Annotated in this window: 54 protein-coding genes, 1 tRNA gene and 1 pseudogene (1 of these 56 running past the window's edge); 29 read left to right on the plus strand and 27 right to left on the minus strand. The window is 57.6% G+C overall.

The window, feature by feature from the left end:
* The 8 genes from QUG01_RS14315 to rplU all read right to left on the minus strand — a co-directional run.
* Window positions 1-332 (minus strand): transposase (locus tag QUG01_RS14315; RefSeq protein ID WP_500830728.1); only part of this gene is annotated, 332 nt, incomplete at its 3' end.
* A gap of 121 nt (window positions 333-453) precedes the next feature.
* Window positions 454-1,221, minus strand: coding sequence for an ABC transporter ATP-binding protein (locus QUG01_RS14320; protein ID WP_500830729.1), 768 nt, complete (start codon window positions 1,219-1,221; stop codon window positions 454-456).
* A gap of 20 nt (window positions 1,222-1,241) precedes the next feature.
* Window positions 1,242-1,955 (minus strand): ABC transporter permease, encoded by a 714-nt coding sequence (locus QUG01_RS14325; RefSeq protein ID WP_500830730.1) that lies wholly within the window; start codon window positions 1,953-1,955, stop codon window positions 1,242-1,244.
* Window positions 1,952-2,641, minus strand: a complete 690-nt coding sequence (locus QUG01_RS14330; protein WP_500830731.1) for an ABC transporter permease — start codon at window positions 2,639-2,641, stop codon at window positions 1,952-1,954. The genes QUG01_RS14325 and QUG01_RS14330 overlap by 4 nt, the downstream gene beginning before the upstream one ends.
* Before the next feature lie 140 nt (window positions 2,642-2,781).
* Complete coding sequence (locus QUG01_RS14335; RefSeq protein WP_500830732.1) at window positions 2,782-3,561, minus strand: ABC transporter substrate-binding protein; 780 nt, start codon at window positions 3,559-3,561, stop codon at window positions 2,782-2,784.
* A 488-nt stretch (window positions 3,562-4,049) separates the two neighbouring features.
* On the minus strand, window positions 4,050-5,210 hold the full coding sequence (gene obgE / locus QUG01_RS14340; RefSeq protein ID WP_500830733.1) for a GTPase ObgE: 1,161 nt from the start codon (window positions 5,208-5,210) through the stop codon (window positions 4,050-4,052).
* A 131-nt stretch (window positions 5,211-5,341) separates the two neighbouring features.
* Window positions 5,342-5,617, minus strand: coding sequence for a 50S ribosomal protein L27 (gene rpmA / locus QUG01_RS14345; RefSeq protein WP_043621127.1), 276 nt, complete (start codon window positions 5,615-5,617; stop codon window positions 5,342-5,344).
* A 12-nt stretch (window positions 5,618-5,629) separates the two neighbouring features.
* Window positions 5,630-5,941 carry a 50S ribosomal protein L21 gene (gene rplU, locus QUG01_RS14350; RefSeq protein WP_043621130.1) on the minus strand — a complete coding sequence of 104 codons (312 nt, stop codon included), beginning with the start codon at window positions 5,939-5,941 and terminating at the stop codon, window positions 5,630-5,632.
* Window positions 5,942-6,124: 183 nt separating this feature from the next.
* Between rplU and ispB the strand changes: the two genes are divergently transcribed.
* The 8 genes from ispB (at window position 6,125) to QUG01_RS14390 (ending at window position 14,944) form a co-directional block, all read left to right on the plus strand.
* A complete protein-coding gene (gene ispB / locus QUG01_RS14355) occupies window positions 6,125-7,105 on the plus strand; it encodes an octaprenyl diphosphate synthase (protein ID WP_043621180.1) in 981 nt (326 codons plus the stop codon).
* Window positions 7,106-7,127: 22 nt separating this feature from the next.
* A tRNA-Arg gene (locus QUG01_RS14360) sits at window positions 7,128-7,202 on the plus strand.
* Window positions 7,203-7,630: 428 nt separating this feature from the next.
* Entirely contained in the window at window positions 7,631-8,830 is a 1,200-nt protein-coding gene (locus QUG01_RS14365) for a tyrosine-type recombinase/integrase (protein ID WP_500830734.1), read from the plus strand.
* 469 nt (window positions 8,831-9,299) lie between these two features.
* Complete coding sequence (locus tag QUG01_RS14370) at window positions 9,300-10,304, plus strand: DNA-methyltransferase (protein ID WP_500830735.1); 1,005 nt, start codon at window positions 9,300-9,302, stop codon at window positions 10,302-10,304.
* A gap of 129 nt (window positions 10,305-10,433) precedes the next feature.
* Window positions 10,434-10,892: a BglII/BstYI family type II restriction endonuclease gene (locus QUG01_RS14375; protein ID WP_500830736.1), complete on the plus strand. Its 459-nt coding sequence runs from the start codon at window positions 10,434-10,436 to the stop codon at window positions 10,890-10,892.
* Between the two features lie 8 nt (window positions 10,893-10,900).
* Window positions 10,901-12,235, plus strand: coding sequence for a hypothetical protein (locus QUG01_RS14380; RefSeq protein WP_500830737.1), 1,335 nt, complete (start codon window positions 10,901-10,903; stop codon window positions 12,233-12,235).
* A gap of 4 nt (window positions 12,236-12,239) precedes the next feature.
* Window positions 12,240-14,051 (plus strand): DEAD/DEAH box helicase, encoded by a 1,812-nt coding sequence (locus QUG01_RS14385; RefSeq protein ID WP_500830738.1) that lies wholly within the window; start codon window positions 12,240-12,242, stop codon window positions 14,049-14,051.
* Between the two features lie 314 nt (window positions 14,052-14,365).
* On the plus strand, window positions 14,366-14,944 hold the full coding sequence (locus QUG01_RS14390; RefSeq protein WP_500830739.1) for a protein NO VEIN domain-containing protein: 579 nt from the start codon (window positions 14,366-14,368) through the stop codon (window positions 14,942-14,944).
* 158 nt (window positions 14,945-15,102) lie between these two features.
* Here the strand turns inward: QUG01_RS14390 and QUG01_RS14395 are convergent, their stop codons facing one another.
* On the minus strand, window positions 15,103-15,324 hold the full coding sequence (locus QUG01_RS14395) for a helix-turn-helix transcriptional regulator (protein ID WP_500830740.1): 222 nt from the start codon (window positions 15,322-15,324) through the stop codon (window positions 15,103-15,105).
* A gap of 1,340 nt (window positions 15,325-16,664) precedes the next feature.
* Between QUG01_RS14395 and QUG01_RS14400 the strand changes: the two genes are divergently transcribed.
* From QUG01_RS14400 to QUG01_RS14425, 6 genes are all read left to right on the plus strand, one after another.
* Window positions 16,665-17,096: a DUF1376 domain-containing protein gene (locus QUG01_RS14400; protein ID WP_500830741.1), complete on the plus strand. Its 432-nt coding sequence runs from the start codon at window positions 16,665-16,667 to the stop codon at window positions 17,094-17,096.
* Window positions 17,097-17,457: 361 nt separating this feature from the next.
* Window positions 17,458-18,150 (plus strand): hypothetical protein, encoded by a 693-nt coding sequence (locus QUG01_RS14405; RefSeq protein ID WP_500830742.1) that lies wholly within the window; start codon window positions 17,458-17,460, stop codon window positions 18,148-18,150.
* 121 nt (window positions 18,151-18,271) lie between these two features.
* Entirely contained in the window at window positions 18,272-18,673 is a 402-nt protein-coding gene (locus tag QUG01_RS14410) for a hypothetical protein (protein WP_500830743.1), read from the plus strand.
* Between the two features lie 452 nt (window positions 18,674-19,125).
* Window positions 19,126-20,097: a bacteriophage abortive infection AbiH family protein gene (locus QUG01_RS14415; RefSeq protein WP_500830744.1), complete on the plus strand. Its 972-nt coding sequence runs from the start codon at window positions 19,126-19,128 to the stop codon at window positions 20,095-20,097.
* A complete protein-coding gene (locus tag QUG01_RS14420; RefSeq protein WP_500830745.1) occupies window positions 20,094-21,479 on the plus strand; it encodes a hypothetical protein in 1,386 nt (461 codons plus the stop codon). The genes QUG01_RS14415 and QUG01_RS14420 overlap by 4 nt, the downstream gene beginning before the upstream one ends.
* Before the next feature lie 519 nt (window positions 21,480-21,998).
* Window positions 21,999-22,430, plus strand: a complete 432-nt coding sequence (locus QUG01_RS14425; protein ID WP_500830746.1) for a hypothetical protein — start codon at window positions 21,999-22,001, stop codon at window positions 22,428-22,430.
* Between the two features lie 129 nt (window positions 22,431-22,559).
* Here the strand turns inward: QUG01_RS14425 and QUG01_RS14430 are convergent, their stop codons facing one another.
* The 4 genes from QUG01_RS14430 to QUG01_RS14445 all read right to left on the minus strand — a co-directional run bounded on the left by QUG01_RS14430 (window position 22,560) and on the right by QUG01_RS14445 (window position 25,405).
* Complete coding sequence (locus QUG01_RS14430; RefSeq protein ID WP_500830747.1) at window positions 22,560-23,240, minus strand: hypothetical protein; 681 nt, start codon at window positions 23,238-23,240, stop codon at window positions 22,560-22,562.
* A complete protein-coding gene (locus tag QUG01_RS14435; RefSeq protein ID WP_500830748.1) occupies window positions 23,227-24,330 on the minus strand; it encodes a hypothetical protein in 1,104 nt (367 codons plus the stop codon). The genes QUG01_RS14430 and QUG01_RS14435 overlap by 14 nt, the downstream gene beginning before the upstream one ends.
* 503 nt (window positions 24,331-24,833) lie before the next feature.
* Window positions 24,834-25,109, minus strand: coding sequence for a hypothetical protein (locus QUG01_RS14440; protein ID WP_500830749.1), 276 nt, complete (start codon window positions 25,107-25,109; stop codon window positions 24,834-24,836).
* A 20-nt stretch (window positions 25,110-25,129) separates the two neighbouring features.
* A complete protein-coding gene (locus tag QUG01_RS14445; RefSeq protein ID WP_059284448.1) occupies window positions 25,130-25,405 on the minus strand; it encodes a hypothetical protein in 276 nt (91 codons plus the stop codon).
* 698 nt (window positions 25,406-26,103) lie between these two features.
* Here QUG01_RS14445 and QUG01_RS14450 point away from each other — a divergent pair.
* From QUG01_RS14450 to QUG01_RS14465, 4 genes and pseudogenes are all read left to right on the plus strand, one after another.
* Window positions 26,104-26,358, plus strand: a pseudogene (locus tag QUG01_RS14450) (Arm DNA-binding domain-containing protein); the annotation flags it as partial.
* An 18-nt stretch (window positions 26,359-26,376) separates the two neighbouring features.
* Entirely contained in the window at window positions 26,377-27,366 is a 990-nt protein-coding gene (locus QUG01_RS14455; RefSeq protein WP_500830777.1) for a tyrosine-type recombinase/integrase, read from the plus strand.
* A 275-nt stretch (window positions 27,367-27,641) separates the two neighbouring features.
* Window positions 27,642-28,691 (plus strand): hypothetical protein, encoded by a 1,050-nt coding sequence (locus tag QUG01_RS14460; RefSeq protein WP_500830750.1) that lies wholly within the window; start codon window positions 27,642-27,644, stop codon window positions 28,689-28,691.
* A gap of 547 nt (window positions 28,692-29,238) precedes the next feature.
* On the plus strand, window positions 29,239-29,550 hold the full coding sequence (locus QUG01_RS14465; protein ID WP_500830778.1) for a helix-turn-helix transcriptional regulator: 312 nt from the start codon (window positions 29,239-29,241) through the stop codon (window positions 29,548-29,550).
* On the opposite strand, the gene lpxO is transcribed toward QUG01_RS14465, so the two are convergent.
* The 3 genes from lpxO to QUG01_RS14480 all read right to left on the minus strand — a co-directional run bounded on the left by lpxO (window position 29,456) and on the right by QUG01_RS14480 (window position 33,528).
* Window positions 29,456-30,376: a lipid A hydroxylase LpxO gene (gene lpxO / locus QUG01_RS14470; protein WP_307911691.1), complete on the minus strand. Its 921-nt coding sequence runs from the start codon at window positions 30,374-30,376 to the stop codon at window positions 29,456-29,458. The genes QUG01_RS14465 and lpxO overlap by 95 nt on opposite strands.
* Window positions 30,377-30,480: 104 nt before the next feature.
* Window positions 30,481-31,212, minus strand: coding sequence for a metallophosphoesterase (locus tag QUG01_RS14475; RefSeq protein ID WP_500830751.1), 732 nt, complete (start codon window positions 31,210-31,212; stop codon window positions 30,481-30,483).
* A gap of 111 nt (window positions 31,213-31,323) precedes the next feature.
* Window positions 31,324-33,528 carry a penicillin-binding protein 1A gene (locus QUG01_RS14480; protein WP_500830752.1) on the minus strand — a complete coding sequence of 735 codons (2,205 nt, stop codon included), beginning with the start codon at window positions 33,526-33,528 and terminating at the stop codon, window positions 31,324-31,326.
* 268 nt (window positions 33,529-33,796) lie between these two features.
* Between QUG01_RS14480 and QUG01_RS14485 the strand changes: the two genes are divergently transcribed.
* The 8 genes from QUG01_RS14485 (at window position 33,797) to QUG01_RS14520 (ending at window position 40,934) form a co-directional block, all read left to right on the plus strand.
* Entirely contained in the window at window positions 33,797-34,909 is a 1,113-nt protein-coding gene (locus QUG01_RS14485; protein ID WP_103321163.1) for a pilus assembly protein PilM, read from the plus strand.
* Window positions 34,910-35,500 carry a PilN domain-containing protein gene (locus QUG01_RS14490; RefSeq protein ID WP_500830753.1) on the plus strand — a complete coding sequence of 197 codons (591 nt, stop codon included), beginning with the start codon at window positions 34,910-34,912 and terminating at the stop codon, window positions 35,498-35,500.
* Entirely contained in the window at window positions 35,497-36,111 is a 615-nt protein-coding gene (locus QUG01_RS14495) for a type IV pilus inner membrane component PilO (protein ID WP_500830754.1), read from the plus strand. The genes QUG01_RS14490 and QUG01_RS14495 overlap by 4 nt, the downstream gene beginning before the upstream one ends.
* Window positions 36,112-36,123: 12 nt before the next feature.
* Window positions 36,124-36,645, plus strand: coding sequence for a pilus assembly protein PilP (locus tag QUG01_RS14500; protein WP_043629537.1), 522 nt, complete (start codon window positions 36,124-36,126; stop codon window positions 36,643-36,645).
* The gene (locus tag QUG01_RS14505; protein ID WP_500830755.1) at window positions 36,642-38,753 is read left to right on the plus strand and encodes a type IV pilus secretin PilQ; all 2,112 of its coding nucleotides are present in this window, start codon (window positions 36,642-36,644) and stop codon (window positions 38,751-38,753) included. Before QUG01_RS14500 ends, QUG01_RS14505 begins: the two co-directional genes overlap by 4 nt.
* 55 nt (window positions 38,754-38,808) lie before the next feature.
* Entirely contained in the window at window positions 38,809-39,366 is a 558-nt protein-coding gene (gene aroK, locus QUG01_RS14510; protein ID WP_103321167.1) for a shikimate kinase AroK, read from the plus strand.
* Window positions 39,363-40,442 (plus strand): 3-dehydroquinate synthase, encoded by a 1,080-nt coding sequence (gene aroB / locus QUG01_RS14515; RefSeq protein WP_500830756.1) that lies wholly within the window; start codon window positions 39,363-39,365, stop codon window positions 40,440-40,442. Before aroK ends, aroB begins: the two co-directional genes overlap by 4 nt.
* Window positions 40,443-40,553: 111 nt before the next feature.
* Entirely contained in the window at window positions 40,554-40,934 is a 381-nt protein-coding gene (locus QUG01_RS14520; protein ID WP_261174287.1) for a type IV pilus assembly protein FimV, read from the plus strand.
* 66 nt (window positions 40,935-41,000) lie between these two features.
* Here the strand turns inward: QUG01_RS14520 and msbA are convergent, their stop codons facing one another.
* The 3 genes from msbA to QUG01_RS14535 are packed head-to-tail and all read right to left on the minus strand — an operon-like array spanning window position 41,001 to window position 44,766.
* Window positions 41,001-42,758 (minus strand): lipid A export permease/ATP-binding protein MsbA, encoded by a 1,758-nt coding sequence (gene msbA, locus QUG01_RS14525; RefSeq protein ID WP_500830757.1) that lies wholly within the window; start codon window positions 42,756-42,758, stop codon window positions 41,001-41,003.
* Window positions 42,755-43,864 (minus strand): glycosyltransferase family 4 protein, encoded by a 1,110-nt coding sequence (locus QUG01_RS14530; protein WP_500830758.1) that lies wholly within the window; start codon window positions 43,862-43,864, stop codon window positions 42,755-42,757. Before QUG01_RS14530 ends, msbA begins: the two co-directional genes overlap by 4 nt.
* An 11-nt stretch (window positions 43,865-43,875) precedes the next feature.
* On the minus strand, window positions 43,876-44,766 hold the full coding sequence (locus QUG01_RS14535; protein ID WP_500830759.1) for a hypothetical protein: 891 nt from the start codon (window positions 44,764-44,766) through the stop codon (window positions 43,876-43,878).
* 222 nt (window positions 44,767-44,988) lie between these two features.
* On the opposite strand from QUG01_RS14535, the gene rfaQ reads away from it, so the two are divergent.
* Together rfaQ and QUG01_RS14545 are read left to right on the plus strand one after the other, a co-directional pair.
* A complete protein-coding gene (gene rfaQ, locus QUG01_RS14540) occupies window positions 44,989-46,062 on the plus strand; it encodes a putative lipopolysaccharide heptosyltransferase III (protein WP_500830760.1) in 1,074 nt (357 codons plus the stop codon).
* Between the two features lie 3 nt (window positions 46,063-46,065).
* Complete coding sequence (locus QUG01_RS14545; RefSeq protein ID WP_500830761.1) at window positions 46,066-47,157, plus strand: glycosyltransferase; 1,092 nt, start codon at window positions 46,066-46,068, stop codon at window positions 47,155-47,157.
* Here the strand turns inward: QUG01_RS14545 and QUG01_RS14550 are convergent.
* The 8 genes from QUG01_RS14550 to cysG form a co-directional block, all read right to left on the minus strand.
* Entirely contained in the window at window positions 47,133-48,347 is a 1,215-nt protein-coding gene (locus tag QUG01_RS14550) for an O-antigen ligase family protein (protein WP_500830762.1), read from the minus strand. The two genes, QUG01_RS14545 and QUG01_RS14550, sit on opposite strands and share 25 nt — an antisense overlap.
* An 85-nt stretch (window positions 48,348-48,432) precedes the next feature.
* Window positions 48,433-49,404: an NAD-dependent epimerase gene (locus QUG01_RS14555; RefSeq protein ID WP_500830763.1), complete on the minus strand. Its 972-nt coding sequence runs from the start codon at window positions 49,402-49,404 to the stop codon at window positions 48,433-48,435.
* A gap of 48 nt (window positions 49,405-49,452) precedes the next feature.
* Complete coding sequence (locus QUG01_RS14560; RefSeq protein WP_500830764.1) at window positions 49,453-50,391, minus strand: glycosyltransferase family 2 protein; 939 nt, start codon at window positions 50,389-50,391, stop codon at window positions 49,453-49,455.
* Between the two features lie 12 nt (window positions 50,392-50,403).
* The gene (locus QUG01_RS14565; protein ID WP_500830765.1) at window positions 50,404-51,552 is read right to left on the minus strand and encodes a glycosyltransferase family 4 protein; all 1,149 of its coding nucleotides are present in this window, start codon (window positions 51,550-51,552) and stop codon (window positions 50,404-50,406) included.
* Window positions 51,553-51,589: 37 nt separating this feature from the next.
* Window positions 51,590-53,329 carry a phosphoenolpyruvate--protein phosphotransferase gene (ptsP, locus tag QUG01_RS14570; RefSeq protein ID WP_500830766.1) on the minus strand — a complete coding sequence of 580 codons (1,740 nt, stop codon included), beginning with the start codon at window positions 53,327-53,329 and terminating at the stop codon, window positions 51,590-51,592.
* Between the two features lie 114 nt (window positions 53,330-53,443).
* The gene (locus QUG01_RS14575) at window positions 53,444-53,713 is read right to left on the minus strand and encodes an HPr family phosphocarrier protein (RefSeq protein ID WP_043629502.1); all 270 of its coding nucleotides are present in this window, start codon (window positions 53,711-53,713) and stop codon (window positions 53,444-53,446) included.
* On the minus strand, window positions 53,700-54,107 hold the full coding sequence (locus tag QUG01_RS14580; protein ID WP_043629499.1) for a PTS sugar transporter subunit IIA: 408 nt from the start codon (window positions 54,105-54,107) through the stop codon (window positions 53,700-53,702). The genes QUG01_RS14575 and QUG01_RS14580 overlap by 14 nt, the downstream gene beginning before the upstream one ends.
* Before the next feature lie 93 nt (window positions 54,108-54,200).
* A complete protein-coding gene (gene cysG, locus QUG01_RS14585; protein ID WP_500830767.1) occupies window positions 54,201-55,613 on the minus strand; it encodes a siroheme synthase CysG in 1,413 nt (470 codons plus the stop codon).
* A gap of 196 nt (window positions 55,614-55,809) precedes the next feature.
* On the opposite strand from cysG, the gene QUG01_RS14590 reads away from it, so the two are divergent.
* Window positions 55,810-57,671 carry the 5' portion of a sensor domain-containing diguanylate cyclase gene (locus tag QUG01_RS14590; RefSeq protein WP_500830768.1) on the plus strand. The gene runs 79 nt beyond the window's last position, so 1,862 of the gene's 1,941 nt are visible here — the first part of the coding sequence; its start codon is at window positions 55,810-55,812; the stop codon falls past the right edge of the window.

Raw genomic sequence — 57,671 nt, forward strand, 5'->3', positions numbered from 1 at the left:
GCACGGACTGTCAGCCCCTGAATCAGGGCTGCGCCATAGTCGAGCCAGCGCTCGGCCTGGCGCAAACGGGCCAGGGGCGTGCCAGACAGGGCGTTGCAGGTACGCAGGCAGGCTTTGCAGCGGTAGCGGCGCAAGCCTCGCTGCCAGCCCCAACCGATGAGTTGCTCGGCGGGGGCTGCGCAATGCGGGCAGGCGATTAGGTCAGGAAGGGAGTCGGCGAGTACGTCATACCGGGAATGAGCTTCTAGTGCGTGCTGGAGGGTGGCTCTCTGTTTGCGGCTAAGGGTATCTAGCTGGGCAAGCAGGCGTTGAAACGACTGGGTATCCATCATCACGCTCCTGGTGAGAGGCTTACTTCAGTGTAGTTACCAACTTGTAATTGGGACATAGCCAAAAACAAACCCGCCGGCTGACGACTCCGGCGGGTTTCCTTCCCCCTTGGCAGGGATAGTTTTACTTTAGACTACCCGACAGGAAAGCTTTCAACCGTTCGCTCTTGGTATTGCCGAACACCTCGTCCGGATGGCCTTCCTCTTCCACCAGCCCCTTGTGCAGGAACATCACGTGATTGGACACGTTGCGGGCGAAACCCATTTCGTGCGTCACCACGATCATGGTGCGGCCTTCCTCGGCCAGCGCCTGCATCACCTTCAGCACTTCGCCCACCAGTTCCGGGTCCAGTGCCGAGGTCGGCTCGTCGAACAGCATCACTTCCGGCTCCATCGCCAGCGCGCGGGCAATGGCCACGCGCTGCTGCTGGCCGCCGGACAGGTGGGCCGGGTACTTGGCCTGGGCGCGCTCGTCCAGTCCCACCTTGGCCAGGTATTTCTTGGCGCGGGTGAGAGCTTCGTCGCGCGACAGGCCCAACACATGCACCGGCGCCTCGATGACGTTTTCCAGCACCGTCATATGGCCCCACAGATTGAAGTGCTGGAACACCATGGCCAGTTTGGTGCGCATGGTTTGCAGTTGCTTCTGGTCGGCCGGGATCAGCTCGCCGCGCTTGTCCTTGGCCAGGCGGATTTCCTCGCCGTTCAGCGCGATGCTGCCCTGATTCGGTTTTTCCAGGAAATTGATGCAGCGCAGGAAGGTGCTCTTGCCCGAACCGGACGAGCCGATGATGCTGATCACGTCGCCGGCCTTGGCCTTCAGCGAGATGCCTTTCAGAACTTCGTGATCGCCGTAGCTCTTGTGAATGTTGCTGATAGTCAGCTTGTCCATCTAAATGATTCCCCAGTGTTTCAGCTCTTGGTCGGGCGCAGGTAAGCAAGCCAGCGCGCTTCGGCCTTGCGGAACAAGCCGACCAGGATAAAGGTGATGCTCAGGTACAGCAGCGCGGCCAGGCCGAACGCGTTGAAGGAGTCGTATGTGGCGGCGTTGACGTCGCGCGCAACCTTCAGGATGTCCGGCACGGTGGCGGTAAAGGCCACGGTGGTGGCGTGCAGCATCAGGATCACCTCGTTGCTGTACGCCGGCAGCGCGCGGCGCAAGGCAGACGGGATGATGACCCGGCGGTACAGCGTGAAGTTGCTCATGCCATAGGCGCGGCCGGCTTCGATCTCGCCATACGGCGTGGCCTTGATGGCGCCGGCGAAGATCTCCGTGGTGTAGGCGCAGGTATTCAGCGCAAACGCCAGAATGGTGCAGTTGTAGCCTTCGCGGAAGAAGTGGTTCAGGAAGCCCACCTCGCGCACCACGTCCAGGCTGTACATGCCGCTGTAGAAGAACAGCAGCTGCACATACAGCGGCGTGCCGCGGAACACGTAGGTGTACAGCCACACCGGGCGCGACAGCCACTTGATCTTGGACACCCGCGCCACCGACAGCGGCACCGACGCGATAAAGCCGAAACCTACCGACAGCACCAAAAGCCACATGGTAACAGCCAGGCCGGACAGGTGGTAGCCATCGCTCCACAGAAAGGTCTTCCAGAATTGCTGGATGATGTCGATCATAGGTCCGCCTCCCGCACACCCATAGAATAGCGGCGCTCCAGCCACATCAGCACGAAGTTGGACAGCGTGGTCAGCAGCAGGTAGATCGCCCCGGCCACCAGCGTGAAGAAGAACACCTTGTAGGTGCTCTTGCCGGCATCCACCGAGGCCTTCACCACATCGGCCAGGCCGATGATGGACACCAGGGCGGTGGCCTTCAGCATCACCTGCCAGTTATTGGAAATGCCCGGCAGCGCAAAGCGCATCATCTGCGGGAATTGCACGCGATGGAACACTTGCCAGCCGGTCATGCCATAGGCGATGCCGGCCTCAATCTGCCCCTTGGGCACGGACAGGAAGGCACCGCGCAGCGTCTCGGTAAAATAGGCGCCGTAGATGAAGCCCAAGGTGACGATGCCGGACACGAACGGGTCCAGATTAATCTGGTCGATATGCATCCCCTCGGTGATCTTGTTCATGCCGATCTGCAGGCTGTAGAAAATCAACAGCATCAGCACCAGATCGGGCACGCCGCGCACCAAAGTGGTGTACACGGTGGAAATCCCGCCCAGCACGGGATTGTGCGACAGCTTGGCGCCCGCGCCAAAGAGGCCGATGACGAAGGCGAGCAGCAGCGACAGCACCGACAACTCCAGCGTCACCAGGGTCCCCTGCCAGATAATGGGACCGAATCCATCCAGAAACATTGTGTTCCCCTTGTCGAGCGGCCGTATCCTTCAGCTTATATTGCCGAATGGAAAGCGGCCCTCCAGATCAATACGCCCCGGCAAAGCGGGGCGCATCACTACATAGGGCGAGCGGCCGCGCCGCCCGCCCGCTGGCGGCATCAGCCGCCGTACACGTCGAAGGTGAAGTATTTCTTCTCGATCTTCTTGTAGGTGCCGTCCTTCAGCATGCCGGCGATGGCCTTGTCGATGGCGGCCTTCAGATCGGTATCTTCCTTGCGCAGGCCGATGCCGGCGCCTTCGCCCAGGGTTTGCGGATCGACCAGGTTGGCGCCGGCAAAGGCGAAGCCCTTGCCTTCAGGCTTCTTCAGGAAGCCCATGTCGGCCTGCACCGCGTCCTGCAGCGAGGCGTCCAGGCGGCCTGCGCTCAGGTCGGCCAGCACCAGGGTCTGGTTTTGGTACGGAACCACTTCCACGCCGGCCGGGGCCCAGTGCTTCTTGGCGTAGGCTTCCTGGATGGTGCCCTGCTCCACGCCCACGCGCTTGCCCTTCAGCGAAGCCGGGGTCGGCATCAGGCCGGAACCAGCCTTGGCCACCATGCGGGTCGGGGTATTGAACAGCTTGGCGGAGAAGGCGATTTCCTTCATGCGCGCCTCGGTCATCGACATCGACGACAGCACGCCGTCAAACTTCTTGGCCTTCAGCGCCGGAATCATGCCGTCGAAATCGTTTTCCACCCACACGCATTTGGCCTTCAGGCGTTTGCAGATCTCGTTGCCCAGGTCGATGTCGAAGCCGACGATTTGGCCATTGGCGGCCTTGGATTCAAACGGCGCGTAACTGGCGTCCACGCCAAAGCGGATTTCCTTCCAGTCCTTGGCGTAAGCGCCCACGGAGGCGGCCATCAGGCCGATAGCCAGCGCAGCAAGTGCCTTCTTCATGCGATTCTCCTCATCAAAGCAATGCGAACTCTTGTTTCGTCGACCGGCGAGAACGCCGGCATTTTGTCACCCAGGCACCCCAGCGCCCGGAACGGAACTGCAAACTGCTCGTGATTCGGCCAGGCCAAGAGTCTGTTCCAGGTCTAAGGCTTGGCTGCACCATGTTATATAGTTAGAGCAATTTGTCTAGCAAGACGGATTTTCTTGCTATGCCGCAATCATTTACCGGGCATATGCAGCCAAGCTAAGCAGATTCCGTGCCACGGAGTCCTTCAAACCGGCGGCTGGTTTGGCGTTTTCCCCTGAGGACAAAATACAACATCCAATTGACTTGTGAAGTAACGGCGCGTGAAAAGATCGGTGTACAACAAAGCGACGAAAATGAGCGAAAATCGGTCAAAACCCCACATTTTGCCCAAATTGAATAAAAAAACGGGCTGGATATGCCTCCAGCCCGTCTTCCATACCATGAAAACCTTGCGTTTTCGTTACGCCTGGTCACCCTCGCTTACCGTCGGCGCTTCCGGCGTGATCAGCTTCTGCTTGGCGGCAGCGGCCTGCTGCTGCAGCGCCTCTGCTTCCTTGCGCGCCTCCGCGCGCACCACGTCCAGATAGGACATGATGGCGAAGGTCAGCTCGCGGGTGCCTTCGTGGTTCAGCGCGGAGATGGTGAACACGCGCGGCGCCTTGATGTCGAAACCGAAGGAATCGTCCGGCTGCGTCTGCGGCCAGCCGTAGGCGTTGAGGAAGGCGGACACGGTCAGCTCGCGTTCGTCCTCCGGCAACATATCCACCTTGTTCAACACCAGCCAGCGCGGCTTGCTGTACAGTTCCTCGTCGTACTTCTTCAGTTCGTCGACGATGGCGCGCGCCTCGCGCACCGGGTCCACGTTCGGGTCAAACGGGGCGATGTCCACCACGTGCAGCAGCAGGCCGGTGCGCTGCAGGTGCTTCAGGAAACGATGGCCCAGGCCGGCGCCTTCGGCCGCGCCTTCGATCAGGCCCGGAATGTCGGCGATCACGAAGCTGCGGGTATCGTCCATCCGCACCACGCCCAGATTAGGATGCAGCGTGGTGAACGGATAGTCCGCCACCTTGGGACGCGCGGCGGACACCGCGCGGATGAAGGTGGACTTGCCGGCGTTGGGCATGCCCAGCAGGCCCACATCGGCCAATACCTTCAGCTCCAGCTTCAGGGTGCGCTGCTCGCCATCCTCGCCCGGCGTGCACTGGCGCGGCGCGCGGTTGGTGGACGACTTGAAGTGGATGTTGCCCAGGCCGCCCTTGCCGCCCTTGGCGATCATCACGCGCTGGCCGTGGTGCGTCAGATCCGCCACCAGTTCGCCGGTGTCGTGGTCGGTGATCACGGTGCCTACCGGCATCTTCAGCTCGATATCGTCGCCGCCCTTGCCGTAGCAATCGGCGCCGCGGCCGCGCTCGCCGTGCTGCGCCAGGTATTTCTTGACGAAGCGGAACTCCACCAGGGTGTTGACGTTCTCGTCGGCCACCGCGTACACGCTGCCGCCCTTGCCGCCGTCGCCGCCATCCGGGCCGCCAAACGGCACGAATTTTTCGCGGCGGAAGCTGGCGACGCCATTGCCGCCGCGTCCGGCCATCACTTCAATCCGGGCTTCATCGATGAATTTCATTGCTCAAAACCTCTGTCTAGCGAGGAGTCAGGCGTCAGGATTGGAGCCATCCAACCCTCACGCCTTGCCCCTCGGGTATGAAAAAAGCCCTATCGAAGGATAGGGCTTTCTCGGGTGCCAGAAAGCGAAAATTATTCGCCGTCTACGCCGGTGTACGGAACCACGTTAACGGTCTTGCGCTGATGCGCGCCCTTAACGGTGAATTCAACGTAGCCATCAACCTTCGCGTACAGGGTGTGGTCCTTGCCCTGGCCGACGTTTTCGCCAGCGTGGAACTTGGTGCCGCGCTGACGCACGATGATGGAACCTGCCGGAATCAGTTCGCTGCCGTAAACCTTAACGCCCAAGCGTTTGGCTTCGGAGTCACGACCGTTGCGGGAGCTACCGCCTGCTTTTTTGTGTGCCATGACTGTTTATCCTTACTTCGAAATCGCGTCGATGCGGATTTCGGTGAAGTTCTGACGATGACCCTGATGCTTCTGGTAGTGCTTACGACGACGCATCTTGAAGATGCGGATCTTGTCGCCACGACCATGGGCAACCACGGTAGCCTTGACGGTGGCGCCGGCTACCAGCGGGGCGCCTACAACAACCTGTTCACCGTCAGCAATCATCAGCACTTCTTCAAGTACGATCTGGCTGTCGATGTCTGCAGGTATCTGTTCTACTTTAAGTTTTTCACCGATGGCAACCTTGTACTGCTTGCCGCCGGTTTTTATGACCGCATACATTCGCATGAGCTCCTGAATATTGAATCCCCGCACCTGATGCGCAAGGGAACGCGAGACTATACGTGCCCGCACTCAACTTGTCAATAATTTCATCGACTTATGCGGCAAACACGGCAGCATGGCGGCTGCGGGGGCTTTTCTGGTAAGATTCCGCACTTTGGCGTACCCATCGCAACGATTAAACTGGTTGAAAACGTGTCCACCCCGCTTTTCCGAACCCTGATAGCCGCTGACATGCAGACGGTAGATCGCGTCATCCGCGACCGCCTGCACTCTGATGTCGTACTGATCCGCCAAGTGGCGGAGTACATCATATCCGCCGGCGGCAAGCGCCTGCGCCCGGCGCTCACCCTGCTGTCGGGCCGCGCGCTGGGCTACCAGGGCGCGCACCTGTTTGAACTCGCCGCGATGATAGAGTTCATCCACACCGCCACGCTGCTGCACGACGATGTGGTGGACGAATCCGACCTGCGCCGCGGCCGCAAAACCGCCAATGCGCTGTTCGGCAACGCCGCCAGCGTGCTGGTGGGCGACTTTCTCTATACCCGCGCCTTCCAGATGATGGTGACCACGCGCAGCATGGACATCCTGGAAGTGATGGCCGAAGCCACCAACATCATCGCCGAAGGCGAAGTGCTGCAACTCTTGAACATCGGCAACACCGACGTCAGCGAGGACGATTACCTGAAGGTGATCCAGTACAAGACGGCCAAGCTGTTTGAAGCCGCCGCCCGCGTCGGCGCGCTGATCTCCGGCGCCGCCCCGGAACAGGTGCAGGCCATGGCCGACTACGGCATGTACCTGGGCACCGCCTTCCAGATCATCGACGACGTGCTGGACTACAGCGGCGACGCCGAAACCATAGGCAAGAGCCTGGGCGACGACCTAGCCGAAGGCAAGCCGACGCTGCCCCTGATCTACACCATGCGCAACGGCAGCCCGGAGGCGGCCACGCTGGTGCGCGAAGCGCTGGAACACGCCAACCGCGACCGTTTCCACGACGTTTTGAATGCGGTACAATCCTGCGGCGCACTGGAATATGCCAAGAATGAAGCTGTGAAGATGGCCGAACAGGCCATTGCCTCCTTGCACAGCATTCCCGAATCGGAAACCCGCCAGGCCCTGATCGAGCTGGCCCGCCTGTCGGTGGACCGCAGCGCCTAGGCGCCGCCCAGTTTTCCAAAGCGTCTCCGTAGTTAAATGGATATAACGGCCCCCTCCTAAGGGGCAGTTACAGGTTCGATTCCTGTCGGGGGCGCCACCCACACTTCCAAAGCAGTCCAAGAAAGTCCAGAAAACCCTTACCAGATAAGGCTTTGCGGGTTTTTCTTTGTCCAATAGCGTCCAGCGACATACAGTGTCATCCACCATATCTGTGTACCTTTTGGCGTACCCTCTAGCAAACCTCCCCAAAAAAGGTACACAATACCTCTAGTACCTTTTGCAACCCTACTCATGCTTGGGAAGTACATACACACCGCGCCACGCAGCGATCGTCCGCGACAGGGAAGCTAGTCACAACCAGCGCTTAATCACCAGGGACAGGCCAAGACTCTCAGCCAAGCCAGCCCACGCGCTCCCCTGTCTGAAATCACGGCCATGTCCAAATGAGCGTCACGCAGGCCAGCCCTCCCAGATAGGGGGCGAAAGGTACACAGAAAAAGGTACTCAACGAAAAGGTACACGCCAATGGCACTGACCGATGTCGCCGTAAAGCAAGCCAAGCCGCAAGATAAGCCTTACCAGCTTCCAGATGGTGAATCACTGTATCTGGAAGTCACCCCCGCAGGGGGCAAACGCTGGCTCTTTCGCTACCGTTTCAACGGCAGAGCCGGAAAGCTCGCCCTTGGCAAATACCCGACCGTGAGAATCGCCGAAGCCAGAGACAAAGCTGCCGCAGCCCGAAAATTGTTGGCCGATGGCATCAACCCAGGCGCGCAGCGCAAAGCGGACAAACTGGCGGCCAAGCTCTCCTCAGAAAACACGTTTGCAGCCATCGCCGGAGAGTGGCATGACAAAGAAAAACATGAGTGGAGCGAACAGCACGCCGAACGGGTGATGACCTCGCTGGAGCTTCACATCTTCCCCTACATCGGCGCAACGCCCATCAACGACATCAAGCCTCTTGAGCTGCTAGAAGTTCTGCGCCGCGTGGAAAAGGCGGGAAACCTCGACACCTGCAAACGCTTACGTCAGCGTTGCTCGTCTATCTTCAGGCTCGCCATTCTGACAGGTCGCTGCGACAGTGACCCTGCAGCCCCACTGGTGGACGCACTGAAGACGCCGCAAGTGGAGCATCGCAAAGCCCTCAACCGCGATGAGCTGCCCGAGTTTCTGCATGCACTAAAAGAAATGGATTCCAACCGGCAAACCAAGCTGATGATGGAACTGATGCTTCACACCTTCACCCGCGTAGGGGAAATGAGCATGGCCAGATGGGAGGAGATCGACTTTGACGCCAAGCTGTGGACTATCCCGCCCGAACACCGCAAGCTGACCGAGAAATCCAAGAAATCCGCAGCGCCGCACCTTGTCCCGCTTTCTGACCACGCGCTTGCCATCTTGCGCGAGCTACAAGCCATCAGCGGCGGACGAGAACACATCTTTCCCAATCGCAACAGCCCGAACCGTCCGATGTCGCCGGAAACGCTGCGTAGGGCATTGCATCGCATGGGATTCAAGGGCAAGGCCGATGTCCATGGCTTCCGCTCCACCGCATCCACCATCCTGAATGAAGAAGGCTTCAACCCTGATGCCATTGAGCGCCAGCTAGCCCATGTCGAAAGAAACCGGGTCCGCGCCGCCTACAACCGCGCCGAATACATGGAAGAGCGCCGCCGTATGATGCAATGGTGGTCGAGCTATGTCTGCCAGCAGCAAGTTGGATAGATCCTAGAGGCAGTAGAAAAGCCAGCCACTCACCATGCACACGGCTCCACCAGACCTTGCCGATCCTCGTGGTTAAAGTGAGTGCCATGCATGAATAATTGACCGTATTGGCCGACCTACTGTCACAGCGGTAGTGGTAAGGCTGCAAGTCGGCCTAAACAGACGACCGGGCGAGCGATAAAGAATGGCCGTGTATCTATTGGAAGCGGCCAGAAATGTATCCAGTAAACAAAGGACATTTCAGTAGCAGGTTGTGCCAACCATGACTTACCTGCGAAAATAATGCAAGTGCTCCCCGCCCTCCGAGAAAACTTGGCAGGGCACTATATTTTTCGACAGAGACAGCCCAGCGTAGCGGACTACGCTTCCATCCTCTCAGGCTGCCATCAAAAGGGCCATGACAGCCCCCTGGACAGACGCAGCAGGACTGGAGCAGGACTTCGCCGACGCAAAGGGCTCATGGTAACAAATGCTTCAGATCATAACTCAGACAGACGCAGTCGACGCGAGGGCCTGCATGGCAGAAAAACAAGGACCGACCAAGGCTGAGGAGAAGATGGCCGTTCTGCTGGATACCAAGAGGGCTACCCCCGAGGACATCCTCGACGCAAGAGCAGCTCTATGGCGGGGAGACTCAGAGTTTTTTCTGTCGAGACTGCCCGAAGAACCACTATTCGACCTCGTGGTTACCTCCCCGCCCTACAACATCGGTAAATCCTACGAAACTAAGGAAGACCTCTCTCGCTACCTCGAGTGGCAGGAACGAATTATCGATCTAATCGTCCCACGTCTTAAAAAAACGGGATCGATCTGCTGGCAGGTCGGAAACTTCGTGGACGACGGACAGATATCTCCACTCGACATAGAATTTGCGCCGATTTTCAAGAAGCACAGGCTGCAACTACGTAATCGCATCATTTGGCACTTCGGACACGGACTGCACAGTCGTCGTCGGTTCTCGGGACGATACGAGACGGTCATGTGGTATACGAAGAGCGACGACTACTTCTTTGATCTGGACCCTGTCCGCGTTCCCTCTAAATACCCGGGGAAGAAGCATTTCAAGGGGCCGAAGAAGGGAATGATCTCGGGGAACCCTCTCGGCAAGAACCCCGAGGACGTTTGGAACATCCCGAACGTGAAGAGCAACCACGTAGAGAAGACCGAACACCCCTGCCAGTTTCCCGTCGGACTGATCGAACGGCTGGTTCTCTCGATGAGCCGCGAAGGGGATTTGGTGTTCGACCCATTCGCGGGAGTAGCATCTTCGGGTGTCGCATCTCTTTTGCACGGGCGGCGTTTCTGGGGATGTGAACTCGATGAGGGATTCGCAGCAACCGGTCTGGAACGACTCCGATTGACTGACGAAGGCTCCGTTCGTTTTCGCCCTCACGATCAGCCACTCTATGACCACACGCGCAGCCGTCTGTCAAAAATACCCATTCCGGACGAAAGCTCGCCGAAAGGGGTATAGCAGTCGAACGCGAGATGAAGCAACGTTCGTAACATTATTACACCCACACGCCATACCTGGATGTCGTAAAATCCGGTCATTCAGAAGTCCGACAAGGCTTACGAACGAAGCCGAGAATAAGGAAAAGCCGTGAAGTTCACTCCTCTCTCACATCAAAGTGCCGACACCCTTCTGCCAGCGAAGGCGCGCCTAGAGATCGAGAGCGCCATTGCATCCTGTAACGTCATTGTGAAAAAGGGAGCTGCAGCCAAGATTCGGGAGGAGCTTGTCCGCCTGCTTGATAACTCCGGCTGGTCGGGAGAGATGCAAGTCGAGCCTCCGTCGAAGATTACTATCGCCTCGAAAAAAAACGACGTCGGGCTGTGCATCCAAACGGGAGGGAACATGTCGCGCATGTATGCAGACATACTAAAACTTCAAAAACTTTACATGGAGAACTCGATCAAGTCAGCGGCCTTTATCCTTCCGGCAGCTCCGGCCGCTAGAGTTCTCGGTCAGAACATCGCCAACGCGGATCGGCTGATAGCCGAGCTCCAAATATTCCGGAAGGTCATCCATATGCCTATAGCCGTCTTCGCATTCGAATAGGAATCCAAATGCCCCTTGCGTCTGTCATCCCTCCACCGCCGAAGCAATCCTTTTTCGGATGGCCGCTCATTGATCGTCGCGAAGAGTTCGAGAAGCTTCTGACCCAGCCTCACGCCGAAACGTTTCGCGTCGAGAACTTCAAGGGAGGAACCGTTTCTCTGCCCATCCTGCGCGTGCCAATCAATCTCCCCAAGTACCGTATCTCCAACGGAAGAACGGCATCAGCCCAGCAGGAGTTCGCCGCACTCCATGACTATCAGCCGGACTTCTTCGAAACCGGAGATCCCGAACTGGAAGACATTCAGCAGTCGCAGCACCAAATCCTTATGGGCATGGTCAAGGAGGAAGGCCTTCTGCGCAAATTTGAGATATCGGCGAACAGGCAGGTCGAACCACTCCTTCTAGACGAGAACGGGTTCGTTCTCAACGGTAACCGCCGCCTTTGCTGCTGGCGGCTGCTCTATCAGAAAGACGGAAAGGAATATGGGCATTTCGGACACGTCGATGTCGTGGTCCTGCCCCACTGCGACGAGCAAGAACTAGACAGACTCGAAGCGAAACTTCAAATCGAAAAGGATATCCGGAGCGACTACACGTGGGACGCTGAAGCTGCCATGATGCTCCAGAAGCAGAAACTTCACGGATTCAGCACCACGCAACTCTGCCAACTATACGGAAAGAAGAAGAGCGAAGTCGAAGATCTGCTCGCGATGCGCAGCCTAGCCGCCGAATATTTGGAGACGCGTGGCAAGGCCAACACATGGAGCGAGGTGAGCGGAGACAAGTATGCCTTCCAGGAACTTCTAAAAGCCCTGAGCGCGACCGATTCCGCCAGTGACCGAGAGATTATCAAACACTCCGCCTTCTCCCTGATCGACGACTCAGACGGCGCGGGAGAGCGTCTCTACGCTGTCATTCCCAAGGTAAAGGTTCATTTGGAAGCCGTCAAGACAGGTCTCGCCGAAGCCTTCCCCCTACCCGTGCTGGAAGTTGACGAGGCCGCAGAGATGGCCTTCGGTAGCGGGAAACCGGAAGACAGCGCGGCCGCTGAGACTCCTCCTGCAATCGCTCTGGTAGCGGAGATGCGCAAGGACGAGGAGTCGCTAAAAAAGGCGCGCGACGTCGTGATCGAGGTGATTCGCTCACAGGACGAACAAGGCAAGGAGCGCGAGACAGCCGACTTCCTCTCTAAAACATTGAAGAAGGCCAATACACTCATCCAGAACGCCGTCGGCCATGGACTCAGACCGGAGAGCTCCATCGCCGGAGTGAAGGCTCAACTGGAGCAAATTCGCTTGGGAGTGGAGGCAATCGAAGCCTGGCGGGCTGAAAAGGAAGGTTGAGAGCGTGCTGGTATTCGACTATCGAGAGTGCGATCGAAGGGCTGTAGTCTACTGGGACGAGGCTGACGTAAAATGTACCTGGGTCGGAATAGCCAAGGACATGCTCATCTCGTCCTCCAAGGAGTCCAGCGCGGAGGGCACGACCGCTGTGAGCGTTCCGTGGTGGAGTTTCTTAGCTCTGCGCCCAGAGATACTGGACCTCTTGAAGGGCTTCAGGCTCAAAAGCAACGAGCACTTCCAAATCACCGAGGCTGCGACCGCCCATCTAGGCGCTGCGCATCAGCGAGCTATCGGATACAACCAGGCGACCAAGGCTGTACGACTTTCCGACGAGGAGCTCGAAGGAAAACTGAAAGTAGCAGGGTTCGCCAGAAATTTAACGCCACAGCAGTCCAGAAACGTAAAACTCCTTGGCGCGTTGCCAGCCGGCGCGACGTTCTCCGTTCCAGGAGCGGGCAAGACGACCGAAGCCCTGGCGACGTTCGCCTATCGAGCTGAGCCAGAGGATCGGCTTCTGGTCATCGCGCCGAAGAACGCGTTCGCCGCCTGGGACGAACAGTTGGATTCGTGCTTACCAGGCACGAGGGCTTTCGTGCGCCTGAGAAAGGGCGATAAGATTCCCAGCCAGTTGCGCGCGGACCCGCGGTTCATGATAATCAGCTATCAACAACTCGCCCGAGTGAAGGAGACGATATCCGAACATCTCGCTGGCCGTCGCGTCCATGTATTCCTCGACGAGAGCCACCGGATAAAGGGCAGAAACAATATCTCTACTGACGCCGTTCTCGGCTTCTCCCATCTTCCCGTCAGCAAGTTGGTCATGTCCGGGACTCCGATGCCGCAGGCTCCGTCAGACCTTCTCCCGCAGTTCAACTTCCTCTTCCCCGAAATCAAGGCGACAGAGGAGAACGTCGTAGACTTGGTGAAGCCAGTCTATGTGCGAACAAACAAGAGCGAACTGGGGCTTCCGGACGTATCTAGACTTCGAAAGACGTTGACGATGGACCCCCTTCAGGCTCGTCTATATGAACTCATGAAGAGCGAGGTGGCCCGAGAGGCCGCTCATGCTCTGAGCCAGACGGGCAGGCAACGTTTCAGGCATCTGGGTCGCTCCGTCACCAGAATCCTTCAGTTCGTGTCCAACCCGGCACTGCTAGCCGAGGAGATCGCCTTTGCGCACTCGAAGGAACTTGCGCAAGCTATCGCCGAAGGTCGCGGCCCCAAGTTGCGCTACGTTGTAAAACGAGCTCGCTCCCTAGTCCGAGAAGGACACAAGGTGCTGATCTGGTCGTCGTTCGTGAAGAACGTCGAATTCCTGTCAGAAAGCCTTCAGGATTTGGGAGCCGTATTCATTCACGGCGGTGTTGATGCCGGGGATGAGGACGACGACGAGACGCGCGAAGGGAAAATTCGCCTATTCCACTACGATCCGGGAGTCATGGTGATGGTCGCCAACCCCGCCGCCGCAGGGGAAGGCATAAGTCTCCATACGGTCTGCCACCATGCTATTTATTTGGACCGGAACTTTAACGCCGCACAATATCTTCAATCAGAGGATCGCATCCATCGACTCGGCCTCCCGACCAACCAGCAGACTACCATCGAAATCGTCGAATGCGCGGGAACCGTGGACGAAACGGTCCGCCAGCGGCTCGAGTTCAAGGTCGCTCAGATGGCGGACGCGCTAAACGACTCAGGCCTGAAGATAGCCCCGGTACCGATGGACCCCGACGAGGAAGACGAGGACGTGGGCGAGAGCGGACTCGATGAGGGGGATGTTAGAGCTCTACTGGCTTCTCTCGGAGGAGGAATATGAGACCCATGTCTCCGAGTGTGGCTTTCGGCTGCATAGAACTGCTCTCGGTGGCTGAGCGCTACCCTCTAACTCCGAGCGCGGTCCACTCTCTGTCCTTGGGAGCCGTTTCGCCGCAAGACATACTAGACGCGGCACTAGACATTCGCTGGCTGTCGGTGAGTACGGATGGTTTCCTCAAGCCTACCCCGCGAGGAGAACGAGCCCTAGCTGTCCCTAGTAGTCGTACCAAACTGCGCGTTCTGGTACTGGACCACATCGACGCGCGAGATCCCCCATGGCTCCAACTAGCCTCCTCGGGGCGTCGCGAGGTGCTGATGCACGCTCCGAAGGAGCTAAGACAGATATTCGTCGAGGCCGGGCTTGCCTATGACGGGGACGCAGAGACCGTCGCCTTTTGGGACGACTTGGCGAGACGCGCGCGTGGTGCCAGGGACGAAGCCCTGACTCAAATAGGAAGAACTGGCGAGCGCATGACCCTGGAATATGAGAAGCTCAGAACGGGCGCTGATCCGAAATGGGTCGCCTTGGACAGCAACTCGGACGGATACGATGTCTTGTCTCGCCGAGACATCAGGGACTCGCGCAGGCTCGTCATCGAAGTAAAAACGACTACGCAGGGACTCGCAGGATTTTTTTATGTCTCGCGCAACGAATGGGAAGTAGCCGAGGATGCACTCTTCCATGTATTCCATCTTTGGGACGTATCAGAAGGAGAGCCTCGCCTCGCCGTTCTCAAGCCTGAGGAGGTGAAGCGACACGCTCCAGCTGACGCAGGGATGGGGATGTGGCAGTCGGTACGCATACCTTTCTCCGCTTTCAAGGGGGCATTTAAGCCGATAAGCTGCCTTGCCTGTAATCCACAGAAGCCCCTCTCCCTAGCCTGTTCGCAGTGATGCTGATATGAATTACCCCTCGTTTATTAGATATATTTAGAGCGGCTAACAAAAATCAGTTTCACGGCTCGGGCAAGACGCGCCGACGCAGGCAGTACTTGAGTATGGCAAGTCGGCGCAACGCTGCTGCCCGTGATCACGGGCAGGTTTGGTCCACTTTACCGTCCACCTCGTGAATCCATCCAGTCCAGCACCTCCTGTCCACGCCAAGCAGTGATTCGGGAAGATAACTTGATTGGCTTGGGAAATGATCCATGAGCGACACATGCCCAAATCCAGCTCTTCTTAGTGCCTATCAGTAGTTCAACCTCCCAAATTCGCAGTAATCTTACGGCAAGCATTGATCTCGCGGTCTCATAAACAATCGGATTAGACTTCATTTCTACCCTCGCATGTCCATCAAAAATCAATGATGGCCATCATCGTCCACAATCTTTGCCACGAGTAGGTGCGAAAAATAAGGATTCAGGATGTTATCGACAATATTATGATGGCGCTGTCCAACAGTGCCAAAATAAAAACGCCAGTCGCAAAAGCGACTGGCGAGTAGTTTGAAGTCATGCCAAAGGCACATTTCAATCTTACTTCTAGTTTTGGTCATGCCGATTGTTTATATGTTGTGCTGCTTGTCTCTCCGCAAAAAAGAGCCGAGGTGCCACCCTCGGCACGGGTTTCAATCAAACGCTTTTTGACATCAGTTGCTGCCATCACCTTTCGCCAAGAGAACATCCGTCAGGTCTGCCCAATTGGTCTGCCCTTGCCATACGGCTAGACACTACTCAGTGAATCTCCCCCGCCTCTGCCTCCACCGGTGCCATCCAGTTTCTATGACAGTAGGCGGCTCCCACGTTAGCCACGCGCTACTCCGAAAAACCACGCCACCGCACTCCGCTATGTTTCTAGGCTACGCCTACCCAGGTTTCAACCTAGTTTCACTCTCGTGAGATTCCAAAGTCGATGAGTTACTCGAAACACGCTTCAACATGCCCTGACTAACCTTGCGGTCAGTGGCTTGTTTTTTCTCCAGACAGCACCGTCGAACGGCGCCGTTACACGATTAAGCTGTCCATCGAGGCAAGATTTCTCCTGCTCCCAGTATTTCCAGATTTCTCCTCAATACCCTGTGCCATTACTGGCACCTCAGAAGCCTCCGTGTCTGGCACTGGTCATCCCCTTTCGGTAGATCCCCAGGGCGGGACTATATACCCGCTTTCACATCATGGCAGGTCACTGCGCCATTTCCTACGCAGCGCCGTTTCCGTGTCGCCCAATCCCTAACTAATTGGCGATTGGGTCGAAGGGAGGGTTTTCACCTCCCAGCGCCCTTCGCAGCCGCGCCAGCCCAATTACGGGCACGCGGCTTCAGCAGCTCCCAGCTCAATTGGCGTTGAGTTGGTCGAGTCACAAACGTGCAATTGGGGTTGGCAGCCCCTGCACATTCAGCGTGTAGAGGTCACAACCCTTTTGCGGATCGCATAATGATTTTACGCCATGTCTTTGAGAAATGCTTTTTCTCGCAAAACAACAATAAATCATAAAAATCAATTTAAAATCAAAAACTTACGCAATAACAACCTAAGCGCCTATTTTTCACACCTACCTCCCATCACTCCAATATTTCAATATGGACATCAATGGATGAAAACAAATCATCCAGATTTTATGAGCATGCGTTACAGCTTTAAAGATACTTTCACAACCACGATTGGAGTAAGAAACCATGTCCGATGACAAAGAAAAGCTGCAAGCTAAGGCCGAGGTAGACGTTTCAATTTGGATGCCTATTTACATTGACAATTTCATCGCATCCACCATTCGCCTCACCCCTCAACAAATTGGAGCTTATACCTTACTCATATGCGACTACTGGAGAAATAACTCACTACCAGATGACGATGCAGCGTTAAGCCAGATAACACGGATACCACTCAAGCAATGGAAAAAAGATAGGGAGATCCTTGCCAAATTTTTTTCCATAGAGGGCCGTTTTTGGAAAAGCCACAAACTCGATGCTGAGAAGAAAGCCGCGATAGAAAATCGACTCAAAGTCATGGAACGCTCAGTAAAAGGGAACAAAGCCAAAGCAGACAAGGCCCTTGCTCGAGCGGAGCCTATGGGAATGCATAAGGAAGACCATAAGGACTCCCCATAATCGTTATCGCCATCGTAACCATTTTCTAAATTTAGGCTTTGTTAAAATTTAAGCTGCTTTACCGTTCAAGAAGAAGGTAGGGAGTGGCAAGGGGATTGGGCCGCAAATCAGTGATGAGAGGGTTCAGATTTTCATGCCTCGCTAAGTAGAAATTTTCGCAAATGGAATCTCTATTTATGCTGTGCCTCCACTCCGGCCAACCCCACACCCCCTCCTCCTTGAACGGTGCATGCTGTTCCTTTATTTAAGCTCGGCATAAATTTTGTCTTAGCCCTTAGCGCAATGTGCAATCTGAACCATGCAATCCGCTCTGTGAACTGCGCAATGCGCATTGAGCAGTGCTTATCTGCCAAGGATAAATATGCTTTACGAAAGCAAGTTGACGTTTATGCAACGCCTGCAGCAAGCCGCGGGGAACGGCTATTATCACTACATCACTGGACATATCGAACGTGAAAAATTCGATACCATGGCGAGGAAATTCGCGCAGTTGTATGAATCGGAAATTTCTCGCCAATCAAAAGCACGTCGCAAGCGCGCAGGTGCAGCAACCAGCACTCTTTTTGCTATGCAGGTACGCGGGCATCCGCAGCAAGACCAATCCGAGCAGCTATGGTTTGTGCTGATGGCAACAGAAGGGGTCGGGCGGGTCCATGTGCGGGAACAGCTACAAGACCTGCGGCAAAAGCAAACTCGGCTGACAATGCTAGATGGCCACCATCAGCTGATCCATGATGGGGTCAGTTGGACCTGGCAGATGACTCCATCCCACCTACAGAAATACCGCGAGCGCATTCACCTGATCGCCGCCCTTCCGCCGCATCGGCGCCGGATCATCGAGCTCGATGACATCCCTCGTGACCTGTCGATAGAGCGGCTGCAAGATCAGTTGTACGGCGAACCAGGCTTCCGTCTCGTGCGGCGCCAAGTCGGCCTGCTGGTTAAGTACCTGCGGGCCGAGTGGAAACGGCTACGGCCGGCTGCCGGGCCACAACCCAGACAGATCAGCTATCTGCCCTACATTCGCTTCCGCCCAAACAAGCAGGCGAAGTAGAATAGCCAGATAGCACATTGCTGCAGAGGATTATCACTCCCTGTATCCCATCTCCATTTTGCCAGGCAAACCGCGAAGCCAGGATTGGCTGCGCCCAGCCCCTCTCGAAATGGAGACCAACATGCATCAACAAACTGAAGAGCTGATCGAAATCCTACAAGAGGTCATCGAAGGCCTGACTGACCGCGACATCGTCGACATGGACCTATGCCAAATCGGCTTAGCTTTTTTCCCTCGCATGCATCGAGCCATCGCCAGCCCATGTTTTGTCGATGGCAGCTGGCACCAAGATGGGGAAGTACGAGAAGGTTGGCATGACCTGTTTGGGGCAGGTTTTCCAGTAAGCGGCTTGCCCGTTCTCACCCTGCTGGATAACGGTGAAATTGAACATGCCATTCACTCACCGGAACTGACTGTGGATAACCCAGCCTGGACCAAACTACAAGCCGAATCGATTCGCTCCCAGATTACCGAAGCCATCCCTTACGCCGCCAAGCATCTAGCCGCGGCAATCCAAGGTTAATCTCGCTCAGTACTACACTGCCCGTCCTGTAGCGTCGCTTTGCATTAAGGGAAACGCAACGACAGGCCGGCGCAGATGATGTCTATCTGCACAGCATCGCCATAATGCCAATCCTCACACATGAGCTCGCCGGCAAGGGACCGGCAGCTAATCTAGCCGCCCCACTGTAAACGCCACGCATCGTTCCGCCTCGTAATAGTTGCCTGGTATGACGCCTTTGACAACAAAACAGTAGCGGATTCGCTGATGGATAGGGTCATCCATGACTCGTATAATATCCAGTTGGCCGGCGGGTCGATGCGACAAGCGTGAAGTTTGTCGGCCTTAGCGGATTTCAATGTCATTGTGCTAGCATGACTGCTATCGGCCATCAGCCTACCGTATTCGACCGCTTCGCGGCACGCTGATGTGATGAAGGGCGGCTTGGCAAATGAACACTACGAGGAGATGAGATGGCTCGGCAGGAACTCGACCAGGGATGGGGCGGCTATGTTTCACCGGTGACACCTGGCGAACAGATCCTGTACATCATCGGCAATGGATTCGACCTGCACCATAACGTCCAGTCCTCATATCCAGCGTTCGGCCGGTACTTGCAGGAAGTCGATGCCGACACCTACGATCAATTGGAACGCTACTTTTCTGTCGATGACGACTTCTGGTGGCAATTCGAGGCACAGCTTGCACACCTCGATACCGACTCGCTCCTCGACGATGCCGCGGCATACCTGCCCTCCTACAGCGCCGATGACTGGAGCGAGGCAGGACACCACGACTACGAGTACGAGCTGGACCGAGTGGTTACAGCGATCTCATCTACACTGCACCTTCGGTTTAGCGAATGGGTGCGTCAGCTCGTCACTCCTCAGCCAACACTGATGATCAGCAAACTGCTCCCGCTGCGCCAGGACGCATGCTACCTCACATTCAACTATACCGACACGCTGCAGCGTGTATACAGCATTCGAGATGAGAGAGTGAACCACATCCATGGAGCGGCGGCGCGCACGAATGACCAGCTTGTCCTTGGGCACGGCTGGGAACGCACCGCGGCAGACTCGTTCAACCACGGTATCGATCCCGAGTCGACTGATGTCCGCGTCATAGATGGCAACAGAATCATCGATCGCTACTTCACCAAAACGTTCAAGCCCACGGCGCGCGTGATCGAAACGAATCAGCCCTTCTTCCAAAGTCTGTCGGGCATCAAGAAAATCTTCATTTTGGGTCACTCGCTGTCGGCTGTCGACCGCCCCTATCTGCTGGAGCTGCTCCGGCATCTGGGCCACCATGACATTCAGTGGCAGGTTAGTTACCATGGGTCGTCGGAGAACGCCAAAGCTGGCATGAACAGCCTGGATGTCGCTACCAACCAAGTAAACTTCGTGCCGCTGACCGAGCCGGCTCTGTGGGCTTGCCCATGATGGCAACGCATATCACGCCGCAGAGACCCAGCCCCTACATTTCAATCGGAGGCGGGATCGAGAATGATCCCGAGATCGCTGCCGCCCTCGTCTGGCTCGCTTCCTCCACCGGCGACCCTTCTGCCTTCTTTGACAGGTTAATAGCCGCCCAACGACGCTACCACGAGGTCACGTCCGACGTCGCCGCCCGCGGCAAGGATCCTTCGTGGTCAGATATTGGACCGGACATCGTCGCCGCCTACCTGGCTCAGGGAAAATCGCTGCTCGATGATCGTCGTTCGTATGACTTCACGCTCGTATCCCACGTCGCACCTTGGCTCAAACAGCTCGGAGCGAACCTGCCTGCGCTGAAGCAGGTCAAAGGCGCGCCGGATCGAGCACTGCGCATGCTTCGTCAGAGCCAAGTACTTCCAGACACCGCACTGTTCGAGCTGGTCATGGCCAGCAACTATGCTGCGGAAGGTTTTGACGTCGCCTTCATCGAAGAAGGACCCGGAAAGACGCCGGATTTGCGGCTCTCCAGTACTGGGTCGGGCAACGAGCTGTTCGTGGAGCTAAAACGCCTGCAGCGGGGAGACTATGAGATCGAAGAACATCGCCGACACATGGAGATTTTCCAGAAGCTCGAGCCGTTTTTGCACGAGCAACGTCTGTCTGTCGATGTCGATGTGACCTACGTGAAGGAGCTGGCCGACGTGCCGGTCGACTACCTCCTACAGCAGGTCAAGCACATGCTGGAAAGTCCGATACTTCTCTCCGACGGCTACTCGTGGCGGGATCAGTTAGGCAACGGCCTTATCCGCAACGCCAACGTGGCTGCCGTACATAACGACACGCGTGAAAGCTATCTTTACTTCGGAACGAAGATGGCACGGCTTCTCTCGGGACGCGTCGTTTCAGAGCGCAACTATCACCTCACCGCAGAGACCTCGGTCTATCCCGAAGATCCCAGGTACATAGACCAAATGAAGTTCGGATCCGTCGTGACCTGGCAGTGCATCGCGCAGGAGGCGATCGAGCGCAAGGCCAAATACGTGCGCAGCAAGCTGTCGGAAGCCGACAAGCAGATTGCCGGCCATGGTCGGGGCATTATCCACATCGCTATGGATACCGAGCTTCACAGCAAGGCCTCCGATCTGCGGCGGCAACGCAACCAGGACACGCTAGGCACGTTCCGGATGAACTCACAGACCGGCATCGTCTACCTGCACTACTTGGCCCCCCGGGTGTCTGAGGATCACTCCTGGCTCATAGATGAAACAGTCGACGTATTCAGCCGGCTTGAGCCCTCGCCTCCGCCGTTTCCCGCCTTTGCCAGCTCGACCTCGCTGGATAACGATGAGCCCTCTTGGCGACAGCACTTGCGGCCATCCAATGTATAGAGGCATAAAGCGGGTTACCAACATAACCCCTTATAGCGCCGTAACGAATTATTTCACCTTAGCCGCTGGTCTCATTCTTTCCGGAGAATACAGCGTGGACAATCAACTGCTCCTACTTGATGGCGACTGGTACACAACTCCAGAACTTCGGCTCGAAAGAACGTCATTAAGCGCTGCATAGGAACGGAACGCAGCTATTTCCGACAGTTTTCATGCACGCGTCCCGGTCCCTGATAGTCCATCGTATTTCCTCAACAGAGCATCTCCCACGCACCCTGCCGCGTTATCAGCGCTTCAGACAGCAGCCTCATCTCTCCAAATAGAAATCACATCATAGAGCTTTTAAATGGACTGCTAGAATCCAGCAGACTATCGAACCACAAACTCGAATCTGGAATGCATAAATCAAAGAGTCAAGGAAAATACTAATCGTGCCAGCTACAGACGCAGGGCTGCTTACATACCACTGTTTCACATCTCCCCAGGCAAGGACCTATCCACAACCCTGGAGAACAAGATATGAGTTACATCCAACGCCAGCAACGCAAAATCATCATCGAGGCCCAAGTTCATCAAATCGAACTAACCCTGCTAGGAGCTGGCCTGATTCACATTGTAACGTATGACCTGGTTGATCATATAGAAATTAGTCGCGCGACTAGCCACATCCAGCAATTATCAATTTGCACACATAAACTTGGAGAATTTGAGCGGGCCTATCTGATGATTAATCAGACAACTGCTTTGTGCATTCCTGATGATGCGCAAACTGAAGTTGCCAACATCCTGAAATGGATCAGCAAAGTCGACCATTACTCAAAATTAATAATTGATGAAATTCAACAGGATTCACAGTCAATACAAGCCGATGAGCAAGGCATCATCATTGAGACGATATGCAAAATGACTCCCATCCATGGATGGGGTAGTCACAATGAACTACAGAACTGATAACAAGGAAACTTGTTCAATAATGCAAAAAGCCAACACAACAATCAACATGAAAATGTTGATTTTGCATGGCGACATCTTTCAGCAACAATAATAAAACCAGAATGGGAGGCAAAGCCTCTCATTCTTTTATTTTAACTTCAGACTTCTGGAGAAACCCTCTCTGGCATTTGCCATCCTCAACTCATCCAGACTAACCTCTGCTGCAGCACCAATAGCAACTGAAGATGCACACAAATGACCTGCGGCCGTACATAGCTTACTTACCACCAACAGCTTATTTTGCTTCTCACCAGGCAACTGATCAGGTCTGGCATCACGAGTTACATTCCGCGTAACGTCATTAAAACGTTCCCCCGCGATATTTGCTGCAATAGAGGGATCATTGCAGATATGAAAGGTTCCACATACTATGGCACTGCCAAGCAGCTGAAAAACTGGAAAAGTATAACCGGATGACTCCGGGCTGTGCGGTGGATTATATCCGTCAGCATCTCCAGCATAAATTTCTTCAATTGTATATGGATGTTTTAACTCCCCCGGCTTGGCAATAGCATATCCTTGCTTGGCCACCTCACCCTCCAATGCGCGAGCCATTTCGGGATGAACTTCATCGACCACAGCCACTTTAGTACCAAAAACCTTCATCATCGGCCCAGGGCGAGAACCGGCTTCAGTTGTAAAAACTTGAACTTTCCCTAAATCAACAGAGATAGTTTCAGATGCAAAGCAATTCCCCATCAACCCAAAAGTTAATACAGCAAAAAACACCTTGTATTTTATACAACCTCTCCAATCATGATGCACCATAAATCAACCCCAGCGCTACCTTAGCTTTCTTTCTAGCAGACAAGTGAGCAACGATATAAGATCGCATCGCATGAGACGAGTCGATCGGGGTAATTTCCTCAACAGGACTGTCTACATAGCTATCTGGGTAGAGTTCTCCGCAAGCCACAAAATAGTCGTTCAGAACTTTACATCTTATCTCATCAGCCAATAGTTCTTTAAATTTCACCGACTTTTTCTTCAAATCCCGCTCATCATCTAAAATATGAATAATAGCTTTATTCGCAGCATTCTCTGCAAATAGATCATCAACCTGCACATCACTCAAATCATTCCGCTCATGCAATAAACCCTGGAACGCCATTTTCACAACTTCTCTTAACCTGGCATCTCTCGTGGCTAGCCCATGAGCTCTTGCCCCCGTTCGGTTATCCTTATGAACAAATTCATAACTCGAGTATTCAACAAACTCAGATATTTCCATCTCCAGCCTGACCAGGCTATCTGAAGCTAGGCCTTTTTCACCATTCGTTTTTATCAGTTTCTCACACTCAGCCAGAGCCAACTCAACCAAGATCAGCGCCTTTCCCAGAAATAAATACTTCGCACTACACCCTTCTGATAACTTTTTAATTTTCTTTTTAATGACTGTATCAGACCTACCGGCATCGATAGCACTCATCAAAACCATGGTCTCACCACAACATGACTTAAATCCTTCAACTGAGGTTAGCGCTCGATTTTCCGGCGTATCCGACAAAAATGAACGCCTGTGTTCATAGAGGATTTTTTCCTCATACTTGTGCTTACTGAGCCGTTTCCCATACTGTTTACCAACAGGTATCGAGATGACTCTCCCTTGCTCAATCGCAAGCTTGTGCTCAGCTGCCTGCACCTTCGCCCACCAATCAATGATTCTCTGAGCACACATACCGTATGATTTAAGCTGCTCTCTTCTCGCAAGATGTATCTCTTGCTTAGCCCCCAAAGAAACGCTCTCTTCATCTTTATAAATAAGAATATCCGCCTCAAGCTTCTGAAGGGCTAAGTAATAATCTATTAAGTCATTCTTGGGTCTTGTCGGGTAAAATTGCAAAACGTTGTCCAGCATCTTCCACTCCACAAACAAAAATTCCAGCCAGCGCCGTGCTGGATGGAACGTTTGCCGCAAGTACTGCCTGCAGACGGCAGCGTTATCACAGGAGATCAATCAATCTGCACTCTCAGTGTATGAACGCTGAAATACTGGATCAACAAGCTTTTAAGAAGGATTTTCTTCTCACTCCGAGACAAGTAGAAGCCAAGGACAACGCCTTATTAATCAATAACTTGCTTATTCTTCCTGAGAAAAAACAAGTAAATATGTTGCATTATCACAACTTCCCACCGAATAAAAAACCTCCCCCCTAAATAGGCGAGAAGGCCTGACTCTTCTATCTGCTATTTTTGACTAGGGTTTGCTCTGACAGCGTCTTGCACTCCCTTGATCGCCCCAATAAGTGGAGCAAAGTACAAGCGCGGCCCCTGGCGTACAGCAAACCAGAATTCAGCAAAAAATCTAAACATAGCAATTACCTCATCAATTGGTATACACCACTCGTTGGTTCCAGCTAATCAATCGTCTCGCCCAACTCCCATGCCGATACCAATGTCTGCCCAGTGCGAGCAGTCGTTTTCGCTGACCTTGTAATCGTCCTCAGAAAACGTCAGAGACTGACTACGCTCTTTTTCGACAACCGGAGTACCAGCGTACAGATCCCAAACCGCATGAAGGGCAAGGGCACCCAAAAACATTATCAAGTATTTCAGCCAACCCGCCATACAAAATAACGGTAGAAATAGAGCAAGAATCCCTGATATCACCAGCGCAATTTGAACGCGAACTTTCATGTTGCCACCTAAAGGCCGATTTATAGATCATGATCACCTAGGCTGTGGCTATTAAGGCCGCGCCAATTTTGCATCACATCACCATAGTTCGTTTCATCAAACCCCTTGAAGCATGGCGAAGTTTCTTGATCCGATTCAGCAGGCATTACTCCCGCATAACACTCCCAGACCGCGCGCAACATCACCGAGCCCACAAACATCAGAAGGTACTTCAGCCAGCCGGATAAGAAGACCAGCGGCAAAAGCAGCAGGCAGCTGCCTGCCACCACCAACGCGATCGAAGTTCTCAGCTTCATGATTGCCTCTGCCAGTTAGAATGCCAAGAAAATTATCCCATTTTGGGATAATTTTGCACAAGTGCTGCCATGCTTGGATGAAGACCATCCATGATGACCGCTACAAGAGCCTTATTAGACAGCTTGTCGCAGAGAGAGAAGCACGAGACATCACACAAACCGCCCTATCGGTTGCCCTGTCTCGCCCGCAGTCCTATGTGGCCAAAGTGGAAAACTTGGAACGCCGGCTGGACATCGTCGAGTTAGCCGATTGGCTGGGGGCGCTGGGGGCCAGTAGAGAAGAGTTCATGCAAAGGTTTGGGTGGTGGTAAGTAGTCCACACTCGAAACTGCAAGTTTGGGGGCGGCTTAGCTGCTCAGGTCCCCACTAGGCAATACTGGCGGACCATCTACCTGCAGTGTTGCAGCAAAGCCAATCCGTGTACCATATTGCGTACCTTTTACGCCACTACAAAAAGAAAAATCAAATAAAAACATAATAATACAGAACAAATTCGATTGCTGTCGGGGCGCCACCCACACTTCCAAAGCAGTCCGAGAAAGTCCACAAACCCGCGCCAGATAAGGCTTTGCGGTTTTTTTACGTCCAAAGCCGTCCGAATAGTTCCATTGAAAGCCGGGAGCACATGGGGGCATACTTGAGGGCATCTACAAAGGGGGCACATTTCGATGCCCCCAAATGCACCCGAAAACAGCTCCATGCCCCTGACTGATACCGCCTGCAAAACGGCTAAACCAAGAGAGGACGGCAAGCCGCTTCGCCTGTCAGACGAAAAAGGCATGTACCTGGAAGTCATGCCCAATGGCTCCAAATACTGACGGCTGAAGTACCGCTTCAACGCCAAGGAAAAACGCCTGGCCCTGGGCATCTACCCGGAGACCACACTAAAGGAAGCCCGCCTCAAGCGAGACGACGCCCGTCGGCAGCTGGCCAATGGCGAAGACCCTTCAGAACAGCGCAAGCTGGAAAAGGTGCTGAAACAAGCCGCGACAGCCAACACGTTTGAAGCCATCGCGCTGGGGTGGCATGAAAGGGAAAGCCACGAATGGTCCGCCGCCCACAGCGAGCGTGTCCTGTCGGCCATGAAGACCCACATCTTCCCCTACATCGGCGACAGGCCAATCAATGAGATTCGCCCGCTGGAGCTGCTGGAAGTGCTGCGCAAGGTGGAGAGCGCCGGCAACATCGATACCACTAAGCGCCTGCGGCAACGCTGCTCAGCAGTCTTCCGCCTTGCCATCCTGACCGGCCGCTGTGACAGCGACCCGGCTTCTCCACTGACCGACGCTCTCAAAACCCAGCAATCCACGCCACGCAAGGCGCTGATGCGTGAGGACATCCCTGCCTTTCTGGAAGCACTAGAGAAATATGACGGCAGCGTGCAAACTAAGCTGATGATGAAGCTGATGCTACTGACCTTCACCCGCGTCGGAGAGATGGCCATGGCCAGGTGGGAAGAAATCGATTTCGACAAGGCGCTGTGGACCATCCCGCCGGAACATCGCAAGCTGCCGGAGAAGTCCAAGAAAACCGCGCCGCCACATCTGGTCCCACTATCTAGGCAAGCCTTGGAAGTGCTGCAGCAACTCCACGCAATAAGCGGCGGACGGGAGCACATCTTCCCCAACCGCAACAGTCCACGCCGTCCCATGTCGCCGGAAACCCTGCGCCGCGCTCTTCACAGCATGGGCTTCAGGGGCAAAGCCGATGTCCACGGCTTCCGCTCGACGGCATCAACCATCTTGAATGAAGAGGGCTTCAACCCGGATGCTATTGAGCGTCAATTATCCCACATCGAAACAAACAAAGTACGGGCGGCTTACAATCGTGCCGAGTACATAGAGGAGAGAAATAAAATGATGCAGTGGTGGGCTGAATTTATTGACAACAGAAAACCCATATTTAAAAACAAAAGCAGCAGCATATTTTATTACAATACAAGCAGACAAAGCCATGATTGAAAATTTGCTTAAATCAAAATTCACCACGGACTGTAAAACAATAACACTTACTCAACAGGAGAGTAAAAACCCTATCACATATACAGGGCCAGGCCTGATTACACAAAACAGCAACGGTGGATTTTACATAAAAATATTTCACAAAATTGAAAACTCGGCGATAGAGTCCCGCCCCCCCCAACAATGGCACTCCGGGGAAAATTGTTTCAAAGAAACACTACTTTAATTTATCGACAACCCAGCCAAACGATACAGAATGGCACGCCGAAAATATTTTGATCAAAAAAATCAATTCAAACCACAAGGATTTTATCTCGATTGAGATTTTAGTTCACAATCTCTACAGCACAAAAAAAATAGAAAACACTGACAAAATAGGGTTTGCTGAAATAACAATCCCACACAAATTAAACATTGCATGCAATGAATGGATTGATCGCAATGAATACTCATCTCTGAGCATTTTAAAATTTACTGAAGAAGACAAGACAATAACTATTGACACCCAAGAAGATAGAACAACAATAACCATCCTATCGATCAAAAGCATTTGCCCTCCCTACGTAACAGCACTAGAAGAATCTCTAGGCATTTTGACTGGGGGAGTTATTCAGCCGATCCTAAGAAAATTTCAATTTGAAAATTTAGTAACCACACAGATACATTCAAGCATATCACTTGAAGAAAAATCATTAACCAGCCCACCATTTCCTTCCTCACACCCATTTCGGGCTGATGATTGCATACAGTTGATAAGATGCTATCTACAAGAATTTCAAATTACCAATAACTATTACTTTGGATATTGGAAAAAAATTCACATCTCACGCAAAATTGACATTGAAATAGCCGCACTCACATTAACAACGTCCATTGAAGGAATCGTAAAAGAGTATTTTTATACACACGGGATGCCCGATCAAACATTTATTGAAAATGCAACAAACTCAATTCCCATAATTGAGCTAGCTACAATTGATAAAAAAATCAAAGAACGATTGATTATGAACCTAAAAAGCACAGAAAATACAAGCACAAAAAATGCCCTGTACAACCTTGAAAAAATACTCTACATCAACGAAAAACTTCCAGAGACCTGGTGCAGAGTGAGAAACGCTTCGGCTCACGCAGGCAACTTAAGCGAAAACGATGCAAATAAAGTGCAAAATTTAACCAACGACTTTTTTTCATGCCTAGAATTGTTTTACCGCCTATTATTAATTAGCATCAACTATAAAGGAACTCAAACCCTGTATTCACAGGAAGGCTGGCCTGACTTTCACCACATCAAATACCCGGCCTTAAAACCTCACAGAACAAGCTAATAAGACCCAAAATCAAATCCACGCTGAAAAATCCAGTAATAATCTATATGCCTTCCCGACCCACGCTTTACCCCAGCGCGCGCTATCGAAGCCCCGCCTCGCCCCCACGCTTCATGTGCCGCTAATCATGCACCTGCATGAACCCGCGCCAAGCCCGCACCGTATGGCCTAGCGCGTTGTTTTTCTGCTGCCGAGATTCATGCGTTTTCATGCACTCTACGCATGCAGCCACCGTTTTAGCTGACTGACGTTTCCGCCCTTTCCCATTTCTTCCCGCTTAAATCTGTCGCCGAACATGTCCGGCGCAGTCCGTATTGGTCCGATACGGTCCAGATATTAAAAAATCACATCTCCCATTTCAAGCCCATCGTCTATCGTCAATAGCCAAATCCGTGTTTTCTTGGCTTTTCAAGTTTATTTGTTGTGCGGCAATTCCACACAACAAGCCCTCCAAACTCGATTTGAAATTTCTGAAATACTGCGCTCGCTGATCGGCGCATCCGATTGCATCCACCGCTATTCAGTTCAAACGATAAGGACAACTCCCATGACCGCCATTGCCCATTCGCTTACCGCCCAGCCGCTGCGCTTGCCAGAAGCCATCTCCACTTTCGGCCTGTCCCGCTCGTCGGTGTACGACGCCATCCAGCTCGGCCGCTTTCCAGCCCCGGAGCGCAGGACGGCAACAGCCCGCGCAGGCTGGCGGCGCAACAAAAAACCGCATGCCTCTCGACATGCGGTTTTTCCATGCCTGCGCGGCAGACTCAGCGCCACGCGCCCCAGAACAGCCATAGCACGATGGGGCCGCCCAGCAGCAGCCATTTCAGCAAGTAGTAGGCAAAGCGGCTCTGCGCCTTGATCTTCTTGCCGAACAGGCGCACCTGCTGGATGTAGCGGAAGGCGCGGTTGAGGCCGCCGGTACGGTCCCCTTCCTGATTGGGGGAATTGGCCGCGCCCACCAGCACGCGGCTGACGATGCGGTTGATCCAGCGCGCCGGAGCGAACCACATCGGGCGTTCGATATCGCAGAACAGGATGATGCGGTTCTGGTCCGTGGTGTTCTCGGCGTAATGCAGATAGGTTTCGTCGAAGATCACCGCCTCGCCGTCGCGCCAGCTGTATTTCTGCCCGTCCACATCGATGTAGCAGCCGTCGTCATTCGGCGTGATCAGGCCCAGGTGATAGCGCACGGAGCCGGCGAACGGGTCGCGGTGGCGCACCAGGCGGCTGCCAGGCGGCAAGGCGGTGAACATGGCGGCCTTGATATTGGGAAACTGCTTCAACAACTGGGTGGTGTACGGGCACAGCGCCTGGGCCGAGGCGTGATCCTGGCCGTACCACTTGAGGTAGAAGCGTTTCCAGCCGGTTTTGAAGAAGGAGTTGAAGCCCAGGTCGTCATATTTGTCCGAGGCTTTGATATTGCCTTGGTCGTACAGCGCGGCCGCTTCCTCGCGGATTTTTTCCCAGTTGGCCGTCAGCGCCTGCAGCTCCGGGAAGCGCTCCACCGGCAGATAGGGCTTGGGCGGCACTTTGGAGAACAGGTACATGAAGCAATTGATCGGCGCCATGATGGTGGAGTGGTCGCTCAACTGGCGCCAGAAGCCCAGCCGCACCCGGCCGCGCAGGTGCACGTAAGCAGTGGACAGAATGAAAATGGCGACAATGGTCAACTTGAAATAAGGCATCCGCTCTCCTTGAACTTGCATCAAGGCGATGCCGTCGCGGCGGCATCGCCTGAGGATGCCTGACTATAAACCCTGGCCCCGCTTGCGGCCAAGCCTGCGGCTGATCACAAGAACAGGGTCTTCGCCTCGTAATGATCGCGCAGGAAGCGGAACAGGCGGTAGCCCTGGCGGTTTTCGATAGCCGCCTCGCGCGTGCCCTTGATCCATTGGAAGCAGGTGGCCGGGCACACTTCCAGCACGCGGCCATCGCGCACGATGCGATGATCGCCGTGGACATGGCCGCAGATCGCCAGCCTGGCGCGCTCGGCTTGCGCCAGCATGGCCCACAGCCGCCCGCCGTCCATCAACATGCAGTCGTCCAGCAGCGGCGTGCCCACCGCCAGCGGATGGTGATGCAGCACCACGGCCGCCGGGCCATCGTCCACCCGCGCCAACCGGCTCCGCAACGCGGCCAGGCCGGCGTCGTCGATGCGGCCTTCGTCGTGCCCCGCCACGCAGCAATCGACACCGAGAAAAGTCCAGCCGCCCAGCCTGAGCGTATCCAGCGGATGCATGAAGTCGTATTCGGCGAACACGCGGGCGGCCGTAGCCGGCTTATCGTGATTGCCGGCGATCCAGTGCACCGGCAGCCCCAATCCGGCCAGCGCCTCGGCGCACAGCCGGTACGACGCCTCGGACTCGTCCTGCGAGATGTCGCCGGTCAGGAACACCGCGTCGGCATGCTGCTCCCGCACCGATGCCAGCACTTTGCGCAGCGCCGCGTAGGTGTCCACGCCCATCAGCCTGCCCTGCGGGCTGGCGAACAGGTGGATATCGGTCAGTTGCGCGATTTTCATGGCGGCCTCCTTGCCATGCCAAATGCTTCGATTATGCCCATCTTGGCCGGCGCGCACAAAAAAGCCCCGGCGGCGAATGCCGTCGGGGCGGGCGCATGGACTGGAAGCCGATCAGAACAGCTGGTCTTTGACGTTCTCCACCGCGTCCTGCGCGGCCGGCTTGCTGCCGTCGTCCACCGGCGCGCTGGCGTCGACGTCGCCGCCCGGCACGGAGCCGCTGTTGTCGATGCGCAGTTCCGGATTGGTCTTCTGGAATTCCTCGTAGTAATACTCGTCGCCGCCGCGCTGGCCGGCGCCCGGCTTCACCACGATGCCCTGCGGCACCGGCAGCTCCACTTCCGGCTGGCCCTTGAGCGCGTTGCCCATGTAGTTGATCCAGATCGGCAGCGCGGCGGTGCCGCCGTACCCGTAACGGCCCAGGGAGCGCGGCTGGTCGAAGCCCACCCAGGTGGCCGCCACCAGATTGGGATTGAAGCCGACGAACCAGGCGTCCTTCCAGTCCGAAGTGGTGCCGGTTTTGCCGGCGAGGTCGGTGCGGCCCAGGCTCATGGCGCGGAAGCCGGTGCCGTAGCGCACCACGTCGCCCATCATGGAGCGCATGATGAAGGCGTTGCGCGGATCGATCGCCTGCTGCGCATTCTGGCCGGCCACGGTGGGCACGGTCTTGGCCAGCACGCGGCCGGACTGGTCTTCGATGCGGTCGATGAAATAGGCCTTGGTGCGGTAGCCGCCGTTGGCGAACACGGAATAACCCTCCGCCATCTGCAGCGGCGTCACCGAGCCGGCGCCCAGCGCCATTGGCAGATAAGCCGGGTGCTGCTTGGGCGAGAAGCCGAAGCGCTGGATGTACTGCTGGGCGTAATCGGTGCCGATGGCCATCAACACGCGCACTGACACCAGGTTCTTGGAGCGCGTCAGGCCCTGGCGCAGCGTGATCAGGCCGGAAAACTTGCCGTCATCGTTCTTCGGCTCCCACATCTGGCCGTTGACGCCGGGCACCGACAGCGGCGCGTCGTTGATCATGGTGGACGGCGTGATGCCGCGCTCGATGCCGGCCGAATAGATAAACGGTTTGAACGAGGAGCCGGGCTGACGCCAGGCCTGGGTCACGTGATTGAAGCTGCGGCGGTTGAAATCGAAGCCGCCCACCAGCGAGCGGATCGCGCCGGTGCGGGTATCCAGCGACACGAAGGCGCCTTCCACTTCCGGCATCTGCACGATTTCCCAGTAACCCTTGGGATTGGCTTGCACGCGGATCACCGCGCCGCGCCGGATCTGCTGCTGCGCGGAAGCCTTGGCGCTCAGGCCGCGGCGGGCGAAATCCAGTCCCGCGCCCTTGATCACCGCGGTCTTGCCGCCGCGCATATAGGCCTGCACCTCGCTCGGGCTGGCCGACAGCACGATGGCCGGCAGCATGCCGCCGCTGTCGCGCAGGTCGCCCATCGCCTCGTCCAGCGCTTCGGTCAGGTCCTCGCCGCTGCCGGACGGCAGGTCCAGATAGCTTTCCGGGCCGCGATAGCCGGTCTTGCGGTCGTAATCGGTCAGGCCTGCGCGCAGCGCGTCATACGCCCACTGCTGGTGGCGGCTGTCGATGGTGGTGTAAACCTTGAAGCCTTCTGTGTACGCGGCTTCCTTGTACCGCTCGTACATGGCCTGACGTACCATTTCCGCAACATACTGGCCGGGCTGACTGGTATCGGCAGCCTGGCTGGCCAGCTTCAGCGGCTCGTTCAGCGCTTCTTGGTACTGATCCTCGGTGATGAAGTTCAGCTCGCGCATGCGGCGCAGCACGTATTGCTGACGCAGCTTGGCGCGGTCCGGGTTGACCACCGGGTTGTAGGCCGACGGCGCCTTGGGCAGGCCGGCCAGCATCGCCATCTGGCCGATGCTGAGCTCATTCAGCGACTTGCCGTAATAAGCCTGAGCGGCCGCGCCGAAACCATAGGCGCGCTGGCCCAGATAGATCTGGTTGAAATACAGCTCCAGAATCTGGTCCTTGCTCAGCGTGTGCTCGATCTTGAACGCCAGTAGCGCTTCGTTGAACTTGCGGGTGAAGGTCTTCTCGCTGGACAGGAAGAAATTGCGCGCCACCTGCATGGTGATGGTGCTGGCGCCGGATCGCGTATGGCCGGACACGATATTGCCGACCGCCGCGCGCAGGATGCCTAGGTAATCGATGCCGCTGTGCTGGTAGAATCGTTCATCTTCCGCGGCCAGCACGGCCTGCTTCATCAACTGCGGGACTTCGTGGATGCGGGAAAACGACCGCCGCTCCTCGCCGAACTCGCCCAGCAGCTGGCTGTCGGCGGAATACACGCGTAGCGGGATTTTCGGGCGGTAATCCGTGATTACATCAAGGCTTTGCAAGCGGGGGTAGGTTATGATGACGGCAATTGCTGCGGCGCCCGCCAGCAATACCACACCGCCTAGAAAAACACCCGCCATGATTGCAAGAAATCGTCTGAGCATATATACGATGGGCTTTCATTGGAAAGCGGATTATAACGTCTTGTGAATGCCAACAAGACAAACAATGGCGGCAACAGTTCGAAATTCTGTTGCAGAGAAGCGGATTGAGGCGAAGATGTTATTCGAAAAACTGAAGCTCGAGCTGCCCTGGCTCGAACAGCTGGGACTGGGAAAAGCCCACAATTCGCCGCGGCTGGGGCTGGACATCAGCAACACGGCCATCAAGCTGGTGGAGCTGTCGCGCAACGGCAGAAACTGCCAGGTGGAGCGGTACGTGATCGAACCGCTGCCCAAGGAAGCCGTCAACGACGGCAATCTGGTGGAAATCGAAGGCATCGCCGAAACCATACGCCGCGCCTGGAAACGGCTGGACAGCCCGGTCCGCAACGTGGCCATCGCCATCCCCACGCCGATGGCCATCTACAAGAAGATCCTGGTGCCGGTGAGCCAGATCGATGACATGGACGAGATCATCGAGAACGAGGCCCACCAGATCATTCCGTTCCCGCTGGAAGAAGTGAATCTGGACCACCAGGTGCTGGGGCCCTCGCCATCCAGCATCGACGACATGGAAGTCCTGCTGTGCGCGGCGCGCAAGGAGAAGGTGGAAGAGCGCGTCGCGGTGGTGGAAATGGCCGGCTTGCGGCCGCAGGTGGTGGATGTGGAATCGTTTGCGATGATGACCGCGTTCGAGCAGATCCAGCAGCAATTGCCGGACCACGGCATGAACCAGACCTTCGCCCTGTTCGATATCGGCGCCACGCGCATCCACTGCAACATCATCCGCAACGGGCAGCAAATCTATTATCGCGAGCAGATGTTCGGCGGCCACCAACTGACGCGCGACATCCAGCGCCGCTACAACATCAGCTTCGAGGAAGCCGAGGCCAGCAAGCGCAGCATGGCGCTGCCGGACGGCTATGAATCGGAACTGATGCATCCCTTCATCGACTCGCTGGCGCAGGAAATCCAGCGCGCGCTGCAGTTCTTCTACACCACGGTCAGCGTGTCGCAATACCTGCGCGTGGACTACATCCTGCTGGCCGGCGGCTGCAGCATGCTGCCCGGCCTGGACGACGCCGTGGCCGGCCGCACCCAGATCAGCACCATGATCGCCAACCCTTTCACCACCATGGTACAGTCCGGCTCCATCCGACTGAAGGAATTGCTGATGGACGCACCGTCGCTGCTGATCGCCAGCGGCCTGGCGCTCAGGAGGTTCGACTGAATGATACGGATCAACCTCCTCCCCCACCGCGAACAGAAAAAAGCCGCGCATCGCCTGCGTTTCCAGTTGCTGACCGGCGCGACCATCGCCGCCGCGGTCTTGCTGCTGGGCGCGGCCTATCTGGTGCTGGGGCATATCCAAGCGGACCAGCAGCGGCGCAACCAGTTTCTGCAAGCCGAAATCGGCAAGCTGGACCGGCAGATCAAGGACATCGGCAAGCTGAAGAAGCAGCGCGACGACCTGCTGGCGCGCAAACAGCTGGTGGAAAGGCTGCAGGAAGGCCGCAACGGCGCGGTGCACCTGTTCGACCAGCTGGTGCGGCAAACGCCGGACGGCATCTATCTGCGCTCTTTCAAGCAAACCGGCAATCAAGTGACACTGACCGGCCTGGCCCAGTCCGGCGCGCGGGTGTCCAACTTCATGCGCCAGCTGGGCCAGTCGGAAACCTTCGAATCGCCAGTGCTGGTTGAAGTCACCGCCACCATCGCCAACAACCAGCGGGCCAACGCCTTCACCCTGAACGCCACGCTGCGCCAAGCGCCGCCGGATACGCAGTTGAAAAATACCAATCCATCCGGAGCCAAGCCATGACGCTGGACGAACTACGCGCCCTCGACCCCAAGGACATGCCCAATTGGCCGCTGCAGGCGCAAGGCCTGGCGCTGGCCGTGCTGCTGCTGATGCTGCTGGGCCTCGGTTACTTCTTCGTGCTGGGCGACCAGTTGGATCAGTTGCAACAGGCCAAGCAACAGGAAGAACAGCTGAAGCAGACCTTCATCGACAAAAAGCGGCAGGCGGTCAATCTGGACGCGCTGGAGCAGCAGCTGAAGGAAATCGACGCCTCCTTCGGCGCGCTGCTGAAGCAATTGCCCACCAAATCGGACATGGACACGCTGCTGACGGAAATCAACCAGGCCGGCATCGGCCGCGGGCTGCAGTTCGATCTGTTCAAACCCGGCACCGAAATCCGCTCCACCGAAATGGCCGAAGTGCCCATCACCATCCGTTTGACCGGCACCTACAACGACCTGGCCGCCTTCGTCAACGACGTGGCGCAGCTGTCGCGCATCGTCACCATCAGCGACATCAACCTCACCCCCGGCAACGGCAACCGGCTGACGATGGACGCCACGGCGCGCACCTATCGCGCGCTGGAGCCAGGCGAGCGCCTGGGCGTGCCGGCAGCCCAGGTCGCTAAGTAAGGGGCCGCAGCGATGAAAAACCGATTCACCCTCCTCCTGCCCGCCCTGCTGCTGTGCGGCTGCGGCAACGCCGGCAATGACGATCTTCAGGCCTGGATCGTCTCCAGCAGCCAGGGCCTGCGCGGCCAGATCGAGCCGCTGCCGCAGGTACAGGCCTACAAACCGTTCAGCTACCAGGCTTTTGATCTGCTGGACCCGTTCAATCCACAGAAACTGCAGGCCGGCAAAAGCCAGAATTCCGCCAATGCGCCGGACATGAAACGGCCGCGCGAAGCGCTGGAAAACTATGACATGGACAAGCTGGCGATGGTGGGAACCATACGCCAAGGCAGCAAAATCTATGCATTGATCCGCACGCCGGAAGGCACGGTCTACCGCATCCAGCCGGGCAATTATGTCGGCACCAATTACGGCAAAGTCACCGCCATCGACGATGCCGGCGTCAAGCTGGCCGAGACCGTTGAAGACCTAAATGGAGAATGGGTGCAGCGCGAAAGCAACCTGTACCTGGAAGAACAAGGGCAGAATAAATGAATAAGCTATCCATCGCACTGCTGGGGGGACTGGCGATGAGTCTGGCGGCCGCGCACGCGCTGGCCGGGCCGGCCATCACCGCGATAGACACGGGAAAAATAGACGGCAACCTGCAAACGGTGCAGATCACCTTTGATGGCCCGGCGGTAAAACCGAACAGCTTCTCCATGTCCAATCCGCCGCGCATCGCGCTGGACTTCGCCGACACCGCCGTCAAGCTGGCCAGCCCGACCATCAATGTGGACGGCCCCTTGCTGAAATCCGCCGTCGCGGTGGAAGCCACCGGCCGTTCCCGTTTGATCCTGAATCTGGGCCGGCTCGCCGCCTACCGCAGCCAAATCCAGGGCAACAAGCTGCTGCTGACGCTGGATGGCTCGATGTCGCCGAACCAGGGCGCCACGCCAACCGAACAGACCTCGCCGCTCAATGCCGCGCAACAGGCCGCCGAACAACTGGCCGCCGCCGGCAAACCTGCCGCTCTGGATTTCCGCCGCGGCAAAAACGGCGAGGGCCGGGTCGAGCTGACCTTGCCCAACGCCAATACGCCGGTGGACATCCGCCGCGACGGCAAGAACCTGGCAGTGGACATCATCGGCGCGACGCTGCCGCGCCAGCAGGTCCGCCGGCTGGACGTCACCGACTTCGGCACCCCGGTGGCCAAAGTGGACGCCAGCAACCTCGGCAACAACACCCGCATCCTGATCCAGCCGCAGGGCGACTGGGACTACTCCTCGTACCAGACCGACGGCAAGCTGGTGGTGGAGGTGCGTCGTCCGACTGCGGATCAAGTAGTCGCCGACGGCGGCAAGCAACTGTACAAGGGCGACAAGCTGTCGCTGAACTTCCAGAACATCGAAGTGCGCACCGTGCTGCAGGTGATCGCCGAATTCACCGGCCTCAACATCGTCACCAGCGACTCGGTGACCGGCAACATCACGCTGCGCCTGAAAGATGTGCCGTGGGACCAGGCGCTGGAGCTGATCCTGCAGACCAAGGGCCTGGATCAGCGCCGCAACGGCAACATCATCCAGATCGCCCCGCGCGAAGAGCTGCTGGCCCGCGACAAGCAGCTGCAGGAAGCGCGCCAGCAGCTGGCCACGCTGGAGCCGCTGCGCTCGGAAACCTTCGTGCTGCGCTACCGCTCGGCCGATGACTTCAAGAAAGTGCTGGATGGTGACAATACCGCCGGCAAGAAGCAAAGCCTGCTGTCCGAGCGCGGCAGCGTGCTGATCGACTCCAAAACCAATACCCTGATCGTCAACGACATCGGCTCGGTCATCGACAAGATCCGCGACATCATCGGCAAGACCGACATCCCGGTGAAGCAGGTGCTGATCGAGGCGCGCATCGTCGAGGCCACCGACAACTGGGAGCGCGACCTGGGCGTGCGGCTGGCCTATGAACGCATAGGCAGCGACGGCCTGATCAGCGGCAGCGGCCTGGATAACGCGATTACCAACGCCAACGGCCGCATTCCGCCGGTGCAGGGCGCCACCCAGACGCCTTACGCGGTGAAGCCCGGCGTCAACCTGCCGATCGCCAACCCGGCTGGTTCGCTGACCGCGCTGTACAGCGTCGGCAAGTCCGGCATCATCGGCCTGGAGCTGCAGGCGCTGCAGGCCGAGGACAAGGGCAGGGTGATCTCCAGCCCGCGCGTGATGACGGCGGACCGGCAAGAGGCCACCGTCGAGCAAGGCCAGGAAATCCCCTATCAGGAGTCCAGCTCCAGCGGAGCCACCTCCACTGCGTTCAAAAAGGCCGTGCTCAGCCTGAAAGTCATGCCCCAGATCACGCCGGACAACCGCGTGCTGATGGAAATCACCGTCAACAAGGACTCGGCCAACTTCCAGCAAACGGTCAACGGCACGCCATCGCTGAACACCGAAAAAATCGTCACCCAGGTGCTGGTCGACAACGGCGGCACCGTGGTGATCGGCGGCATCTACCAGCAGCAGCTGAACGACGTGGTGAACAAGGTGCCGCTGCTTGGCGACATCCCCTTCCTCGGGGCCTTGTTCCGCAACACGCAAAAGATAGACAAGCGTAGCGAGCTGTTGATCTTCATCACGCCCAAGGTGATCAACGACTTGATCAACGCCAACAACTGAGACCATCCAAACCGCCCCGCCGGCTACGAGACAGAGCCGGCGGCTATCGGCTACAATGCCTGCCATGGAGAAACTGGCAGGCAATTTTTTTCTGGTTGGCCTGATGGGCGCGGGCAAGACCACCGTCGGCCGCGCCCTGGCGCGCCGCACCGGCAAGACGTTCTACGACTCCGACCAGGAGATCGAAGCGCGCACCGGCGTGCGCGTGGCCACCATCTTCGACATCGAAGGCGAACAACGCTTCCGCAACCGCGAATCCTGCGTGATCCGCGATCTGGCCCAGCAACGCGACATTGTCCTGGCCACCGGCGGCGGCGCCGTGCTGCGCGAGGAAAACCGTCGGGTGCTGGCCTCCTATGGCACCGTGATCTATCTGCGCGCCACCATCGACGACCTGCTGTTGCGCACCCAGCACGACAAGAACCGCCCGCTGCTGCAGATCGCCGATCCGCGCGGCAAGCTGGAAAGCCTGTTCAACGAGCGCGATCCGCTATACCGCGAGATTGCCGACATCGTGGTCGACACTACGCAACAAAACGTCAACCTGCTGGTCAGCCATCTGATCGAACAACTGTACGTCTACCAACATCCCCGACAAGGAAGCTCAGAGTGATCACCCTCGACCTGATCCTGCCCGATACCCGATATCCGATACACATTGGCCACGGACTGCTGGAACAGGTCGATCTCTTGCTTCCTCATCTGCCCATCCCCAAAGCGGCCATCGTCAGCAACGAAACCGTCGCCCCGCTCTACCTCGCCCGCCTGCAGGCGGCGCTGGAGGCGCGCGGCGTGAGCTGCCTGAGCGTGATGCTGCCGGACGGCGAGGCGCATAAAGACTGGCCAACGCTTAACCGCATCTTCGACGCCTTGCTGTCCGGCAACGCCGAACGCAAGACCACGCTGATCGCCCTGGGCGGCGGCGTGATCGGCGACATGACCGGCTTTGCCGCCGCCTGCTACCAGCGCGGCGCGCCATTCATCCAGATTCCCACCACTCTGCTGGCCCAGGTGGACTCGTCGGTCGGCGGCAAGACCGCGATCAACCATCCGCAGGGCAAGAACATGATAGGCGCCTTCTACCAGCCGCAGGCGGTGATCGCCGACATGGACCTGCTGGCCACGCTGCCGGACCGCGAGTTGTCGGCCGGCCTGGCCGAAGTCATCAAATACGGCCTGTTGGGCGACGCCGACTTTCTGGCCTGGCTGGAAGCCAATATGCCGGCGCTGCGCGCCCGCGACGGGGCCGCGCTGCAATACGCGGTGAAGCGCAGCTGCGAGATGAAGGCCGCCATCGTCGGCGAGGACGAGAAAGAACACGGCGTGCGCGCGCTGCTGAACCTGGGCCATACCTTCGGCCACGCCATCGAGGCCGGACTGGGTTACGGCGCCTGGCTGCACGGCGAGGCCGTCGCCGCCGGCATGGTGCTGGCCGCCGCGGCTTCGGCTCAGTTGGGCTGGATCGCTGAACAAGACGTCGAACGCGTGCGCCGCCTGGTGGCAGCGGCCGGCCTGCCGACACAGGCGCCCAAGATGCCGCTGGAGCAGTGGCTGCAGTTGATGGCGCACGACAAGAAAGTGGAGTCCGGCACCATACGCTTCATCTTATTGCGCAAACTGGGCCAGGCTGTGATACAACCGGGTCTGGATGCCTCATGGCTGGATCGCGTCCTGCGGACAAACAGCTGATTTTCCAGGCTGTCCGGGCGGCTACGGAATTATACGGATTGCGCGCCGCCCTCCTCATCAGAATAATCAACAGACTACATAAGATGTTGTACCACGAGGGGGAGAAACAAAATGGATGTCTTTTCGGCATTGGCCTGCAGCTTGGCCTTGATGCTCGTCTACTATACGCTGCGCCATTTCTGGCGCCGCCTTCGTTACGTCAAGCCCGCGCATCGCGGCATTGATCCAATAGGGGAGGCCGAAGTGTATCTGGCCTATGGCCGCACCCGGGAAGCCGTGCGCGTGCTCAAGGATTCGCTGCGCGACGACCCCAACAATCTCCACGCCAAGGTGACCCTGCTGCGCGCCTACTCCAGCGCCCGCGACAGCGAAGCCTACGTGATGCTGGCGCGCGACGTGCAGGCGCAAGTGCAAGGCCAGCCGGTGTGGCGCACCATCCAGGAAAACGGCCGCGAACTGGCGCCGCAGGAACCGTTGTTCGCCAAGATGTGACCTTGGCGGCTTGCCAAGCCAAAGGGCCGCAGACGCGGCCCTTTGGCATTTCACGCGCTTCTCGCGCTACTCGGGCTGCGGCTCGCTGAACTGCAGGCTGTACAGCTTGGCATACAAACCGCCCTTGGCCAGCAGCTCGTCATGGCGGCCCTGCTCGGCCAGCCTGCCCTGATGCATCACGACGATGCGATCGGCGTTCTCAATGGTGGACAGCCGGTGGGCGATGACGATGGTGGTGCGGTTCTGCATCAGATTTTCCAAGGCCGCCTGCACCAGCCGTTCCGACTGGGTATCCAAGGCCGAAGTCGCCTCGTCCAGGATCAACAGCGGCGCATTCTTCAGCAAGGCGCGGGCAATCGCCAGCCGCTGGCGCTGGCCGCCTGACAGACGGGTGCCGTTCTCGCCGATGAGGGTATCCAGGCCCTCCGGCAAGGCTTCGATGAACTCCAGGGCATTGGCGGCGCGCGCGGCCTCGATGATAGATTCGCGCGAAGCATCCTCTTTGCCATATGCGATATTGGCCGCCACGGTATCGTTGAACAGCTCCACTTGCTGGCTGACCAAAGCAATATGCTCGCGCAGCTGCCGCAGTGGAATGTCGGTCAGCGCCACCCCATCCAGCAGCAAGCGGCCGTCAGACGGCTCGTAGAAACGCGGCACCAAACTCGCCAGCGTGGTTTTGCCGCTGCCGGACGCGCCGACTAGCGCCACCGTTTCGCCCGGCTGAATCGCCAGGTCGATGCCATATAGCGCCGGACTATCGGCATTGGCGTAAGTGAAATTGACCGCATCGAAACTCAGCTGGCCGCGAATCACAGGCAAGGCATGGGAGCCGTGGTCCGGCTCGCCCGGCTCATCGATGAAGGCGAACACCGACTCCGCCGCCGCCAGGCCGCGCTGCAGCGCCTGCGATACGCTGGAAATCCGCTTGACCGGGGCGAACAGGCCCAGCATGGCCGTCAGGAACACCATGAAATCCCCGGCTGTCAGGGCGCCATGCTGAGCGCGCAAGCCCGCGAAATATAAAATTGCCGCCAAGGCACAGGCGATCATCAATTGAGTGACGCCAGTATTGGCCGCGCTAGCCGCGCTTTGCTTGACCTGATTGCGCCGCACCGATTCCGCGGTATGGTCGAAGCGCGCCATCTCGCGCGCATCGCCGCCGTATACTTTGATGGCGCGCTGGCATTGAATGCTCTCCGCCAATACCTGGGTCATCTGCGCCATATGCTGCTGATTCTGACGCGCCAAGCCGCGCAAACGCTGCCCAACCAAACGCATGCAATACGTTACCCCAGGCAGCACCACCAGACAGATCAGCGTCAGTTGCCAGTCGGTGGTCAGCATCAAGCCCAGCATGGCCAGCGCGGTCACACCATCGCGCACCGTGACGGTAATCACGTTGAAACCGGCCTCAGTCACCTGATTGACATCATTGGTGATGCGGGACATCAGCCGCCCGGTCTGGTTCTCGTCATAATAATGCGCCGGCAGGCGCACCAGCTTGGCGAACATCTGCTGCCGCAAGGTTTGCACCAGATGGCCGGTCAGCCAACTTGCGGTGTACTCATTGACGAAGCCGGCCACGCCGCGTAGCAGGTAGATGCCGATAATCGCCAGCGGCACCCACATGATCACATGTGGATCCTTGTTGACGAAACCGCCATCGATCAGCGGCTTGAGCAGCTTGGCGACAGCAGGCTCGGTCAACGCCGCCACCGTCATCGACAACATCGACAACAGCAGGATTTTCCAATAGCCCAGCAGATAACCCAACAGTCGGCGGTAGATAGCCCAACTGTCCTTAAAACCATGTTTCGTCATGTCTGTCCCTGCGACGGAGACGACAGCCCCGCCAATTCCAATATGCTTTGCAAATTATGTTCCGGCGCGAAACGGGCCCGCACGTCGGTCCGGCCGGCTTGCGCCATCCGCCGCATCCGCTCCGGATCGCTCAAGGCCTGATCCAGCGCGCGTGCCCAGGCATCGATATCGCCCGGCGCCACCAGCAAACCCGTCTCGCCATCCCGCACCGTTTCCGGAATGCCGCCGGTACGGCTGACGACCACCGGCACGCCCAAGCCCAGAGCCTCGATTTGAGACATGCCCAAGGGCTCGTAACTGGAGGGCATCACCACCAGATCAGCGCGCGCCAGCAAGGCCGCAACCGGGCTGACCATACCCGCCAACAATACCCTGGATTGCAGACCCAGCCGCTCGATTTCCGCGACGATACGCTCACGCTCGCCGCCTTCGCCAGCGATCACATAACGCACATTGGGCCAGCGCTCACGCAAGGCATGCAAAGCGGCAAGCAGGGTCATATGCCCCTTCTCGCCACGCAGCATGGCCGCATGCGCCAGCACCGGCCCCTGTCCGGCAGCCAGCCAAGCCTCCACCGCTTTTGGCAAAGGCTTAGCCATGCTTTCATCCAGCTCGGCGAAGTCGATGCCGGGGTAGACCACATGAAGCTTCTCAGGGCGGATAGCCGGATTCCGCAACATGGACTGGCGCAAGCAGTCGCTTGGCAACATCGTCGCATCCACCATCCGGTTATAGGTCCAAGCCGAGGGAGGGCCGGACAGGTAGGTTTTCGAGCGCAACAAAAAGGGCCGCTTACACAACATTCTAGCCGCCAAGGCTAGGTTATTGCTGTCGTGGCCACTGTGGCAGATTGCCAAAACGGGGCGATTGACACGCATCCAACGCCATAACGCCGCTATCGTTGGCGGATGCGCGCTATTGCGAAATTTCAACGGCAATAGCGGCAAACCCTTGCTTCGAGCCACCGTTTCCACATTGGAGCCCTGGCGACAAGCCAAGATCGTGCGGTAACCGATCTCCTCCAGGCAGGCCATCTGCTGCATCAACTGCAGCTCCTGGCCGCCGACATTGGGAGAAGACTCGGTAAATAAAATATATTCCGCCATGCAAATGTCCGTTAATTTTCTGGCGGACACAATTCAGCCCATGGTTTGCCTTCCGCCAGCGCCGCCGCAATGTGCTGGCAGAGTTCGAACTGCGATTCGAATCCGTTGTTGTAGCTGATGCTGCCGATGTGGTACCAGCAATCGTCCACCACCTGGATGCGAAACGGGTGGCCGCTGACCGGGTCGGTCACCTCACGTATCCTATGCCTAGCCATGCGCAAACGGTCCGCATCCAACTCTATATATACAGGGCGCCAGTTACGCCCGCCGGTATCGAGCCCGTTGGCAAAGTCGTACAGGAAATTCAGCTTGCGCTGCTCTACAAAATCGAAGCGGAATGCGCAATACCCTGCCCATAGATGCCAGCCCCAATCGCTGTGGTTGGGCAGCCCGTATACCGGCTGGTCCACCAGCTCCACCAGCCGTTTGTTCGGCGCGACAGGAATCATGTCGTGATCGATGAAGGCAAAACTGGTCGGTTGCGCTGGACGCACGATATTGTGATAGATCCAGCTCATCGCAAAGCCATGAGAACGATTGACATGTCTCGTAGGATTGGCTGGAAGCGCCAGATAAGGCACCCGCCTAGCCTGACAAAGCGCCGCTATCTGGCGCCGCATCTCAGGCCGGCGGGAATTGTCAAATACCACCATGTGACTATCTGGTATATTTTCCCGCGCCAGCTCCAGCTGCCAGTTAAGCGCCCAAGGTTGTTCAAACGCGACAACCAGCCCAAGATGGCCGCCATGCTGCCGCAAGTGATCAATCAGGACTTCCTGCCCCTCGGCCCGCTGGGAAAGATACAGGGTTTGCCAGACATCATTCCGCCATTGCTTAAGCGCATCTTGGCATGGCGTGAGCTTCAGCCAATCATTCCAAGCATATTCCCCTAGCTCACGCATCAGGCAGCCCCTCTTCCAACTTCATTGTATCCATGTCGCCAGCCAAACCCGTCGAGCCGCCTGTCGTCAGCAAAGGGCCAATGATCTCAGCAATAACCATCAGCAGCAAGCCTCCTCATGACTTCGTCCATGTCGTATATAATCAGCAGGAAAATGCCGCATGGCCAACACCTACCGTTCGCCGGAATCTCCGCCGCACACTGGACGAAAACCCACCATTGTATGCCCCAAACCGAAGCTCCTGACCGCATTCTGCTGATCAAGCTCCGCCATCATGGCGATATTCTGTTGACCACTCCCGTGGCGAGGACCCTCAAGTCGCGCTACCCGCGCTGTGAAGTCGACTTGCTGGTTTATCAGGAAACGCTGCCGCTTCTCCTGAACAATCCAGACATCTCCCGGGTCTGGACGCTGGACCGCAAGCTGCATGGTTGGCGCAAGGCCCTCGCCCAACTGGCTTTGCTGCGCGAGCTGAGACAAAGACGCTATCAAATCGTGCTGCATCTGAGCGACCAGATGCAGGGCGCTTTCTTTGCCAAACTACTGGCCAGCGAACAAGCGATAGGCTTTGACTACCCAAAGCGGCGGAAAAGCCCTTGGCGACGGTTTTTTACCGCCTTGGCCCCCCTCGCCCCAAGCAATACCCTGCACACGGTGAGCCAAAATCTGCTGGCGCTGCAACCGCTCGGCATCACCCCAACAGAAAACGAGCAACGTTGCGTCCTGCCGGTGCCAGAACCGTCTCGCAATGAAGTGCGCGCTCTGCTTCGCGAGCGTGGGGTCACAGGAAACTATCTGGTCATCCATCCAGCATCACGCTGGTTTTTCAAATGCTGGGAAGATGATCGATTTGCCCAATTGGCAAACACCCTGGCGGATGATGGCTGGCACATTGTCCTTACCACTGCCCCCGATCAGAATGAAATGGATATGGCCGCCTCCATCATGGCCTTAACCCATTCGGATCGAATCATCTCGCTCGCCGGCATGCTCAGCCTGAATCAGTTGGCCGCCGTGATCGATGGCGCCAGGCTATTCATTGGGGTGGATTCCGTACCGATGCACATGGCGGCCGCGCTGAACAAAGATACCGTTGCGCTGTTCGGCCCCAGCAAAATCCAGGAGTGGCACCCATGGATGACTCGTTATCGCCTGATCAGCGCGGCCGACTACGGCGAGTTGATTGAACCCGACCAAGTCGATACCTCTACCCGCCAACGCTATCTGGCGAATATCCCGCTGGCGCCAGTCCTGGATGCTTGCAGAGCATTGCTCGCAGAAACCAGGCAGGAATGAATCATGAAAAAAACCATCTTGTTCATCATCGATGGCCTGCCCGGAGGCGGAGCCGAACGCGTAGTCATTACCTTGGCCGGCGCCATGGCGGCGCGCGGCCACGATGTCACCATCGCCTCGCTGCAAGCGCAATGCGACTATGCGATTCCCGCAGGGGTCCGCTACTTGCTTGTAGAGGATGGTTATAGCGGCCCATTGCGGCGACAAACGGAAATCCGCCGTCGCGCCAGACAGCTCGACGCAGCGCTCAGAAAACACTTCGCCGGCAGACATGTCGATTTGGCCATTTCCAACTTGCCGAAAACCGACAGAATCGTCGCGGCCACCCCCTATCTGCAACAGGCTTGGCTATGCCTGCACTGCGCGCTTCAGGCCGGGCAATTGGCGGAGCGATCTGGCTTGCGGCGCTGGCTGAAAAAGCGACAACTGATCCGCACCTACTCCGGGCGCAAGCTGATCACGGTCTGCCAAGCGTTGCAACAGGACGTGCTGGCCTGCGGCATCCAGCCACAACGCATGGAAGCCATTTACAATCCTTTCGACCTGGACCGGATTCGCCAATATGCCAGCGCTCCTTGCCCGCTAGATGGCGAACGCTTTCTGCTTCACGTTGGGCGCTTCAATCACCAGAAAAGACATGATCGTCTGCTGGAGGCCTTCAAACTCAGCGCATACCCCGGCAAATTGGTTTTGCTGGGACAGGGTGGCCAGAGGGAACGGCAGGAGATACAAAACCGAGCCAAAGCGCTAGGGATTGCGCATCAGCTCCATATCGCCGGCTTCAGCGACAATCCCTATTCTTATATGCGCGCCGCCCAGGCACTGGTGCTGAGCTCCGACTTCGAAGGCTTTGGCAATGTGCTGGTAGAAGCGCTCGCCTGCAACACTCCCGTCATCAGCACCAACTGCCCGGTTGGACCCGCGGAAATCCTGACTGGCGCGCTGGCTCAGGGACTCAGCGCATTGGACAGTCAATCGTTGGCCAATGCGATCCAGCGCGTGTTAAACAATCCGGCGCTGGCCGAAGACAGCCTGCTTGAGCCATTCTCATTAAATAGCGTGGTCGACCGCTATTTAAGCTTGTGCGGCCAATGAGATTGGCTGTTTTTCGGCACATCGACCATATTTGACAAATAAAGGCCCAAGGCGGCGAACATCATGCTGAACATGACGATCTGCGGACTCAGCAACATGACGTCGCTCAAGCCGAACAAAAACCAGAAGCCGATATAAAGCAGCATGAAGCGGCCGGCGAATCCGCCGCGCCAATATCCAAACCAGGCCCATCCCATCAATACCGCCAACCAGGATAGCGCGCCAGGGACGCCTTGCAAGGACAGGATTTCCAGCCATTCATTGTGAAGATGAACATTCCGCATCACCAGTGCGGCCTGATTCAGACTCCCCTCTTTCACCAATTTATTGAATAACTGATCGCGAGACTCAATGCTCTGCCCCCATGGATGGGCCGACACCGCGCGCCAACCGCCGTCCCATAGTGAAAAGCGAATGCCTAGAGAGGTCCCGGCATTGCCTTGCTGGTATGCCTGCAGATCCGCTCTGGCCTCCTGAATCCGCCCCTCCAGCATGCCTCTGCCCAACCAGGAAACAGACAGCAGTACGAGCACGGCAAACACATATACCTTCCAACCATAGCGTCGACCTAGCCGCCAATGGAAGAGACCGCCGATATACAGGAGATAAACCAGCATCGCGGCGCGGGTGCCGGTTGCGATAATCGACAGCAATTGCAGCCCGACCAGCAATAAAATCGCCAGCCAATGCCACGATCGCATGCGCAAGGGATACAGCAACAGCAAAGCAAAAACATGCATGGAGGCCAACAGATAGGCAAATCCTGTGGCATACAACGTCCCCAAAGCGACGCGTCCTCCGTGAGCCTCATGCCAGGCTTGCAAGGTCATTCCGCACAGCAGCACGGATATGACGACCGCCACCGCTGGCATCAGCCATACTGGAATCACTATTCTTTGGTTACGGCACAGCATGAGCAACCAGAGGGGAATCCCGCACAACCAGATCTTCACCGAATACTGATAAGAATAGGCTACCTGTTGCAACGCGGGGTCCAACGGGGGCGTCTGCAACGCCAGCCACAATCCACGCAGCAACACAAGAATCAAACAAGACGCCAGCATCAGCCATGTCCAGCGATCCGGCATAACTAACGCGCGCCGAACAGCGAGCACCGGCAAAGCCAAAAACGCCAAGGCGGCAATAATGTAAAAAAGCGTCCGCCCCGATGCCGGCATCACCAACATCATGCAACAACCCAGCATCAGGATTAACGGGATGATAGCCTGCAAACCATGGAAAACGTGTCTGGTCAAAGCGCGCACAGCACCACCATCACATGCCATGATAGCTTCGGAACCACTCGACAAAACGCGCCATGCCGCTGTCCAGCGAAGTAGATGGAGTAAAGCCCACCGCCTGCCGCAATCGGCTGGTCTCTGCATAAGTGACGGGCACATCTCCGTCCTGCATCGGCAAGTAAGTCTTCACGCCCCCCCGCCCGCACAAGCGCTCTGTCAGCTCAATGAAGGCCATCAGCTCAACCGGCTGATGGTTGCCGATATTGTAAATGGTATGCGGCAATTCCCCTGTCGGCACATGCTCCATCACCCGAACCACGCCTTCGACGATATCGTCGATATAGGTAAAGTCTCTTTTCATTTTCCCATGGTTAAATACTTTGATCGGCCGCCCCTGCAAAATGGCATCGGTAAACAGCCAAGGCGCCATGTCTGGCCTGCCCCATGGTCCGTAAACAGTGAAAAAACGCAGACTCGTCGTCGGCAAATCATATAAATGGGAATAGCTGGCCGCCATCAGTTCATTGGCGCGTTTGGTGGCCGCATAAAAACTGACTGGATGGTCCGCTCGTTGATCTTCGGAGAACGGCACCGACGAACCGCAGCCATACACGCTGGAGGATCCGGCAAAAACCAGATGCCTCACTGGATAATGGCGACAGGCCTCCAGCACATTGGTAAAACCTAGTAGATTACTCTCCGCGTACGCATGGGGGTTTTGCAAGGAATAGCGCACGCCAGCCTGGGCAGCCAAATGAACCACATAATCGAATTTCTCGGTCTGAAAAAGCTGCCGCATGGCAGGCCAGTCCGCGATATCCATCTTGTGAAAAGCGAAGCCGGCACGGCCCTGCAAGGTTGCCAATCTGGCATGTTTGAGTTCGACTGCATAATAATCATTGAGATTGTCGATCCCAACGACCTGAACATCTGTCTGTGCCAACAATTTATCGCACACCGCCCGGCCGATAAAGCCAGCCGCGCCCGTCACCAAAACCTTAATCATGGAAATATCCTGTAAAATCAATTCATACGCAGAAGTCTGCCGCTCCTGTCATTTTAGTCCAAGCCGAAGCAAGCCTAGCCTGACTCGTAAAAAGCGCCACTTCGACTTCCAGCTTGCATTAGACGAGCAAAGGTAGCTGGGCAATGGAATGGATAGCAATTTATCGATAACATCAGTCCGTTCTCGTAAAAACGCCTTGCCAGCAGTATTCCGGAGAAGCTCCTTAGCAAAACCTATCCAGAAATGAGCGGTTTGCAAACGAGAGACTTGGCCGTAAAAAGCATCCTCAATATTCAACAAGGCTTGGCAATATTCAGATATATATCGCCATTCTGCTCCGCGATCCGACAAGCTGCCCGGCCGCTTGTAGTAGGCATAGAACCGAGTGTCACTCCATAAAATGCGCTGGGCGTCTCGAATCCAGTATGGTGTGGTGGCCATGTCTTCATAGCAAGACATGGCGGCAGGGAGATGATTCAGTAGAATATTCCTGCGCACGCATTTGCCAATGAAATGCCCCTGCAACGCCTGGTGCTCGCAAAATTTTCCGCACGCTTGGCGTAATGACAAGGGCTCCACATCCACAGATGCCAATGGCTCCACCCCATCGTAAGGGACGCGGATCTCGAGAAGCGGCGTCATGAGCAGATCCGGGTCATGCTGCCGTAGCGTCTGCACCAACCAGGATAGGCCGCCTTTGAAAAAGGCGTCATCGCTATCCAGAAACGTGACAAAGCTGCCGGTGGCAAGCTCCACACCCGCTCGCCTCGCCTGTCCGACATTGGCAAAATCAACCGAAAGCGTACGCAACCATGAATGGGTGGAAGAAAACGCGGACAGGATGCTTGCGGTGGCATCGGTAGACGCATCGTCAATGGCGATGACCTCAACCTGCTCGACACCCGCCATCTCGCCTGCCAACAGAATTAGGGTCTGCTCCAGGAACGCTGCCGCGTTATGCGCAGGCATAATGACACTCAATAACATCACTTCTCCAGCTTACCGGGCAGCTTTAGCTGAAATTGACAGTAATTGTCGATAACAGTTCAGCATTTGATCAGCCATCGCTTCCAGACTCAGCCGACTCACGCTCTCTCTGGCCGCTGCCGACAAGTCCGGCTCGCGCTCACGGCCGCTCAGCCAAGCACCGACAATATCAGACAAAGCGCGATGATCTAACGCATCACACACCCAACCATTGACACCAGGCTGGATGAACTCTGCCGCGCCGCACTGCAGGGTGGTCAGAACCGGCAAACCACAGGCCAATGCCTCAACGCAGACATTAGGAAACGGGTCATACAAAGTAGGAAGAATGAACGCATCGGCCATGCCATAAAACGGCTTGACGTCTTGTTGCGGGCCGGCAAAGACCACCCTGTCGGACACGCCCAGCTCCTTTGCCATCGCCTGATAGCGAGACAGCCGCTTGTCCCCCCCCACCACCATCAGCCAGGCTTGAGGATTGTCCCGTATTGCCCGCACGGCACGCGCCACCCCTTTGCGCTCAAAGCCGGACCCTACATACACCAATAGCGGGGCAGCCTCGGGGATAGACCAGCGCTCCCGCATGGTCTGGCGGTACTGTGTCTTGAGATCAGGGTGATAAGTCTTTAGATCCACCCCATTGTAGATAACGGTGATTTTGCTGGCAGGCAGATCGAAATAATGCTGAATCTCCCGCTTGATCATTTCAGAGTTGCAAATAACCAGCTTAAGCCTCGGATGCGTGAACATCGCGGCCTCGGCGCGCATGATGTAATGATGATAGGGATTGCACCACAAAGCGAGCCGCTGCCAGATGCTCATCCCCTGGCGACGCAAATGCAACCAATGGCGGTGTACACCATCACCGGCTCGATAAATATCGCAGCCGGGAATACGCTCATGCGATTGCACCAGATCGAAGCGCTCACGCTGCCAGATCCGCCTGGCATGGCGCGCGAAGCTCCAGTCTCGCCACACATTCCCCAGATAAGTGGATTGCACCGGATGCACTTCAATCCCGTCGACGGCCTCCCAGCCGCGAGCGATCAACGACACCTGAACCATTCCGCTATCCCGCAATGCGCCTAATGCCCTGCTGACAAAACGCTCGGCGCCTCCGGCTGGATTGTATTTCTGACGGACAATGGCAAGACGTGTCATGCTAAGCGAACCCTATCACAGCAACTAAAAAGCCGGGTCATTCGCCCGGCTCTGCATTCAGCAGTTGCAACAAATCGGCTATTTTATCAGGATCTTCCGATCTGAGCATGCGCGCCGCAATCGGCGCGATTTCGTCCAGATGGCTGTTCAGCACCTGCTGCTTCACCGACAACAGATTGGCCGGATGCATCGAGAACTTGCGCAGCCCCATGCCCAGCAGCAGCCGGGTCAGCTTGGCGTCGCCGGCCATCTCGCCGCATACCGAGACTGGCACATTGGCCTTGATGCCGCACTTGATGGTATGCAGGATCAGCTTCAGCACTGCCGGATGCACCGGGTCGTACAGGTGGCTGACCGTGTCGTCGTTGCGATCGATCGCCAGCGTGTACTGAATCAGGTCGTTGGTGCCGATGGACAGGAAATCAACGTGCTTGGTGAAGCTGCCGGCCACCAGCGCGGCCGACGGGATCTCGATCATCGCGCCCACTTCGATGTCATCTGCGTAGCCTATGCCCTCGTCGCGCAATTCCTCCTTGGCGTATTCGAACTGCGCCAAGGCCTGCTTCAGTTCCGGCAGGGAGTTCACCATCGGGAACAGCACGCGTATCCTGCCGTGCACCGAGGCGCGCAGCAAGGCGCGCAGCTGGGCGCGGAACATCAGCGGCTCGGCCAGGCACAGCCGGATGCCGGTCAGGCCCAGCGCCGGATTGTCGGCCTGGTCGTGGGTCAGCCATTTCGGGCTCTTGTCAGCGCCCAGATCCATGGTGCGAATCGTGACCGGCATGCCCTTCATCGCCGCCGCCACATGGCGGTAGGCTTCGAACTGCTCGTCCTCGGTCGGCAGGGTGTCGCGGCCCAGGAACAGGAATTCGCTGCGGAACAGGCCAATGCCGACCGCGCCGGACTCGCGCACGTCGTCCACGTCCTGCGGCCGCTCGATATTGGCCAGCAGTTCGATCACCGCGCCGTCGCGGGTGACGGCGCTGGACTTGCGGATCGAAGACAGCTTGCGCCGCGCGCCGCGCCAGGCGCGCAAACGGCGGCGGTATTCGGCCAGCACCAGCGCGTCCGGATTGATGATCACCACGCCCTGCTGGCCGTCGACGATGATCATCTCGTCCTGGCGGATCAGCTCGCGGCCGTGATGCAAGGCGATCACCGACGGCAGATCCAGGCTGCGGCCCAGAATGGCGGTATGCGAGGTGGCGCCGCCGACATCGGTGATGAAGGCGGCGAAGTTGGAATCCTTGAAATACACCATGTCGGCCGGCGACAGGTCATGCGCCACCAGGATGTGGTCTTCCACCAGATCTTCCGGCGCCGGCAACTGCGGCGCGTCGCCGTCCAGATTGGTGAAAATGCGCTCGACCACCTGCAGCACGTCGTTCTTGCGCTCGCGCAGGTAGTCTTCCTCGATCGCGTCGAACTGCTCGATCAGGTGGTCGCACTGCAGCTTCAACGCCCATTCGGCGTTGCAGCGCTGTTTCTCTATGATCTCGCGCGGCTCGCGCGAGATGGTGACATCGCCCAGCAACATGATGTGCAGCGACAGGAAAGCGCCCAGCTCCGCCGGCGCGTTCTCCGGGATGCTGCCCCACAGCATCTCCAGCTCCTTGCGGGTGGCCCGCACCGCCTCGTCAAAACGCAGTTTTTCCGCCGGGACCTCGTCGTCCTCCAGCAGATAGTGCGCCACATCGTCCATGCTGCGCGATATCAGGTGGGCCCGGCCGATGGCGATGCCCCCGCCAATGGCCACCCCGTGCAGGATGATGCTCATTGCCCCTCCCCAGGCGGGCCGTGTTTTTGTCGCTATGCCCGCCATGACCTCCGCCGCATATTGCGGCGACTCCCTGAAAGGCCGGGGAAAAGCCGGCCCCCGCCCGCTCGCGCCTTATTCCGCCTCGTCGAAGCGGTTGTTGATCAGCGCGATCAGCGCTTCCAGCGCCTGTTGCTCATCCTCGCCGCTGACCTCCAGCTCCACCTTGGCGCCCTTGGCCGCCGCCAGCATCATGACGCCCATGATGCTCTTGCCGTTGACGCGGCGGCTGTTGCGGGCGATGAAGATATCGCTCTTGTAACGACTGGCCAGCTGGGTGAACTTGCTGGACGCGCGCGCGTGCAGTCCCAGCTTGTTGATGATTTCCACTTCAGATCGCAGCATTTCCTTCCCCCGGAATAATGTAAAGCACGCCTTCCAGCCCGCCGGTGATCGCCTTGCTGACAACGATCTCCAGCGGCTGGCTGCTATAGCACAACGCCCGCACCAGCATAGGCAGGTTGACGCCCGCCACCGCCTCCACGCGGCCAGGCCGGATCAGCCTACTAGCGATATTGGAGGGCGTGCCGCCGTACATATCGGTCAGCACCACCACGCCATCGCCCTGCTCCAGCCCGTCCACCAGGCCTTGCGCCTCGCCCAGCTTGCGTTCCGGGTCTTCCGTCTTGTCCACGGTCATGACCGCCAGGTTTTCCGGCTCCCGGCCCAGAATGTGTCTGGCGCAATCCGCCAGGCACCGTCCCAGGTCTCCATGTGCAATTATCAGAACACCTACCATGCCTGAGTCTTCGAGTTGGTGCGGCCGGACCAGCCCGCCGCGTTGATAAGCAAAGCTCGAACTCGCGCGGGCCAGGCCCGCGCATCCGCGAGATCAATCTTCCTGAATTGTAACAGCTGAATTCTCGCTGCGGCGGTACCAGGCCAGCTTGTCCGCCAATTCCACCACTTCGCCCACGATGATCAAGGCCGGCGACGCGATGCCGTGCGAGGCCATCAGACCGGGCAAAGTCGATAAAGTGCCGCACACCGTGCGCTGTCTTTCCGTAGTGGCCCATTCCACCGCCGCCGCCGGCGTCTGCGCGCCGCGGCCATGCGCAATGAAAGCCTGGCACAACTCCGCCGCAGTCGAGACCCCCATATACACCACCACGGTTTGCTGCGGCCGGGTCAGCGCGGGCCAATCCAGCTGTATGGTGCCGTCTTGCTTGTGCCCGGTAACGAAGGTGACAGACTGCGCGTAGTCGCGGTGCGTCAGCGGAATGCCGGCGTAAGCCGCCGCACCGCTGGCCGAGGTGATGCCGGGCACCACTTCGAACGGAACGCCCTGCTCCGCCAGCGTGGCGATTTCCTCGCCGCCGCGGCCGAAGGTGAACGGATCGCCGCCCTTCAGCCGCAACACTCTTTTACCCTGCTTGGCCAGGGTCACCATCAACTGGTTGATGTCATCCTGCGGCAGGGCATGATTGGCGCGCGCCTTGCCCACGTAGACGCGCTCAGCGTCGCGCCGTACCAGGTTCAACAGTTCCGGCGCCACCAGTTTGTCGTACAGCACCACGTCGGCCTGCTGCATCAGCCGCAGCGCGCGGAAGGTCAGCAAGTCCGGATTGCCCGGCCCGGCGCCCACCAGATAGACCGCGCCGGCCCGATCCACGCCTCCAGCCGCGATGCGCCGCTCCATTTCCGCGCGCGCCGCCGCCTCGTCGCCGTTCATCACCGATTCCGCCAGCGGTCCTTCCAGCACCGTTTCCCAGAAGCGGCGGCGGGCGTCGACGTCGGGGAAACGCGCCTTGACCGCGTCGCGGAACGAGGCGCCGAAACGCGCCAGCCGGCCGTAACCGGCCGGGATCAGGCTTTCCAGCCGCGCGCGGATAGCGCGCGCCAGCACCGGCACGCTGCCGCCGCTGGCTACCGCCACCATCAGCGGCGAGCGGTCTATGATGGCCGGGCTGATGTAGCGCGAAGCATCGGGATCATCCACCACATTCACCAGGATGCCGCGCGCCTCGGCGTCGGTCGCTACCTGATGGTTGACGGCCCGGTCATCGGTGGCGACCACCACCAGACGCTGGCCGTCCAGCTGCTCCGCGGCATAGCGCGCCGCCAGATGCGTCAGCTCGCCCTCGCTGGCCAGCTGCGCCAGTTCCGGCGCCAGCTCCGGCGCCACCACTTGCAGCCGGGCGCCGGCCGCCAGCAGCAGGCGCGCCTTGCGCAAGGCGACCTCCCCGCCGCCCACCACTAAGCAGGGCTGCTGCCGCAGTTTCAGAAAGATCGGAAAGAATTCCATTTCACGCTCCACGCCCGGTAGACTCACCACCAAGTCCAGACCGGTCTTGCGCCATATAGGCGCCGCAATTGTATGCGTTCAAGCATACTGCATTTGTTGCGTAAATACGACGCTAGCCAAGCGGGATGAGCGGCCCGTCAGGGGCAAGCGGCCGGTCGGTGTCAAAATTCACGTTTCGCTTTTCCGGATGGTTCAGTTGCAAAGCCGTTTGATTCTCTTCCTGAGCCGAGCCGGCCTGGCCTTGCCTTGGTGCGGGCCATTGCCCGCGGGGGCCGCCTCCGCCACGTCCAGCGGCTTCGCCGGAACCGGCTGGCTGCTGGCCGCCATCGCCACCGGCTTGTGGCTGTACGGCCTGATGCGGCAGCGCCGCGCGCGCGGCACGCTGCAGGACGCCTGCCTGGGCTTGCTGGAGTTCCATCTGCCACGCCAGCATGTGCGCAGCCGGGCGCAATCGCTGCAGCGGCTGCTGGGCATGCCCGCCCATACCCGGGACATGGATTTTGGCCGCTGGCTGAGCCTGCTGCATCCGGAGGACCGCCCGCGCTTCGCCCAACTGCTGGCCACGCCGCCGCAAGCGCCGGAAGCCAATTACGAGGTGCGCATCCGCCATCACAGCGGACATTGGGAATGGCTGGAGATCACCTGGCGCCCCGGCTGGCGCGGCGGCCGCGTGCAGAAGCTGACCGCCTTGTGCCGCGTCGCGACCGCGCGCAAGCACCATGAAGCGGCGATGATGCGCCGCGAGCAGCAATTCCGCACCCTGGTGGACAATTCCGAGGACATCGTCGCCCGCTATGATCTGGAACTGCGCTGCCTGTTCATCAACCGCAGCGTCAGCCGCTATTTCCCGCTGCCGCAGGAAGAGCACCTGGGCAAGACGCCGCGCGAAAAAGGCTGGAACGAAGACGCCAGCAGCCGCTTCGAACACGAGTGCCGCCAACTGATCAACACCTGGGAAGCGCGCAATTTCGAGCTGGAGCTGAACAACGGCCCCCACCGCCATATCTTCGAAATCCGCCTGTTTCCGGAGTTTGACAGCGCCGGCATGCTGAAAACCATCCTATCCGTGGACCGCGAAGTCACGTCCAGCCGCCAGGGCGAAAAACTGCTGGCCGAGGAAAACGCCGTGCTGGAAATGATCGCCGGCAACCACCCGCTGCCGCAGACGCTGAACCAGATCTGCCAGATGATGGAGTCGCAGCAACCCAATGGCATGTGCAGCATCATGTTGCTGGACGATGATGGCCAGTCGCTGCGCTTCGCCGCCGGGCTCAGCCTGCCCGCCGCCTACCGCAAGCTGATAGACCGCGTCGAGATCGGCCCCAGCGTCGGCTCCTGCGGCACCTCCGCGCACTGGAAACGCACCATCGTGGTGGACGACATCTTCAACAGCCCGCTGTGGCAACACGCGCAGGATAAGGTGCGCCCATTCGACCTGCGCGCTTGCTGGTCCACGCCGATTTTCTCCAGCGACCGCCGCCTGCTCGGCACCTTCGCCACCTATTACCGCGAACCGCGCAGCCCCACGCCGGAAGAACTGGCGCTGGCCCATCGCAGCACCCACATCATCGCCATCGCGCTGCAGCGCCACGGCCATGAGAAACAGCTGTTCCGGCTGGCCACCCAGGACAGCCTGACCGAACTGAACAACCGCCGCCAGTTCATCGAGCTGGCCGACCGCGAGCTGGAGCGTTGCCGGCGCCACCAGGGTCCGCTGACGGTGATGATGATGGACCTCGATCATTTCAAGCAGATCAACGACCACCACGGCCACGCCGTGGGCGACGTGGTGATCCGCCACTTCGCCGACCTGTGCCGGGAGACCCTGCGCGCCTGCGACTTGTGCGGCCGGCTGGGCGGCGAGGAGTTCGCGGCGCTGCTGCCGGACACAGGCATCGACGACGCGCGGCTGGTGGCGGAACGGCTGCGCGCGGCCGTGGCGGCGGCCAGGCTGCCGGCAGACGGCGGCACGCTGTCCTTCACCGTCAGCATAGGCGTGGCGCAGCGGCTGCCGGACGAGAACGATATCGACGAGGTGCTCAGCCGCGCCGACAAACT

The sequence above is a fragment of the Chromobacterium sp. CCUG 76385 genome, from assembly GCF_059916625.1.

Bases quoted from the DNA above. Each gene is read 5' to 3' on its own strand.
- QUG01_RS14420 (WP_500830745.1), top strand. From the start codon at position 20,094: ATGATGGCAACGCATATCACGCCGCAGAGACCCAGCCCCTACATTTCA.
- QUG01_RS14435 (WP_500830748.1), bottom strand. From the start codon at position 24,330: ATGCTGGACAACGTTTTGCAATTTTACCCGACAAGACCCAAGAATGAC.
- QUG01_RS14485 (WP_103321163.1), top strand. From the start codon at position 33,797: ATGTTATTCGAAAAACTGAAGCTCGAGCTGCCCTGGCTCGAACAGCTG.
- QUG01_RS14545 (WP_500830761.1), top strand. From the start codon at position 46,066: ATGAAAAAAACCATCTTGTTCATCATCGATGGCCTGCCCGGAGGCGGA.
- QUG01_RS14555 (WP_500830763.1), bottom strand. From the start codon at position 49,404: ATGATTAAGGTTTTGGTGACGGGCGCGGCTGGCTTTATCGGCCGGGCG.
- QUG01_RS14365 (WP_500830734.1), top strand. From the start codon at position 7,631: ATGGCACTGACCGATGTCGCCGTAAAGCAAGCCAAGCCGCAAGATAAG.
- QUG01_RS14335 (WP_500830732.1), bottom strand. From the start codon at position 3,561: ATGAAGAAGGCACTTGCTGCGCTGGCTATCGGCCTGATGGCCGCCTCC.
- QUG01_RS14425 (WP_500830746.1), top strand. From the start codon at position 21,999: ATGAGTTACATCCAACGCCAGCAACGCAAAATCATCATCGAGGCCCAA.
- ptsP (WP_500830766.1), bottom strand. From the start codon at position 53,329: ATGAGCATCATCCTGCACGGGGTGGCCATTGGCGGGGGCATCGCCATC.
- QUG01_RS14410 (WP_500830743.1), top strand. From the start codon at position 18,272: ATGCATCAACAAACTGAAGAGCTGATCGAAATCCTACAAGAGGTCATC.
- QUG01_RS14550 (WP_500830762.1), bottom strand. From the start codon at position 48,347: ATGATGTTGGTGATGCCGGCATCGGGGCGGACGCTTTTTTACATTATT.
- QUG01_RS14405 (WP_500830742.1), top strand. From the start codon at position 17,458: ATGCTTTACGAAAGCAAGTTGACGTTTATGCAACGCCTGCAGCAAGCC.
- rfaQ (WP_500830760.1), top strand. From the start codon at position 44,989: ATGCCCCAAACCGAAGCTCCTGACCGCATTCTGCTGATCAAGCTCCGC.
- rplU (WP_043621130.1), bottom strand. From the start codon at position 5,941: ATGTATGCGGTCATAAAAACCGGCGGCAAGCAGTACAAGGTTGCCATC.
- QUG01_RS14400 (WP_500830741.1), top strand. From the start codon at position 16,665: ATGTCCGATGACAAAGAAAAGCTGCAAGCTAAGGCCGAGGTAGACGTT.
- QUG01_RS14565 (WP_500830765.1), bottom strand. From the start codon at position 51,552: ATGACACGTCTTGCCATTGTCCGTCAGAAATACAATCCAGCCGGAGGC.
- QUG01_RS14430 (WP_500830747.1), bottom strand. From the start codon at position 23,240: ATGGTGCATCATGATTGGAGAGGTTGTATAAAATACAAGGTGTTTTTT.
- QUG01_RS14495 (WP_500830754.1), top strand. From the start codon at position 35,497: ATGACGCTGGACGAACTACGCGCCCTCGACCCCAAGGACATGCCCAAT.
- QUG01_RS14500 (WP_043629537.1), top strand. From the start codon at position 36,124: ATGAAAAACCGATTCACCCTCCTCCTGCCCGCCCTGCTGCTGTGCGGC.
- obgE (WP_500830733.1), bottom strand. From the start codon at position 5,210: ATGAAATTCATCGATGAAGCCCGGATTGAAGTGATGGCCGGACGCGGC.
- QUG01_RS14395 (WP_500830740.1), bottom strand. From the start codon at position 15,324: ATGAAGTCTAATCCGATTGTTTATGAGACCGCGAGATCAATGCTTGCC.
- QUG01_RS14505 (WP_500830755.1), top strand. From the start codon at position 36,642: ATGAATAAGCTATCCATCGCACTGCTGGGGGGACTGGCGATGAGTCTG.
- QUG01_RS14320 (WP_500830729.1), bottom strand. From the start codon at position 1,221: ATGGACAAGCTGACTATCAGCAACATTCACAAGAGCTACGGCGATCAC.
- QUG01_RS14415 (WP_500830744.1), top strand. From the start codon at position 19,126: ATGGCTCGGCAGGAACTCGACCAGGGATGGGGCGGCTATGTTTCACCG.
- cysG (WP_500830767.1), bottom strand. From the start codon at position 55,613: ATGGAATTCTTTCCGATCTTTCTGAAACTGCGGCAGCAGCCCTGCTTA.
- lpxO (WP_307911691.1), bottom strand. From the start codon at position 30,376: ATGCCTTATTTCAAGTTGACCATTGTCGCCATTTTCATTCTGTCCACT.
- QUG01_RS14440 (WP_500830749.1), bottom strand. From the start codon at position 25,109: ATGAAAGTTCGCGTTCAAATTGCGCTGGTGATATCAGGGATTCTTGCT.
- QUG01_RS14530 (WP_500830758.1), bottom strand. From the start codon at position 43,864: ATGGCGGAATATATTTTATTTACCGAGTCTTCTCCCAATGTCGGCGGC.
- QUG01_RS14380 (WP_500830737.1), top strand. From the start codon at position 10,901: ATGCCCCTTGCGTCTGTCATCCCTCCACCGCCGAAGCAATCCTTTTTC.
- QUG01_RS14390 (WP_500830739.1), top strand. From the start codon at position 14,366: ATGCACGCTCCGAAGGAGCTAAGACAGATATTCGTCGAGGCCGGGCTT.
- QUG01_RS14330 (WP_500830731.1), bottom strand. From the start codon at position 2,641: ATGTTTCTGGATGGATTCGGTCCCATTATCTGGCAGGGGACCCTGGTG.
- rpmA (WP_043621127.1), bottom strand. From the start codon at position 5,617: ATGGCACACAAAAAAGCAGGCGGTAGCTCCCGCAACGGTCGTGACTCC.
- QUG01_RS14475 (WP_500830751.1), bottom strand. From the start codon at position 31,212: ATGAAAATCGCGCAACTGACCGATATCCACCTGTTCGCCAGCCCGCAG.
- msbA (WP_500830757.1), bottom strand. From the start codon at position 42,758: ATGACGAAACATGGTTTTAAGGACAGTTGGGCTATCTACCGCCGACTG.
- QUG01_RS14490 (WP_500830753.1), top strand. From the start codon at position 34,910: ATGATACGGATCAACCTCCTCCCCCACCGCGAACAGAAAAAAGCCGCG.
- QUG01_RS14535 (WP_500830759.1), bottom strand. From the start codon at position 44,766: ATGCGTGAGCTAGGGGAATATGCTTGGAATGATTGGCTGAAGCTCACG.
- QUG01_RS14580 (WP_043629499.1), bottom strand. From the start codon at position 54,107: ATGGTAGGTGTTCTGATAATTGCACATGGAGACCTGGGACGGTGCCTG.
- QUG01_RS14575 (WP_043629502.1), bottom strand. From the start codon at position 53,713: ATGCTGCGATCTGAAGTGGAAATCATCAACAAGCTGGGACTGCACGCG.
- QUG01_RS14370 (WP_500830735.1), top strand. From the start codon at position 9,300: ATGCTTCAGATCATAACTCAGACAGACGCAGTCGACGCGAGGGCCTGC.
- QUG01_RS14325 (WP_500830730.1), bottom strand. From the start codon at position 1,955: ATGATCGACATCATCCAGCAATTCTGGAAGACCTTTCTGTGGAGCGAT.
- QUG01_RS14520 (WP_261174287.1), top strand. From the start codon at position 40,554: ATGGATGTCTTTTCGGCATTGGCCTGCAGCTTGGCCTTGATGCTCGTC.
- QUG01_RS14465 (WP_500830778.1), top strand. From the start codon at position 29,239: ATGACCGCCATTGCCCATTCGCTTACCGCCCAGCCGCTGCGCTTGCCA.
- QUG01_RS14445 (WP_059284448.1), bottom strand. From the start codon at position 25,405: ATGAAGCTGAGAACTTCGATCGCGTTGGTGGTGGCAGGCAGCTGCCTG.
- QUG01_RS14560 (WP_500830764.1), bottom strand. From the start codon at position 50,391: ATGTTATTGAGTGTCATTATGCCTGCGCATAACGCGGCAGCGTTCCTG.
- aroK (WP_103321167.1), top strand. From the start codon at position 38,809: ATGCCTGCCATGGAGAAACTGGCAGGCAATTTTTTTCTGGTTGGCCTG.